Origin of the sequence: Paenirhodobacter sp., from assembly GCF_050177655.1 — a bacterium.
In the GTDB taxonomy this organism is placed as follows: domain Bacteria; phylum Pseudomonadota; class Alphaproteobacteria; order Rhodobacterales; family Rhodobacteraceae; genus Rhodobacter.
Genome location: NZ_JBFXGV010000015.1, coordinates 1 through 53,289 on the forward strand (window position 1 = coordinate 1; position 53,289 = coordinate 53,289).

The window sequence follows — 53,289 nt, forward strand, 5'->3', positions numbered from 1 at the left end:
GACCGGGGCGGCGCGGCCGTGGGGCGCGGTGCCGGGGCCGGCGGGCGTGCCGCGGGTCATCCGGGCCAGCGTGCCGTCGCGGTCGATCAGGGCGTGTTTCAGCGCGCCGAGGATATGGAGCGCGAGTGCGGCGTAGAGCACGAGGGCGGAGAGCTTGTGCACGATCTCGGCGCCATGGGCGACGGTGTCGGATTTCGGCACGAAGGGGAGGCCCTGGCCGAAGGGCCAGAGGATCGGGGCGAAGCCGGTCTCGGCGGCATGGGTGATCCAGCCCGAGAGCGGCATCACGATCAGGGCGCCGTAAAGCGCGAAATGGATGAGATCTGCGGTGAAGGTTTCGAGGCGGCGCTCGGGGTGGAGGGGGGCGGGGCGCGGCTGCGTCAGCGCCCAGAGGATGCGGATCACGGCGGCGAAGAAGGTGGCGACGCCGATCGTCTTATGCGCGGAATAGATCGTCTTCAGCGTCTCGACGGTCTCGGCGTTGCGCGGCAGGCTTTCGCCGTAAAGGCCGAGCGCGATCGCCGAGAAGATCAGCAGCGCGATCAGCCAGTGCAGCGCGCGGGCGGGCGCGCCATAGGCGGTGGGGGTGTTTTTCAGCATTTGGGCCTCGATGCAGTTTCGCGCAGCATAGGTGCCGCGCGCCTGCGCGACCACGCGAGGCACCGCACAGCGGCTGTGCAGAGGAGTTGCCCCGGGGGCAGGGTTTCGCTAGACCGGGGCAAATCTGAGCGGAGGATGGCATGAGCCGAGCATTGGTTTTCCCGGGACAGGGCGCGCAGGCGATCGGCATGGGCAAGGCGCTGGCCGAGGCCTGGCCCGCGGCGCAGGCGGTTTTCGACGAGGTCGACGCGGCGCTCGGCGAAAAGCTGAGCGCGCTGATCTGGGAGGGCGACATCGCCGAGCTGACGCTGACGGCGAATGCGCAGCCGGCACTGATGGCCTGTTCGATGGCGGCGATGCGCGCGCTCGAGGCCGAGGGCTTCGGCGTCGATCAGGCGGCTTTCGTGGCAGGCCACAGCCTTGGCGAATATTCGGCGCTTTGCGCGGCGGGCAGCCTGAGCGTGTCCGATGCGGCGAAGCTTTTGCGGATCCGCGGGCGCGCGATGCAGGAGGCGGTGCCGGTCGGTGTGGGCGCGATGGCGGCGCTTCTGGGGCTTGATTTCGCGACGGCGGCCGAGGTCGCGGGCGAGGCGGCGGCCTCGGGCCCGGGCGGCGAGGTCTGTCAGGCGGCCAATGACAACGATCCGGCGCAGGTCGTGGTGTCGGGCCACAAGGCGGCGGTCGAGCGCGCGGTCGAGATCGCCAAGGCGCGCGGCGCGAAGCGGGCGCTGATGCTGCCGGTCTCCGCGCCCTTCCATTGCGCGCTGATGCAGCCCGCGGCCGACAAGATGGCCGAGGCGCTGGCCGGCGTCGAGATCAAGGCGCCGGCGGTGCCGGTCGTCGCGAATGTCGTCGCCCATGGCGTGAGCGATCCGGAGGAGATCCGGCGGCTGCTCGTCGCGCAGGTGACGGGTTCCGTGCGCTGGCGCGAGAGCGTCGAGTGGATGGTCGGCCAGGGCGTGACCGAGTTCTGGGAAGTCGGTGCGGGCAAGGCGCTGAGCGGGATGGTGAAGCGCATCGCCAAGGAAACCGTGCAGAAGGCGGTCGGCACGCCGGCGGATGTCGCGGCGCTGAAGGGCTGAGCAGGGCGCGTCCGGGGGATCCTCCCCCGGACCCCGGGGGATATTTGGGCACTCTGGAAACGGGGGCCGGAGCGGCGAGGCCGCCTGAGGAGAGGAATTGCAGATGTTTGATCTGAGCGGGAAATGCGCGCTGGTGACCGGCGCTTCGGGTGGCATCGGCGGCGAGATCGCGAAGGCGCTGCATGGCGCGGGGGCGAAGGTCGCGCTTTCGGGGACGCGGGTCGAGCCGCTCGAGGCGCTGGCCGCGGAGCTCGGCGAGGGGGCCTTCGTGTGCCCCGCGAACCTGAGCGACGCCGAGTCGGTCGAGGCGCTGCCGAAGGCCGCCGCGGCGGCGATGGGGGCGCTCGATATTCTGGTGAACAATGCGGGCATCACCCGCGACAATCTCTTCATGCGGATGTCGGATGAGGAGTGGCAGTCGGTGATCGACGTGAACCTGACCTCGTCCTTCCGGCTGATGCGCGGCGTGCTGCGGGGCATGATGAAGGCGCGCTGGGGGCGGATCGTCAATATCACCTCGGTCGTCGGCACCACGGGCAATCCGGGGCAGGGCAACTATGCCGCCGCGAAGGCGGGGCTTGTCGGCATGTCGAAGAGCCTTGCCTATGAGGTGGCGAGCCGCGGCATCACCGTGAACTGCGTCGCGCCCGGGTTCATCGCCACGGCGATGACCGAGAAGCTCACCGACGATCAGAAGGCGAAGATCCTCACCCAGATCCCCGCCGGGCGGATGGGAAATGCCGAAGAAATCGCCGCTGCGGTGCTTTATCTGGCAAGTGCGGAGGCCGGATATGTCACCGGTGCGACACTGCATGTCAACGGCGGCATGGCGATGATCTGACACGCCTGCGCCGCTTGCGAAACACCTTGCCTTGGGGCAAGACTGTGTTATAGGCGGCGGGGAAAAGCCGGGGGCGAAGACGCTTTCGGCAGCCTCGCGCGGCGGGGTTTCACAGCCGCTCGAACGAGCACGATAGGGACGGGCCAAGGCCCTCTAATTGAGGAAGAGACATGAGCGACATCGCTGATCGCGTGAAGAAGATCGTCGTGGAGCATCTGGGCGTGGAAGAGGACAAGGTCACCGAGACCGCCTCGTTCATCGACGATCTGGGCGCCGACAGCCTCGACACCGTGGAACTGGTGATGGCTTTCGAAGAAGAGTTCGGCATCGAGATCCCGGACGACGCGGCGGAAACCATCCAGACCTTCGGCGACGCGGTGAAGTTCATCTCCGAAGCCGTCTGATTTCGGTTTTTTCGACTTTCGATGGAACGGCGCCCCCTCGGGCGCCGTTTTCCTTTGCATCCCCGGCGGGGCCCGTGCCCGGGCCGGGAGGACAGAGGCAAAGGAGATCATCATGGCTGTTGCAATCGAAGGACTTGAGAACAACGCGCGCAAGGTGGCGGTCGAGGTGCTGAACGGCTGTCTCGCCGACGAGATCGCGCTGGGGCTTGCGCTGAAACAGGCGCATTGGACCGTGAAGGGGGCGAATTTCATCGCCGTTCACGAGTTGCTCGATCAGGTCCATGGCCGCGTGCAGGAGCAGGTCGACGTGATCGCGGAGCGCGTGCAGATCCTTGACGGCACCGCGCTGGGCACGCTCGAGGCGGTGGCGAAATCGACCTCGGTGAAGGCCTATCCGACGCAGTTGACGAAGGTCGAGGATCACCTCGCGGCGGTCACCGAGCGGATGCGCGCGGTGGGGGCGGCGCTGCGCAAGGGGATCGAGGACACCGATGCGGCGGGGGATGCCGATACGGCGGATGTGCTGACCGCGGCCTCGCGGCAGATGGACAAGGATCTGTGGTTCCTGCAGTCTCACCTCGACTGAGGCGCTGGCCGGGCCGGTGCGGCGCCCTTCGGGGCGCCGTTTGCATTTCGGGGGGAAGGATGCGGGTTTTCGTGGGGATCGCGCTGCCGGAGCGGGCGGTCGAGCCGGTGGTGGCGCTGCAGACCGAGCTCGGCGTCGGGCGGCGGGTGCTGGAGGAGAACCTGCACCTGACGCTGTTCTTTGCCGGCGAGATCACGCTCGAGCAGGCGGAGGAGTTTCACGAGGGGCTTGCGGCGATCGCGGTGCCGCGGTTACGGCTGGAATTCGCCGGGGTCGAGCTGTTCGGCGCGCCGGAGCGGCCCGATCTGGTGGCGCTCGGGCTGCGGGAGAATGCCGGGCTGCGCGCGTTGCAGGCGAAGGTGGCGGGGGCGGCGCGGGGCGCGGGGATCGCGGCGCCGCGCAAGCGGTTCCATCCGCATCTGACGCTCGCGCGGTTCGGGCCGCGGCTGGGCGAGGGGGAGGCGGTGCGGCTTGGCCGGTTTCTCGAGGCGCGGGGCGATGTGGTGCTGGCGCCGGTCGAGGTGGAAGGCTTTGCGATGATCCGCTCGCGGCTGGGGCACGGGGCGCCGCGCTATGAGGTTCTGGCGGAGTATCGCCTGTAGCCGCAGGGGCTTGCCGGAATGGGCGGGATGCGGCGTTGCGGCGGTTCCTTGACGTTGCGCGAGGCTTTTCGGGCGTGTATCAGAACGCGAACGGAAAAATTTCGAGGGGTCGAGCATGCGCCGTGTCGTCGTAACGGGTCTGGGTCTGGTCACGCCTTTGGCCAGCGGGGTCGAGGAGACCTGGTCGCGGCTGATCGCGGGGGAGAGCGGGGCGGGCCCGATCACGCGCTTTGACGCGAGCGGGGTGATCACCAAATACGCCTGCGAAGTGCCGCGCGGCGATGGCTCGAACGGCAGCTTCAACCCCGACGACTGGATGGCGCCGAAGGATCAGCGCAAGGTCGATGAATTCATCCTTTACGCGATGGCGGCGGCGGAGCAGGCGGTGAAGGATTCCGGCTGGGAGCCGGAGGACGAGGAGAGCCGCGAGCGCACCGGCGTGATGATCGGTTCGGGCATCGGGGGCTTGCAGACGATCGCCGAGACCGCGGTGCTGATCAAGGAAAAGGGGGCGAAGCGGGTGAGCCCGTTCTTCATCCCGGCCTCGCTGATCAACCTCGCCTCGGGGCAGGTCTCGATCCGTTTCGGCTTCAAGGGGCCGAACCACGCGGTTGTGACCGCCTGCGCGACCGGCGCCCATGCGATCGGCGATGCGGCGCGGCTGATCATGCTTGGCGATGCCGATGTGATGGTGGCGGGCGGCGCGGAAAGCCCGATCAGCGAGATCGGGATCGCCGGGTTCAACGCCTGCAAGGCGCTTTCGACCTCGGCCGAGGATCCGAAGACCGCCTCGCGGCCCTGGGATGCGGATCGTGACGGGTTCGTCATGGGCGAGGGCGCGGGGGTCGTCGTGCTCGAGGAATACGAGCATGCGAAGGCGCGCGGCGCGAAGATCTATGCCGAGGTGCTGGGCTACGGGCTTTCGGGCGATGCCTATCACATCACGGCGCCGGCCTCGGACGGCGATGGTGGCTTCCGCGCGATGAAGGCGGCGGTGGCGCGGGCGGGGATCTCGCCCGGGGATATCGACTATATCAACGCGCATGGCACCTCGACGATGGCCGACACGATCGAGCTTGCGGCGGTGGAGCGGTTCCTGGGCAATGCGGCGGCGACGGCGACGATGAGCTCGACCAAATCGGCGATCGGGCATCTGCTTGGCGCGGCGGGCGCGGTCGAGGCGATCTTCTGCATCCTCGCGATCCGTGACCAGATCGTGCCGCCGACGCTGAACCTCGACACGCCGCCCGAGGGGGCGACGCTCGACCTCGCGCCGAAGGTCGCGGTGAAGCGCAAGATCGAGATCGCGCTGTCGAACAGCTTTGGTTTCGGCGGCACCAATGCGAGCCTGATCGTCGGCAAGGTGCGCGACTGATGTGGCGGCATATCGTCTCGAATTTCCTGACGGTGATGGTCGTCGTGCTGGTCGCTCTGGCCGGGCTCACGGCCTGGGCGAAGAAACAGTATGACGGGCCGGGGCCGCTTGGCGAGGCGATCTGCCTGCGGGTGGAGTCGGGGGCGAAGTTCAAGGACGTGTCGGAGGAGCTGCGGGCGAAGGGGGCGATCTCTTCGGCCTATATCTTCCGCGTCGGCGCGAGCTATGCCGAGAAGAGCGACAAGCTGAAGATCGGGTCGTATCTGATCGAGCCGGGTTCCTCGATGACGGGGATCGTCGACGAGATCACCGCGGGTGGGCCGTCGAGCTGCGGCTCGGAGCTGAATTTCCGCATCGGCGTGACCGCGCAGCAGATGATCCTGCGCGAGCTTGACCCGGCGACGGGCGTCTATGTCGAGAAGGCGAAGTTCGATCCGAAGGCGGAAAGCGCGCCGGAGGGATTTGCCGAGGCGGCGGGGCAGCCCGATGTGCGGCTGCGGGTGACGCTGGCCGAGGGGGCGACGAGCTGGCAGGTGGTCGAGGCGCTGAAATCGGCGGATTTCATGGCGGGCGAGGTGAAAGCGATCCCGGCGGAGGGGAGCCTTTCGCCCGACAGCTATGACATCACCCGCGGCGAGGATCGCAACCAGCTGATTTCCGAGATGGTGGAGCGGCAGGCGGCGGATCTCGACGCGGCCTGGGCCACGCGCGCCGAGGGGCTGCCCTTCAAGACGAAGGAAGAGGCGCTGGTGATGGCCTCGCTCGTCGAGAAGGAGACCGGGGTCGCCGAGGAGCGCGCGAAGGTCGCGAGCGTCTTCGTCAACCGGCTCGAGCAGGGGATGAAGCTGCAGACCGACCCGGCGGTGATCTATGGCGTGACCAAGGGCGTCGGCGTTCTGGGCCGCGGGCTGCGGCAGTCGGAGCTGCGCAAGGATACGCCCTACAACACCTATGCGCGCGCGGGGCTGCCGCCGGGGCCGATCTGCAACCCGGGCGATGCGGCGATCGAAGCGGCGCTGCATCCCGATTCGACGAAATACCTGTTTTTCGTGGCCGATGGCTCCGGCGGGCATGCGTTCTCCGAAACATTGGAGGAACATAACGCCAATGTCGCGAAATGGCGCGCGCTGGAGACGCAGCAGCAGAACGGCGCAGGGAATTGATTTAAAAGAAAAACCCCGGCTGAGCCCGGGGTTTTTCTTTTTCCGGCGACACAACCCTGAATTTAGCGCTTGACTTTGCGAACGCTCTAAAGTAGAGAAGTGACATGCTAGGAGAAGTGGGCAAGCGCCGCGGGTGACCGTTGGCGCTTTTTCATTTTGCTCGTGCGGATTGAGCATGAGAGGCGGTCAACACGCATGGAAATGACCTTCACGGGTGGGGAGTCTCCGCCAGTCGATCTGCTGGAAGAGACGGAAGTTCTGTATCGGGAAATTGCCGGGGAACTGGCGCTGGCGATGCGAGGGGTTCGTCAGGGCGAGTTCAAGGATGCCAAGGTCGCCGCCCAGGCGGTGAAAGACCTTCGCACGGCTTTTCAAATGGTTATGGATGAAAGGACACGCGTTGAAAAACTCCGCAGACAGATTGACGGGGTCGTCCGGGGCAATGAGCTCGATTTCGACGCAGCCAGGGCTGAAATCGGGCGCCGCCTGGCTCGCCTCCGCGACGCCGGAACTGGTTGACGCCTTTCTGGCCGAGCTCGACGACAACGCGTTGCTGGCGCTGCCCTGGATTTTCGAGTTCTGGGCTTTGCCGCATCAGCTGCCGCCCGCTGGCGCCTGGAAAAGCTGGGTGATCATGGGCGGCCGCGGTGCCGGCAAGACGCGGGCCGGGGCCGAATGGGTGCGCGCGCAGGTGGAAGGCGCGCGCCCCTCGGACCCCGGCCGGGCGGGGCGCGTGGCGCTGGTGGGCGAGACCTTCGATCAGGTGCGGGACGTGATGATCTTTGGCGACAGCGGGATCATCGCCTGCTCGCCGCCGGATCGGCGCCCCGAGTGGGAGGCGACGAAGCGGCGCCTCGTCTGGCCGAATGGCGCGACCGCGCAGGCGTTTTCGGCGCATGAGCCGGAGGCGCTGCGTGGGCCGCAGTTCGACGCGGCATGGGTCGACGAGCTGGCGAAGTGGAAGAAGGCGGAGGAGACCTGGGACATGCTGCAATTCGCGTTGCGGCTGGGGGAGCATCCGCAGCAGGTGATCACCACGACGCCGCGCAATGTGGGGGTGCTGAAGGCGATCCTGAACAACCCCTCGACGGTGGTGACCCATGCGCCGACCGAGGCGAACCGGGCCTATCTGGCGGGGTCGTTCCTCGAGGAGGTGCGGGCGCGCTATGCCGGCACGCGGCTTGGGCGGCAGGAGCTCGAGGGGGTGCTGCTCGACGATATCGAGGGGGCGCTCTGGACGACGTCGGTGCTCGAGGGCTGCCGGATCGAGAAGGCGCCGGAGTTCGACCGGGTGGTGGTGGCCGTCGATCCGGCGGTGACCGGCAATGCGGGATCGGACGAATGCGGCATCGTCGTCGTCGGCGCGGTGACGCGGGGGCCGGTGCAGGACTGGCGCGCCTGCGTTCTGGAGGATGCGAGCGCGCGGGGCAAGCCGACCGACTGGGCGCGGGCGGCGATTGCGGCGATGGAGCGTTGGGGCGCGGAGAAGCTGGTGGCCGAGGTCAACCAGGGCGGCGACCTCGTCGAAAGCGTGGTGCGCCAGATCGACCCGCTGGTGCCGTTCAAGGCGCTGCGCGCGGCGCGGGGCAAGTCGGCGCGGGCCGAGCCGGTCGCGGCGCTTTACGAGCAGGGGCGGGTGAAGCATCTGCGGCACGGGCATCTCGGGCAGCTCGAGGATCAGATGTGCCGGATGACGGTGGCGGGCTACGAGGGGCGTGGCTCGCCCGACCGGGTCGATGCGCTGGTCTGGGCGCTGACCGAGCTGATCATCGAGCCCGCGGCGCATTGGCGCCGGCCGCAGGTGCGGGGGCTGTAAGCCAAGGAAAGAATGGTCTTTTTCTTGGCGAAAATACTCCACGGGGGTGCGGGGGTGTGAAACCCCCGCCTCCGACAGATCGAACAAGCCGAAGGGTCGGGAGATTTCCCGGCCCTTTTTTCTTGGCCGGCCCTGACGGGCGGGGCCCGACGAGGAGAACGGAATGGGTATGAACTTCTTTCGGAAAGCGCGCACGGAGGCGGTGCCCGAGCAGAAGGCTTCGGTGACGGGGCGGATCGTGGCGATGGCGACGGGGGCGGGGCGGCCGGTCTGGGGGCCGCGCGACGCGAGCTCGCTGATGCGCTCGGGCTTCATCGGCAACCCGGTGGGGTTTCGCTGCGTGAAGCTGATCGCGGAGGCGGCGGCGGCGGTGCCGCTGGTGTGTCAGGACGCCGAGCATCGCTATGAGGTGCATCCGGTCGCCGATCTGATCCGGCGCCCGAACGGGGGACAGGGCAAGGCCGAGTTCCTCGAGGCGCTGATCGGGCAGATGCTGCTTTCCGGCAATGGCTATGTCGAGGCGGTGACGTTCGATCCCGGCGTGCCGCGCGAGTTGCATGTGCTGCGCTCGGACCGGATGACGGTGGTGCCGGGGGCGGATGGCTGGCCGGTCGCCTATGATTATGCGGTGGGCGGGCGCAAGCATCGCTTCGACATGACGGGGCATCCCGATCCGATCTGCCATATCAAGAGTTTCCACCCGCAGGACGACCACTATGGTCTGAGCCCGATGCAGGCGGCGGCGGTGGCGATCGAGGTGCATAATTCGGCGAGCGCCTGGTCGAAGGCGCTTCTGGACAATGCGGCGCGGCCCTCGGGGGCGATCGTCTACAAGGGCTCGGACGGGCAGGGGCTGCTTTCCCCGGAGCAATATGACCGGCTCGTCTTCGAGATGGAGACGCATCATCAGGGCGCGCGCAATGCGGGGCGGCCGATGCTGCTCGAGGGGGGGCTCGACTGGAAGCCGATGGGGTTCTCGCCCTCCGACATGGAGTTCCACGAGACGAAGGCGGCGGCGGCGCGCGAGATCGCGGTGGCCTTTGGGGTTCCGCCGATGCTGCTCGGCATTCCGGGGGATGCGACCTACGCGAATTACGCCGAGGCGCATCGGGCGTTCTACCGGCTGACCGTGCTGCCGCTGGTGACGCGGGTTTCGGCGGCGCTCGCCTGGTGGCTTTCGGGCTATTCGGGGGAGGCGGTCGAGCTGAAGCCCGACCTCGACCAGATCCCGGCGCTCTCGGCGGAGCGCGATGCGCAGTGGAAGCGGATCGGGGAGGCCTCCTTCCTGAGCGATGCCGAGAAACGCACGCTTCTGGGGCTCGCGCCGCTGGCGGAGGGATGAGGGATGGCGACGGGTGGGTCGCGTTTCCTCAAGGAGCCGTTCGAGGTGCATGAGCAGCGTTTCGAGGCGACGGAGCGGATCATGGAGCTGCAGTTCAGTCAGGTGGAGCGGCGGCTCGAGAAGATCGAAGGGATGATCGAGGGCCTCGAGAGGCGGCTCTGGATGGCGGTTTACGGCGTGGTTGCCGTGGTTCTGGCACAGGCGTTCCAGAGCATTCTGGAATTCACCCCGAAATGAGGATTTCCAATGGATACAAGTGATTACGGGCTGGAGTTGAAGTTCTGCCGCTCCGAGCAGTCGGTGCAGATGGGCGCCGGCATGGCGATCGAGGGCTATGCGAGCCTCTTCGGTCTGCCCGATCAGGGCGGCGATGTGGTGCAAAAGGGCGCCTATGCCAGGAGCCTGAAGCGGCTCGCCGAGCGGGGCGGGTCGGTGAAGATGCTCTGGCAGCACGATCCGACCCAGCCGATCGGGGTGTGGGACGAGATCTTCGAGGATGCGCGCGGTCTTTTCGTCAAGGGGCGGTTGCTCCCCGAGGTCGAGAAGGCGCGCGAGGCGGCGGCGCTGATCGAGGCGGGGGCGATCGACGGCTTGTCGATCGGCTATCGCACGATCAGCGCCGAGAAGGACGCAAAAGGCCAGCGGCTTCTTGCGGAACTGGAGCTTTGGGAGGTGTCGCTTGTCACTTTCCCGATGCTTCGCGAGGCGCGGGTCGCGGCGAAGGGCGAGAGCCTGGAGGCCGAGACCTGGCGCGATCTGGCCGGGGCGCTCGAGCGCGCCGCGGCCGAACTGGCCGGGCGCTGAGCCCGCGCCGACACCCCAAGAGGATGGAGTGACGATGAAGACCGAGACCAAGGCTCGGGCCGGGACGGGTATGTCCGAAGGCCCGGATCCGGCGGCTGAGGTGAAAACCGCGCTGGCCGGTTTCCTGAAGGAAGTCAAAGGCTTTCAGGACGAAGTGAAGACGAAGTTTCAACAGCAAGAAGAGCGTATGACCATGCTGCAGACCAAGACTTTCGCCGGGCGTCCCGCCCTTGCCACCGCCGCCTCGGAAGAGGCGCCCCATCAGAAGGCCTTCGCGGCCTATCTGCGTTCGGGTGACGACGACGGGCTTCGCGGCCTCTCGCTCGAGGGCAAGGCGCTGAACACCGCGGTCGCCGCCGAGGGCGGCTATCTCGTCGATCCGCAGACCTCGGAGACGATCCGCGGCGTGCTGCGTTCGACCGCCTCGATCCGCCAGATCGCCAATGTCGTGAATGTCGAGGCGACGTCCTACGACGTGCTCGTCGACAAGACCGACATCGGTTCGGGCTGGGCGACCGAGACCGCCTCGATGACCGAGACGGCGACGCCGCAGATCGACCGCATCTCGATCCCGCTGCACGAGCTTTCGGCGATGCCGAAGGCCTCGCAGCGGCTGCTCGACGATGCCGCCTTCGATATCGAGACCTGGCTGGCCAATCGCATCGCCGACAAGTTCGCGCGCGCCGAGGCCGCGGCCTTCGTCTCGGGCGATGGCATCGACAAGCCGACCGGCTTCCTGACCCACACCAAGGTCGCGAATGCGAGCTGGGCCTGGGGGTCGCTTGGCTATGTCGCCACGGGGGCCGCGGGCGATTTCGCCTCGGTCAACGCTTCGGATGCGATCGTCGATCTGGTCTATGCGCTGGGCGCCGAATATCGCGCCAATGCGAGCTTCGTGATGAACTCGAAGACCGCCGGCGCGGTGCGCAAGATGAAGGATGCGGATGGCCGCTTCCTGTGGTCGGATGGTCTGGCGGCGGGCGAGCCGGCGCGTCTGATGGGCTATCCGGTGCTGATCGCCGAGGACATGCCCGACATCGGCACCGATGCCTATGCGGTCGCCTTCGGCGATTTCAACAACGGCTATACCGTGGCGGAGCGCCCGGATCTGCGAGTGCTGCGCGATCCCTTCTCGGCCAAGCCGCATGTCCTGTTCTACGCCTCGAAGCGCGTGGGCGGCGACGTGAGCGACTTCGCCGCGATCAAACTGCTGAAATTCGCCGCCTCGTAAGGGGAGGCGAGTGGGTCGGGGGTGACCCCGGCCCGTCGTCGGGGGTTTCCTGACCGGGCGGGCGCAGGTTTGAACGCCGTCGCCTAGCTGCTCCCTCCGTCCGAGCGGCGGCGGGAGGCCTGCGCCCGAACGCCCCGGGGCCCCACGCCACCGGGCGGCCGGAACGCCGTCCGACTGCCCGATGCGATGCGAATTTCGGAGAATTTCCATGATGTTGAACGAACAGACGACGGTTGCGACCGGCGTGCTGCCGCTGGCGGAGTTCCGCGATCATCTGCGGCTTGGCACCGGTTTTGCCGATGCGGGGGCGGAGGATGCGGCGCTGATCGCCTATCTGCGCGCGGCGCTGGCGGCGATCGAGGGGCGCACCGCGAAAGTGCTGCTCGCGCGGGAGTTCCGGCTCACGCTCGAGGCGTGGCGGGGCTGCGAGAGCCAGCCGCTGCCGGTGGCGCCGGTGAGTGCGGTGAGCGCGCTTACGCTGATCGACCGGGACGGCGTGGAGACGGTGATCGACGCGGCGGCCTGGCGGCTGGTGCAGGATCTGGCGCGGCCGCGGCTCGAGCCGCTGTCGCTGGTGCTGCCCACGATCCCGACCGGGGGCGTGGCACAGATCGACTTCACCGCGGGCTTCGGGCCGGCGTGGAGCGATCTGCCGGTGGACCTGGCGCAGGCGGTGTTCCTGCTCGCCGCGCAATATTACGAGCTGCGCCATGACGGCGCGGGCGAGGTGGCCGCGATGCCCTTCGGCGTGATGGCGCTGATCGAGCGCTGGCGCACGGTGCGGGTGCTGGGAGGCCGGGGATGAGCACGCCGCGGCTGAACCGGAAGCTGGTGCTGGAGGCGCCCGAGCGGGTGTCGGATGGCGCGGGCGGCTTCACCATCGTCTGGACCGCGCTGGGCGAGATCTGGGCGCAGATCACGCCCGGAACCGGGGTCGAGCGGGCGGGGGAATTCGTCACGCTTGCCTCGGTGCCGCTGAAGATCGTGGTGCGGGGGGCGCCGGTCGGCTCGCCGCGCCGGCCGAAGCCCGAGCAGCGGTTTCGCGAGGGGGAGCGGATCTTTCGCATCCTCGCGGTCGCCGAGGCGGACAGCGAGGGGCATTACCTGACCTGTTTCGCGCGTGAGGAGGTGGTGGCATGAGCTATGCGATCGGGGCCGCGCTGCAGGCGGCGGTCTATCAGGCGCTGGTGGCGGATGCGGCGCTTGCCGCGCTGGTGGGCGACGCGGTCTATGACGCGGTGCCGCCGGGGACGACCACGGGCACCTATGTCAGCCTTGGCCCGGAGGATGTGCGCGATGCGTCGGATCAGACCGGTGACGGGGCGATGCATGATTTCATCGTCTCGGTGATCACCGACGAGGCCGGGTTTTCCGCGGCGAAGGCGGTGGCGGCGGCGGTCTCGGATGTGTTGACCGGGGCGAGCCTGACGCTGTCGCGCGGCTCGCTTGTGGCGCTGTGGTTCCTGCGGGCGCAGGCGCGGCGCGTGGAAAAAGGCGCGACGCGGCGCATCGATCTGACCTTTCGCGCGCGGGTCGAGGGCTGATCCCTCGCCGCGATCAATGGGCCACGGCCCTGATATCTTTCACGAAACTGGAGACATGAGCCATGGCGGCGCAGAACGGCAAGGACCTTCTGATCAAGCTCGACCTGAACGGGGGCGGGCAATTCGAGACCATCGCGGGGCTGCGCGCCACGCGCATCAGCTTCAATGCGGAGACGGTCGATGTGACCTCGCTCGAGAGCACGGGCGGCTGGCGCGAGCTGCTGGGCGGGGCGGGCGTGCGCTCGGCCTCGATCTCGGGCTCGGGCGTGTTCAAGGACGCGGCGACGGACGAGCGGGCGCGGCAGATCTTTTTCGACGGCGAGGTGCCCGATTTCCAGGTGATCGTGCCGGATTTCGGCATCGTGCAGGGCCCGTTCATGATCACCTCGATCGACTATGCGGGCAGCCACAATGGCGAGGCGACCTATGAGCTGAGCATGGCCTCGGCCGGGGCGCTGACCTTCACCGCGCTCTGAGGTCCGCGATGGCGAACCCCTGGGCGGGAGAGGTGGCGGTGGTGCTCGATGGCGTGCCGCATGTGGCGAAGCTGACGCTGGGGGCGCTCGCGGAACTCGAGGCGATGCTGGAGACGGGGACGATGCTCGATCTCGTGCGGCGCTTCGAGGAGGGAGCGTTCTCGACGCGCGATGTGCTGGCGCTTCTGGTTGCCGGGCTGCGGGGCGGCGGCTGGGCCGGCACCGCCGCGGATCTGCGCACGGTCGAGATCGGCGGCGGGCCGGTCGCGGCGGCGCGGATCGCGGCGGAGCTGCTTGCGCGGGCCTTCACGGTGCCGGGGCAGGCATGAGCGCGGCGGGGCTCGACTGGGCCGGGCTGATGCGGGTCGGCATCCGGGGCCTCGGGTTGCGGCCCTGGGAGTTCTGGCGGCTCACGCCGGCGGAACTTGCGCTGATGCTGGGCGAGGCGGCGGGAACGCCGCCGCTCAGCCGCGCGCGGCTTGATGAGCTGGCGGCGAAATGGCCCGACCGGCCGGCGCCCGGGGCGGAGGCGCCCGCGGAGCCGCCGGCAATGGGGGCGGAAACGGCGGATCTGAAAGGATGAGCGGATGATCGAGGTGGACGGGCTGGATGGTCTGAGCCAGCAGGCGGCGGATCTGGAAAAGAGCCTTGGCGGCGCGGAGGCGATGGCGGCGAGCTTCAACGACGAGCTGGGAAGGATGCGGGAGAGCCTGACCTATACCGGGCGCGAGGTTTCGCTGATGTCGTCGAGCATCGGGCGCAGTCTGAAGCGCGCCTTCGACGGGATCGTGTTCGACGGGATGAAACTGTCGGATGCGCTGAAGCAGGTGGCGCAGTCGATGGCGGACACCGCCTATTCGATCGCGATGAAGCCGGTGCAGGATGCGCTGGGCGGGGCGATCGCGAGCGGGCTGAATGGGTTGCTCGGTTCGGCCTTTCCCTTTGCGAAGGGCGGGGCCTTCACCCAGGGGCGGGTGATGCCCTTCGCCAAGGGGGGCGTGGTGAGCTCGCCCACCAATTTCCCGATGCGCAATGCTACCGGGCTGATGGGCGAGGCGGGGCCGGAGGCGATCATGCCGCTGACGCGTGGCGCCGATGGCCGGCTGGGCGTGCAGGCCTCGGGCGGGAGCCGGTCGGTCAATGTGGTGATGAATGTGACCACGCCCGATGTGGCGGGGTTCTCGCGCTCGCAGTCGCAGATCGCGGCGCAGATCAACCGGGCGCTTGCGCGCGGGCAGCGCAACGCCTGAGGAGGCAACATGGCATTTCACGAGATCAGATTTCCCGCCAACCTGAGTTTCGGCTCGGTCGGCGGGCCGGAGCGGCGCACCGAGATCGTGACGCTGACGAATGGGTTCGAGGAGCGCAACACGCCCTGGGCGCATTCGCGGCGGCATTACGATGCCGGGGTGGGGCTGCGTTCGCTTGATGATGTCGAGCGGTTGATCGCGTTTTTCGAGGCGCGGGGCGGCGAGCTGCACGGGTTTCGCTGGAAGGACTGGGCGGATTACAAGAGCTGCCCGGCGTCGCGCGCGACGGCCTATGACGACCAGTATATCGGCATCGGCGACGGGGTGACGAAGGCGTTCCAGCTGTCGAAGACCTATTCGTCGGGCGGGGTCGACTACGTGCGGCCGATCGCCAAGCCGGTCGAAGGATCGGTTCTGGTCGGGCTGCAGGGCGATGCGCGCGCGGAGCTTGTCGATTTCGAGGTCGATGCGACGACCGGGACGGTGACTTTCTACGATGCGCCGCCCGAGGGGGCGCGGGTCACGGCGGGCTTCGAGTTCGACGTGCCGGTGCGTTTCGACACCGACCGGATCCAGGTTTCGGTGCAGTCCTTCCAGGCGGGGGATCTGCCGCAGGTGCCGGTGGTGGAGGTGCGGATCTGATGGCCTATTCCGAGGAGTTGAAGGCGCATCTCGCGACCGGGGGCACCAATGTCGCGCGCGCCTGGGCGATCACCCGGCGTGACGGGCGGGTGCTGGGATTTACCGACCACGACCGCGGGCTGAGCTTCGAGGGGATCGCCTTCGAGCCCGACAGCGGGATGACGGCGAAGGCGATCGCGCGGGGCACGGGGCTTTCGGTCGACAATACCGAGAGCTATGGCGCGCTGAGTTCCGAGGCGATCACCGAGGCGGATATTCTGGCGGGGCGCTACGATGGCGCCGAGGTGCGGGCCTGGGTGGTGAACTGGGCCGATGTGAGCCAGCGCGCGGTGGTATTTCGCGGCGCGCTGGGCGAGGTGACGCGGGGCGCCGGGGCCTTCACCGCGGAGCTGCGCGGGCTGACCGAGGCGCTCGGCCTCGAGCAGGGGCGGATCTATCATCCGCGCTGCTCGGCGGTGCTGGGTGACGGCAAGTGCCGTTTCGCGACGAAGACCAACGGCTATTTCGTCGAGCTGGCGGCGGAGACGGTCGAGGAGGCGCGGCTGTTCAGCTTTGCCTCGGTCGAGGGGTTCGACGACCGCTGGTTCGAGAAGGGCCGTTTCACGGTGCTGAGCGGCGCTGCGGCGGGGCTGATCGGGGTGATCAAGAACGACCGGATCCAAAGCGACGGGTCGCGGGTGATCGAGCTTTGGCAGCGGATCGGGGCGGAGATCGTGCCGGGCGACGAGCTGCGGCTCGAGGCGGGCTGCGACAAGCGCGCGGACAGCTGCCGGCTGAAATTCGACAATTTCGCGAATTTCCGCGGGTTTCCGCATATTCCGGGCGAGGACTGGATGGTCTCCTACCCGGTGGCGAGCGGCTCGAACGACGGCGGGAGCCTGTTCAAATGACGGAGGCGGGTGTGCAGGCGGTGGCGATCGCGCGCGACTGGATCGGCACGCCCTATCTGCACCAGGCCTCGGTGCGGGGGGCGGGGACGGATTGCCTTGGGCTGTTGCGCGGGATCTGGCGCGAGATCTACGGGGGCGAGCCGGAGCCGGTGCCGCCCTACACGGCGGACTGGTCGGAGCCGGCGCGCGAGGAGCTGCTTTGGGAGGCGGCGCGGCGGCATCTTCTGCCGATCGCGGCGCCGGCGGGCAGCGCGCCCGTGGCGCCGGGCGAGGTGCTTTTGTTCCGGATGCGCGCCGGGGCGGTGGCGAAGCATCTGGGGATCGCCGCCGAGGTCGGGGCGGCGCCGAGTTTCCTGCATGCCTACAGCGGCCATGGCGTCGTCGAGAGCCCGCTTTCGACCCCCTGGCAGCGCCGCATTGTGGCGCGGTTTCACTTTCCTGAAGGAGCCAGATGAATGGCGACGATATTGCTTTCGGCGGCGGGCGCCGCGATCGGTGGCGGCTTTGGCGGCACGGTTCTGGGGCTTTCGGGCGCGGTGATCGGCCGCGCGGTGGGCGCGACGCTGGGCCGGGCGATCGACCAGCGGCTGCTGGGGGTGGGCTCGCAGAAGGTGGAGACCGGGCGGGTCGAGCGGCTGCGGCTGACGAGCGCGTCGGAGGGCGAGGCGGTCGGGCGGCTTTGGGGGCGGGTGCGCGTTGCCGGGCAGGTGATCTGGGCCACGCGTTTCTTCGAGACGAAGAAAAAGAAGAAGACCGGCAAGGGCACGCCGCGCGCGACGGTGACGAGCTATTCCTATTCGGTGAGCCTGGCGCTCGCGCTTTGCGAGGGGGAGATCCTGCGCGTCGGGCGGATCTGGGCCGATGGCGTCGAGATCGAGCCCGACAGCGTGAACATGCGCGTCTATACCGGCTCGGAGAGCCAGCTGCCCGATCCGAAGATCGAAGCGGTCGAGGGCACCGGCGAGGCGCCCGCCTATCGCGGCATTGCCTATGTCGTCTTCGAGGATCTGGCGCTTGAGGCCTATGGCAACCGGGTGCCGCAGTTTTCCTTCGAGGTGGAGCGCGCGGCGCAGGGCGATCTTGTCGAGGATTATTCCGATCTGACGAGCGCGGTGCAGGCGGTGGCGCTGATCCCGGGGACGGGGGAATATGCGCTGGCGACGACGGCGGTCTATCAGGTCGAGGCGAGTGCGCTGGAGCCGGTGGAGGTGTCGGGTCTGTCCGGGATCGCCGCGCTGGTGACGCAACAGCAGACCGGTACGCTGGTGAACCAGAATGCGCCGGGCGGGATGACCGATTTCACGCTGGCGCTGAAGACGCTCGACGAGGAGCTGCCGCTTTGCGGGGCGGCCTCGCTGGTGGTGAGCTGGTTCGGCAGCGATCTGCGCTGTGGGTCTTGCGCGGTGCAGCCGCGGGTGGCCGATACCACGGTCGACGGCAAAAATATGCGCTGGCAGGTCTCGGGGGCGACACGGGACACGGTGAGCGAGGTGCCGCGGGTCGAGGGCAATTCGGTCTATGGCGGCACGCCGGCGGATGCGGCGGTGATCGAGGCGATTACCGCGCTGCGGGCTGCGGGCAAGGCGGTGACCTTCTATCCGTTCATCCTGATGGAGCAGGTCGCGGGCAACGGCCTGCCCGATCCCTACGGGCGCACGGAGCAGCCGCCGCTGCCCTGGCGCGGGCGGATCACGCTGTCGCTGGCGCCCGGGCAGGATGGCAGCCCGGATGGCACCGCGGCGGCGGCGACGCAGGTCGCGGCCTTCTTCGGTGCGGCGCAGCCCGGGGATTTCACGGTCGCGGACGGGCTCGTCACCTATTCCGGGCCCGAGGAATGGTCGATGCGCCGCTTCATCCTGCATTATGCGCATCTGTGCGCGCTGGCGGGCGGGGTCGATGCCTTCTGTATCGGCACAGAGATGGTGGCGCTGAACCAGATCCGCGGGGCGGGGAACAGCTTTCCGGCGGTGGCGGCCTTCCGGCAGCTGGCCGCGGAGGTGAAGGCGATCCTGGGGACGGGGTGCAAGGTCGGTTATGCGGCGGACTGGTCTGAATATGCGGGCTATGCGCCGGGCAATGGCGACCGGTTCTTCCACCTCGATCCGCTCTGGGCCGACGAGAACGTCGATTTCATCGGCATCGACAATTACATGCCGCTTTCGGACTGGCGCGACGGCGAGGCGCATCTCGATGCGGGCTGGGGCTCGATCTACGATCTCGATTATCTGAGCGCGAATATCGAGGGCGGCGAGCTTTACGACTGGTATTACGCGGCCGAGGAGCATCGCGCGGCGCAGATCCGCACGCCGATCACCGACGGGGATCACGACGAACCCTGGATCTGGCGGGTGAAGGATATCCGGTCGTTCTGGGAGAATGAGCATCACGAGCGGATCGGCGGGGTGCGCAGCGCTGGGCGAACCGATTGGGTGCCCGGCTCGAAACCGGTCTGGTTCACCGAATTCGGCTGTGCCGCGATCGACAAGGGGACCAATCAGCCGAACAAGTTCCTCGATCCGAAAAGCTCGGAATCGAGCCTGCCCTATTATTCGGACGGGCGGCGCGACGAATTCATGCAGATGCAATATCTGCGGGCGATGGTGCGCTATTGGAGCGATCCGGCGCATAACCCGGTGTCGGAGCTTTACGGCGCCGAGATGATCGACATGAGCCGCGCCCATGTCTGGGCCTGGGACACGCGGCCCTATCCGGCCTTTCCGATGCTCGACGAGATCTGGTCGGATGCCGACAATTATGCGCGCGGGCACTGGATTTCGGGGCGGGCGGCGTCGCAGCCCCTGGCTGCGGTTGCGCAGGAGATCTGCGGGGCGGCGGGGCTCGAGGCGATCGACGTGAGCGGGCTTTACGGGCTGGCGCGGGGCTATGCGCTCTCGGGCGGCGAGACCGGGCGCGCGGCGCTGCAGGCGCTGATGCTGGCCTATGGGTTCGAGGTGCTCGAACGCGAGGGGAAGCTCATGTTCCGGATGCGCGACGGGCGGGTCGATGCGACGCTCGATCTGACGCAGCTTGCGCAGGCCGAGGGCGAGGCGGCGGTGGAGACGACGCGCGCGGCGGAGGCGGAGATCGCGGGCCGGGTGCGGATGACCTATGTCGAGGCGGAGCGCGATTTCGAGACGCGGGCGGTCGAGGCGGTATTCCCCGACGAGGAGGGCGGCGCGGCGGCGGGATCGGAGCTTGCGCTCACGCTGACGCGGGCCGAGGCGCAGGGCATCGTGGAGCGCTGGCTCGCCGAGGCGCGGGTCGCACGCGATGGGGCGAAATTCACGCTGCCGCCCTCGCTTGGCTATCTTGGCGCGGGGGATGTGGTGGCGCTGCAGACCGAGGAGGGGATGCGGCGTTATCGCATCGACCGGATCGAGGAGGCCGAGGCGCTTTCGGTCGAGGCGGTGCGGGTCGAGCCCGGGGTCTATGTCGCCTCCGACGAGGCGGAGGAGCGGGTGGTGCCGCGGCCTTTCGCGGCGCCGGTGCCGGTGGTGCCGGTGTTCCTCGATCTGCCGCTGATGACGGGGGAGGAGGATCCCTACGCGCCGCATCTGGCGGTGACGGCCTCGCCCTGGCCGGGGACGGTGGCGGTTTACTCCTCGATCGAGGATGCGGGCTACACGCTGAACTCGACGCTGGTCGGGCGCGCGGTGATCGGGGTGACGAAGACGCCGCTTGTCGCCGCGCCGACGGGGCTTTGGGATCGGGGTGAACCGCTGCGGGTGCGGATGACCGGGGGCGATCTCGAATCCGCTTCGGCGCTGCGGGTGCTGGGTGGGGCCAATCTGATGGCGATCGGGGATGGGTCGTCGGACAATTGGGAGCTGTTCCAGTTCGCGCAGGCCACTCCGGTCGAGACCGGGCTTTGGGATCTGAGCCTGCGGTTGCGCGGCCAGCTTGGCACCGATGCGCTGATGCCGGCGGTCTGGCCGGAGGGGAGCACCGTGGTGCTGATCGACGAGGCGCCCGAGCAGATCCTGATGCCGGCCTCGGCGCGGGGGCTTGCGCGGCATTACCGGATCGGCTCGGCGCTGCGCAGCTATGACGACCCGTCCTATGTGCATCTGACCGAGGCGTTTTCGGGGGTCGGGCTGCGCCCGCTCAGCCCGTGCCATCTGAAGCTGACCACGGTGCCGGGGGCCTGGGGGCTGAGCTGGATGCGGCGCACGCGGATCGACGGCGACAGCTGGGAGGGCTATGACGTGCCGCTTGGCGAGACCGAGGAGCGCTATGTCGTGCGCGTGCTGGAGGGGACGGCGGTGCGGCGCGAGGACTATGTCACCACGCCCGAGTGGATCTATACCGCGGGGCAGAAGAGCGCCGACGGCATCGCTGGCGATTTCGCGATCTGGGTGGCGCAGGTGTCCGACGTGTTCGGGCCGGGGCTTGGCGCGCAGATCGCGGTGACGGCCTGAGCGATGCGGGCGATCTCGCATGGCGATCTGATCCTTGCGGCGCGGGCGGTGCGGGGGCTGCCGGTGGCGCGGCGGCCCGAACTTCTTGCGCGGATGCTGGAGGAGGCGCATGTCGCCGACCGCTATCGCAAGCGGCTCGGGCGGGCGCATCCGCGCTGGGGCAACGGCTCGCTGATGGCGCGGGCGATGGCGGAGCCGCTTGCGCCCGAGGGCTGGCCCGATGCAGAGGCGCTAGAGGCGCTCGCACAGGTGATCGCGGCGGTGCGGCTCTGGCGGGCTCGGGGCTTTTCAGCGCCGCGCCCTTCCCCTATGTGAAAGTGACCCTATGTGATAGGATCGCTTTCACAGCCGAAGGAGCATCGTCATGGCAGAGATCCGTGCGAAGGTCGCCACCCTCGATCCGGTCTGGACGCGGATCCGCGAGGAGGCCGAGGCCGCGATCCGCGACGAGCCGCTTCTGGGCGCGCTGATCCATGCGGGGCTGCTGCATCATCCGACGATGGAGCGGGCGCTGGCCTATCGGTTCTCGCTGAAACTGGCCTCGGGCGAGATGAGCGAGCAGATCCTGCGCGAGATCGCCGACGAGGCCTATGGCTCCGATAGCGGCCTGGGCGCGGCGGCGCGTGCCGATCTGGTGGCGGTGTTCGACCGCGACCCGGCCTGCCACCGCTTCCTGCAGCCGATCCTCTTCTTCAAGGGCTATCAGGCGCTGCAGAGCTATCGCATCGCGCATTGGCTCTGGACCCGGGGGCGCACGGACATGTCCTATTTCGTGCAGATGCGCACCTCGGAGATGTTCGGCGTCGACATCCACCCGGCCGCGCGGATCGGCAAGGGGGTGATGATCGACCACGCCCATTCGATCGTGATCGGCGAGACGGCGGTGGTGGGGGACAATGTCTCCATGCTGCATTCGGTGACGCTGGGCGGCACCGGCAAGGAAGAACAGGATCGCCACCCGAAGATCGGCAATGGCGTGATGATCGGCGCGGGGGCGAAGGTGCTCGGCAATATCCATGTCGGCGACAATTCCCGCATCGCCGCCGGTTCGGTCGTTCTGGCCGATGTGCCCTGCTGCAAGACCGTCGCCGGCGTGCCGGCGAAGATCGTGGGCGAGGCGGGCTGCGAACAGCCCGCGGTCTCGATGGATCAACAGCTCAGGGGCTGCGACTGCGCCGGCTGAAACCGCCGGCGCCGCGCGCCTTGGTTTTCTTAGCCGACCAGCTGGTCATAGGCCTCAAGCGTCTTCATCCCGTACATCATCGCCGGGCCGCCGCCCATCAGCACCGAGACGTTAACCGTTTCCTCGATCTCGGCGCGGGTCGCGCCGGCGGCGATGCAGGCCTGCACATGCAGACCGATGCAATAGGAGCACTGCTTCGCGATCCCGATCGCGAGCGAGATCAGCTCCTTCTGCTTCGTCGACAGCACCCCTTCCGCCAGCGAAGCGCCATGCAGCGCGCCGAAGCCCTTCTGGGTTGCGCTCTGTTTGGTGGCATAATCCGCCATCTCGGCCTTGATCGTGCTCAGTTCCGCTTTCCAGTCCATGACGATTCCTTTCAGGAGATCTCTGTGTTTGCGAACCCCGTTTAGGGCCATTTCGCTAACGCAGCATTGATCCGAAGCAAAAAGCCCCCGTCTCCGGGGGCTTTTCGTGCATTTTCAGCGCATGTTTCAGGCGAGCATCGCGACCGGGTTCTCGAGATTCTCCACGATCGCCTGCAAGAGCTTCGCGCCAAGCGCGCCGTCGATCACCCGGTGATCGACCGACAGCGTCATCGACATCACCGTCGCCACCTCGATCTCGCCCGCGGCATTCACCACCGGCGTCTTGATCCCCGCGCCCACGGCCAGGATCGCGCCATGCGGCGGGTTGATCACCGCGTCGAAATTCTCGATCCCGAACATGCCGAGGTTGGAGATCGCAAAGCTGCCGCCCTGGTATTCCTGCGGCGCGAGCTTGCGGTCGCGCGCACGATGGGCGAGATCCTTCATCTCCGTCGAGAGCTTCGAGAGCGTCTTCGCCTCCGCGTCGAACAGCACCGGCGTGAAAAGCCCGCCCTCGATCGCCACGGCCACCGCGACATCCGAGGCCTTCATCTTCAGGATCCGGTCGCCGGCCCAGACCGCATTCGCATCCGGCACCGCCTGCAGCGCCAGCGCACAGGCCTTGATGATGAAATCGTTCACCGAAAGCTTCACGCCGCGGCCGGTGAGCTGATGGTTCAGCTCGGCGCGGAAGGCCATCAGCGCATCGAGCTTGACCGACCGGCGCAGGTAGAAATGCGGGATCGTCTGCTTCGCTTCCGAAAGCCGGGCCGCGATCGTGCGGCGCATGCCGTCGAGCGCGACCTCCTCGTATTTCCGCCCCTCGTAAAGCTTCGCGACCTGCGAGGCCGAGGCCTGCGGCGCCGCCGCCGCCGCGGGGGTCGGCGCTGCCACTGGCGCCGAAGCGACAGGCGCCGCCGCGGGTTTCGCCGCTGCGCTCACCCCTTCGACATCCGCCTTCACGATCCGCCCATGCGGGCCGGAGCCCTTCAGCGCCGCCAGATCGAGGCCCTTGTCGGCCGCGATCCGCCGCGCAAGCGGCGAGGCGAAGATCCGCGCGCCCGAGGCCGCGACCGGCGCTGCCGGTGCCGCGGCAACCGCCGCGACCGGTGCCGCCGCCGGGGCAGGGGCCTCGGCCACCGCCGCCGGCTTGGCCGTGGGCAGCGCATCGGCGCTTTCGCCTTCCTCGACCATCACGGCGATCGGCGTGTTCACCTTCACCCCCGCGGTGCCCGCCGGGATCAGGATCTTGCCGACGATGCCCTCGTCGACCGCCTCGAATTCCATCGTCGCCTTGTCGGTCTCGATCTCGGCCAGGATGTCGCCGGAGGAAACGGTATCCCCCTCCTTCACCAGCCATTTCGCGAGCGTGCCTTCCTCCATCGTCGGAGACAGCGCCGGCATCAGGATCTCGGTTGCCATTTCACCCCCCTCAGCGATAGCAGACTTGTTTCACCGCCGCGACGACCTCGTCGGTGGTGATGAGCGCGAGCTTTTCAAGGTTCGCGGCATAGGGCATCGGCACGTCCTTGCCGGTGCAGTTGATCACCGGCGCGTCGAGGTAATCGAAGGCGCGCTCCATGATCACCGCAGACAGGTGGTTGCCGATCGCACCCACGGGCCAGCCCTCTTCCACGGTGACGCAGCGGTTCGTCTTCATCACGCTCGCGAGCACCGTGTCATAGTCGATCGGGCGCAGCGTGCGCAGGTCGATCACCTCGGCCGAAATCCCCTCGGCCGCCAGCTTGTCGGCGGCGTCCAGTGCATGGCTCATGCCGATGCCAAAGCTGACGATCGTCACATCCGAGCCCTCGCGCCAGATCCGCGCCTTGCCGAAGGGGATGGTGAAATCCTCGATCGCCGGCACTTCGAAGCTGCGCCCGTAAAGGATCTCGTTTTCGAGGAAGATCACCGGGTTCGGATCGCGGATCGCGGTCTTCAGAAGCCCCTTCGCATCCGAGGCCGAATAGGGCATCACCACCCGCAGTCCCGGGATCTGCGCATACCAGGCGGCATAGTCCTGCGAATGCTGCGCCGCGACGCGCGCCGCCGCCCCGTTCGGGCCGCGGAACACGATCGGGCAGCCCATCTGACCGCCCGACATGTAAAGCGTCTTCGCGGCCGAGTTGATGATATGGTCGATCGCCTGCATCGCGAAGTTGAAGGTCATGAATTCGACGATCGGGCGCAGCCCGCCAAAGGCCGAACCGACCGCGATGCCGGTAAAGCCGTATTCGGTGATCGGCGTGTCGATCACCCGCTTCTCGCCGAATTCGTCGAGCAGCCCCTGGCTGATCTTGTAGGCGCCCTGATATTCGCCGACTTCCTCGCCCATCAGATAGACGTTGGCGTCCGAACGCATCTCTTCGGCCATCGCCTCGCGCAGCGCCTCGCGCACCGTCATCGTCTTCATCGCGGTGCCTTCGGGCCAGTCGGGCGAGGCCTTCGACACCACCGCGACCGGAGCCGCCGGTGCCGCGGCCGCTGCCGCCACCGGGGCAGGGGCTTCGGTCACGGCCGCCGGCACCGCCGCGGGCACCGCATCGGCGCTTTCGCCTTCCTCGACCATCACCGCAATCGGCGTGTTCACCTTCACTCCGGCGGTGCCGGCCGGGATCAGGATCTTGCCGACGATGCCCTCGTCGACCGCCTCGAATTCCATCGTCGCCTTGTCGGTCTCGATCTCGGCCAAGATCATGCCGGAGGTGACGGTGTCGCCCTCCTTGACCAGCCATTTCGCCAGCGTGCCCTCTTCCATCGTGGGCGAAAGCGCCGGCATCAGAATCTCGGTTGCCATCTTGCGTCCCCCTCAGGCGTAGATATCGGTCCAGAGCTCGCCGAGCGCGGGCTCGGGGCTCTCCTTGGCGAATTCGGCGGCCTCGCTCACCACCGCCTTGATCTCCTTGTCGATCGCCTTGAGATCGTCGTCGCTGGCATGGCCGCCCGCGATCAGCAATTCGCGCACATGCTCGATCGCATCGCGCTCCTCGCGCATCTTCTGCACCTCCTCGCGGCTCCGGTATTTCGCCGGGTCCGACATCGAGTGGCCGCGATAGCGATAGGTCTTCACCTCGAGGATATAGGGGCCATCGCCCGCGCGGCAGTGCGCGACCGCCTTCTCGCCCGCTGCCTTCACGGCCAGCACATCCATCCCGTCGACGGTCTCGCCCGGGATGCCGAAGGCCGCGCCGCGGGTGTAAAGCTCGGGCGTCGAGGTCGAGCGCTTCTGCGCCGTGCCCATCGCATATTGATTGTTCTCGATCACGAAGATCACCGGCAGCTTCCAGAGCGCCGCCATGTTGAAGGTCTCGTAGATCTGGCCCTGGTTCGCCGCGCCGTCACCGAAATAGGTGAAGGTGACGCGCCCGTTCTCAAGGTATTTGTCGGCAAAGGCGAGGCCCGCGCCCAGCGGCACCTGCGCGCCGACGATGCCGTGGCCGCCGTAGAAATGCTTCTCTTTCGAGAACATGTGCATCGAGCCGCCCTTGCCCTTGGAATAGCCGCCCTCGCGCCCGGTCAGCTCGGCCATCACGCCCTTCGCATCCATCCCGCAGGCGAGCATATGCCCGTGGTCGCGATAGGAGGTGATCCGCTTGTCACCCTCTTCCGAGGCCGCCTCGAGCCCGACGACCACCGCCTCCTGGCCGATGTAAAGGTGACAGAAGCCGCCGATCAGCCCCATGCCGTAAAGCTGGCCCGCCTTCTCCTCGAAGCGCCGGATCAGCAGCATGTCGCGGTAATATTTCAGCAGATCATCCTTCGAGACATTGGCGAGATCGGGCGCCGGGGTCTCGGGGCTCTTGCGTGTCGCCATCGGACAGCCTCCCAGTTTCGGAATAGTTCAATATTAAACCATTCCATACCCCAAGGCTCGCAACGATGCAATCGCGCGTTGGGGGAGGCCCCCGCAGCATGGCACAAAGCCCGCGCGATTGCACGGGCCGGGCAGGGGAAACGGGGTTAATGCCGAAAATTCGGGCGCGGCGGCCCGGGCGCGGCTCAGCGCACGACGATCTCGTCGTGGCGCAGCGTGCCGAGCACGTCGCGCGCGCGCTCATCAAGCAGGTCGAGGTCGAGATAGTCGTCCGACAGCCGATGCGTCAGATTCGCCATCCGCTTCGTCTCGGCGCGCAGCCCGTCGCGCACCGCGGATTGTTTCTCGATCTCGGCGTCGATCTGCACCCGGCGAAAGATGCCATAGGAGCCCTGCACCGCGGCGAAGGTGAAATAGGCGCCCAGCACGAAGGCGAGGGTGAAGAAGATGAACGGCCCAAGGGTGGGGCGGCGCGAAATCATGAAACTGCCTCGTGTTGCCGCCTCTTGCCGGGCGGTAGGGGAATCATGCCACAGCTGATTCGCCTTGTGAATCCCCTCGCTGCGGCATGGCGCGAAAAACGAGGGATTTCAACGCAAACGGGGGGCCTAAGCCCCCCGTCCGCATCAGATTTGATCGGTTCAGGCGATCGAGGCCTTGTAGATGCTGTCGACCGCACCCGCGAGCACCGCGTCGAACTCGGCGTCGGTCTGCTGCGCGCTCAGCCCTTCGCTCAGCGCGCGGCTGAAGGAGGCGATGATCCCCGGGTTGCGCGCGAGGATCTTGTTCGCCTCGTCGCGCGAATGCCCGCCCGAAAGCGCGACGACCTTGATCACCTTCGGGTGGTTCACCAGCGGCGCATAGAAGTTGTCGATCGTCGGCAGGCTCAGCTTGAGCATGACCGGCGCCGACACCGTTTCGAGCCCCGCCAGCAGCGCATCCTGCAGCATCTTCTCGGCGTCGATCTTGTCGGAGATCGAGATCGTGACCTCCGGCTCCAGGATCGGCACGAGCCCGGCGGCGAGTACCTGCTCACCGATCTCGAACTGCTGCGCGACGACCGCGGGGATGCCCTGCGGATCGGCGGCCGAGATCACCGAACGTTCCTTGGTGCCGAAGATGCCGGCCTTCACCGCCTTCGCCAGCAGCGCGTCCAGCTCCGGCATCGGCTTCATCATCTGGCAGCCGTCCTTCTCCGCCTCGAGACCCTTGTCGATCTTGAGGAAGGGCACGACGCCGCGCTTTTCCCACAGGAAGGTCGCGGTCGGGATGCCGTCGATCTCGCGGTCCATCGTCTGTTCGAACAGGATCGCGCCGATCACCTTGTCGCCGGTGAAGGCGGGCGACTTGATGATCCGCGAGCGCATCGCGTGGATCAGGTCGAACATCTCGGTTTCGTTCGAATAGGCGCTTTCCTCGACGCCGTAGAGCTTGAGCGCCTTCGGGGTCGAGCCGCCCGACTGGTCGAGCGCGGCGATGAAGCCCTGCCCCTTCTTCATCTGTTCGAGCATTTTCGCGTTCGGCATGTCAAACTCCCGGTGGTTGAATGGCGCGCACCGCGCCGGTTGCTTCCGAGTTACCCTCTTGCACGCCACGGTGCAATTCTGGTGACGCTAACGTCTGCTGCGGGCAGCACTTTTCCCCCGTTCTGCGGGGGGCTGGGGGCGGGGTGCGCAAATGTCGCGCGCCCTCCGTCCCCGGGGCCGTGGTTTTGTGCTATCATCCTAACCCGGAAACGCGGTGAAAGGAGGTCGAAATGCCATCCTTCCCGAGACTTTTCGCCCTGGCGCTCTGCCTTTGCATCGCCGCGATGGCGCGGGCCGAGGGGCTCGCCGACGTGCCCGGTGCCGCCGATCCGCCCGGCCTGCCGCGCATCAGCGGCGCCGCGATCATCGGCTATGACCAGTCCGGCTACGACGCCTTCGCCTATCCGACCGCCAAGGTCGGCTGGGACGGGGCCGAGGCGCAAGTGACGGTCGAGGGCCCGCACACCCGGCTCCTCTATGTCGTGCCCGACGATCGCGCGCCGCTCGAGGTGATCCGCAACTATCAGGCCGAGCTCACCGATCAGGGCTATACTCCGGTCTATGACTGCGGCGGCGAGGCCTGCGGCCCGGCCACGCCCTTCACGAAATTCCTCTACACGATGAAGCTCGAGAACTCCGGGCAGGTGAGCAAGATGGCCTTCTCGCTGCCGCGCGCGGATCTGCGCTACCTCGTGATGCGCCAGCCCGAGACCGGCACCACCGTCTCGATCTACGCCGCCTTCGAAAGCTTCGACCATTTCCCGCAGACCGCCGACAAGGTGCTCGTGCTGCTCGACCTCGTCGAGGGCAAGCCGATGCAGCAGCGCATGGAGATCGTCACCGCGGCCGAGATGGCCGGCGCGCTCGGCACCGAGGGGCGGGTGAAACTCTACGGCATCCTCTTCGACTACGACAGCGCCAGGCTGAAACCCGATTCCGACGCGACCTTGGCCGAGATCGTTACGCTTCTGGGCGAAGACCCCGCGCTCACCGTCTTCGTCGTCGGCCATACCGACATGACCGGCGGCTATGACTACAACCTCGACCTCTCGCGCCGGCGCGCCGCGGCGGTGGTCACGGCCCTGACCGGGCGTTTCGGCATCGCGGCAAGCCGGCTCGAACCCGCCGGCGTCGGTCCGCTCGCGCCCGTCGCCGAGAACACGACCGAGGAGGGGCGCGCCCTCAACCGCCGCGTGGAGCTCGTGAAACGATGAGGGCGCAGCTTTCCCTCGCGCTCGCGCTTTGCGCCTTGCCGGCCGCGGCCGAGCCGCCGCGCTCCGCCTGCGACTGGCTGCGCCTTGCCGGGGCGGAGGCCGTGCTCGGCCCGGATCTCACCTATGAGACCCGGGTGGACAAGGCCGGGGACGGGATGCGCCTCTCGGTCTGCGCGGTGCTCACGGCCGGGGGCGACTCGCTCACGCTCCTGCGCCGCGAGACCCCGGGCGAAACGCGCCCCGTCGCCGATCTCCGCGCGGGCTATATCCGCGAACAGGCCGATCTCCTCGGCACCGATCCGGGCCTTGTGCCGGTCGATCTCGGTGCGGCTGCGCTCTGGGATGGAACGATGAAACAGCTCGCGCTATGGAGTGAGGAGGGGCGCGTGCTGATGATCTTCTCGGGCTTCGGCCCCGAGGCGCAGGCGCGCGAGACGGCGCTTGCGCAGGCCATTCTCGGCGCCGGGGGGTGATCCCTCTCCCTCCGTTGCCGGGAACGCTCGGGCGGGCAGGGGAATCTGCCCGCCCGAACTTTCACTGCATCATTGCATGAGCGCCGCGACGCCGGGCAGTTCCTTGCCTTCCATCCATTCGAGGAAGGCGCCGCCCGCGGTCGAGATATAGGTGAAATCGCCCGCGACCCCGGCCTTGTTCAGCGCCGCGACCGTATCGCCGCCGCCCGCGACCGAGATCAGCTTGCCCTCGCGGGTCAGCTCCGCCGCCTTCTGCGCCGCCGCATTGGTCGCCGCGTCGAAGGGCGCGATCTCGAAGGCGCCCAGCGGCCCGTTCCAGATCAGCGTCTTCGATTCCTCGAAGACCTTGGCGATCGCCGCGACCGATTTCGGTCCGGCGTCGAGGATCATCGCATCCTCGGGGCAGGCGTCATTCGCCACCGTCTCGTTCTCGGCACCCGCCTTGAACTCGCGCGCGACGACGACATCGACCGGCAGATGGATCGCGCAGCCGGCAAGCTCCGCCTTCGCCAGGATCCCCTTCGCGGTGTCGGCCATGTCGCGTTCGGCGAGCGACTTGCCGACGTCGATCTCGAGCGCGACGAGGAAGGTGTTCGCCATGCCGCCGCCGATCACCAGATGGTCGACCTTGCTCACCAGATTGCCGAGCAGGTCGAGCTTGGTCGAGACCTTCGCCCCGCCGACCACCGCGCAGACCGGCCGCACCGGGGTGCCAAGCGCCGCCTCGAGCGCCTTCAGCTCCGCCTCCATCAGCCGCCCGGCGGCCGAGGGCAGGATATGGGCGATGCCCTCGGTCGAGCTGTGCGCGCGGTGCGCGGCCGAGAAGGCGTCATTCACATAGACCTCGCCCAGCGCCGCCATCGCCGCGCTCAGCTCCGGATCGTTCTTCTCCTCGCCGGCGTGGAAGCGGGTGTTCTCGAGCAGCACGACCTCACCGGGCTGCATCGCCGCCACCGCCTTTTTCGCCGGCGCGCCGATGCAATCCTCGGCGAAGGTGACCTTGCAGCCAAGCGCCTTTTCCAGCTCGGGCACGAGCGGTTTCAGGCTCATCTCCGGCACGACCTTGCCCTTCGGGCGGCCGAAATGCGCGAGCAAGACCGGCTTGCCGCCCTTGGCAAGGATATCCTTCACCGTCGGCACGATCTTCACGATCCGGGTCGCGTCCGTCACCACGCCGTTCTCCACCGGCACGTTGATGTCGACGCGCACGAGGGCGACCTTGCCCGCAAGATCCATCTCGTCGAGCGTTTTCCAAGCCATATCCGTTCTCCTGCTACAGGCGCGGGCGGGGGCCGTCCGCCGGCGCTCTTCACGCAAACTTGCCCCGCGGTGAGGGCCGCGTCAACGGCTTGCGGCGCTTTGCCCTTTTCTTGGGCGGGGCTCCTGCGTAAGGTCGCCCCCGACATGCGAGGAGACCAGCAATGGCCGAGATCAAAGACCCCGAGAACACCATCATCATGACGCTCAAGGACGGCGATGTCGTGATCGAGCTTCTGCCCGAGATCGCCCCCCTGCACAGCGAGCGGATGAAACAGCTCGCCCGCGACGGCGCCTATGACAACGTGGCCTTCCACCGCGTGATCGAGGGCTTCATGGCGCAGACCGGCGATGTCGAGAATGCGAATATGGAAAAGGACTACAACCCTCGCCGCGCCGGCACGGGTGGCTCGTCCTATCCCGACCTGAAGGCGGAATTCTCCAAGCTGCCGCATGACCGTGGCACGCTCGGCGCGGCGCGCTCGATGAATCCGAACTCGGCCAACAGCCAGTTCTTCATCAATTTCGCCGACAACCACTTCCTGAACGGTCAGTATACCGTCTACGGCCGGGTGATCTCGGGCATGGAATTCGTCGACAAGATCGCCCGCGGCGAGCCGCCGGCCGCCCCCGACCGGATGATCTCGGTCAAGGTCGCCGCCGATGCGTAAGCTGCTGCTCGCCACTGCGATGGCCTTCGCCGCGACCGGCGCGTTTGCGCAGGACGGCACCACCGTTCCCGACGGCCCGGGCCCGAACCTCGTGCTCGAGGTCGGCGGTTCCGAAAGCGGCAAGGTGGTGATCGACCTGCTGCCCGACGTCGCGCCGAAACATGTCGAGCGCATCGTGCAGCTCGCCAACGAGCATGCCTATGACGACGTGGTCTTCCACCGCGTGATTGCGGGCTTCATGGCGCAGACCGGCGACGTGCAGTTCGGCAAGCGCGGCGGCGATACCGCGATGGCGGGGATGGGCGGCTCGAAATACCCGGACCTCCCGGCGGAATTCTCGAACCGCTCCTTCACCCGCGGCATGGTCGGCATGGCGCGCTCCTCCGATCCGAACTCGGCCAACAGCCAGTTCTTCATCATGTTCGACGACGCGCCCCATCTCGACGGGCAATATACGATCGTCGGCCATGTCGTCTCCGGCATGGATGTGGTGGACAAGATCAAGCAGGGCGACCCGCGGCAGAACGGCCTCGTGGAAGACCCGGATTACATCGTCTCCGCCACGGTCGAGTGACGGGCCGGGCAGGGGGGGCGCTGCCCCCCTCGGCTTCGCCTCACCCCCCGAGGTATTTCGGGCAAGATGAATGACAAAAGGAAAAGGGCGCCCCGCGAGGAGCGCCCTTTCTCTTTCATCTTGCCGAAAATACCTCGGGGTCCGGGGCAGCGCCCCGGTCCGCCCTCAGCCGATCTGCACCAGCGCATGGCGTTTCTTGCCGGCGCTGAGCTTCACCGGCTCGGCGAAATCGCCGGCGTGGAACATCCGGCCCGGATCGGCGCAGATGTCGTCGTTCACCTTCAGCCCGCCCTCGGCGATGAGCCGCTTGCCGTCCTTGCCGGTCTTGGCCAGCCCCGAGCGGATCACCAGCTGCGCGAGCGAGATCCCCTCCGCCACTTCTTCCGGGGCGAGCATCAGCGTCGGAAGATCGTCGCCCACGCCGCCCTTCTCGAAGACCTCACGCGCGGTGGCCTCCGCCGCGGCAGCCGCCTCCGCCCCGTGCAGGAGCGTCGTCACCTCATTCGCGAGGATGATCTTTGCGCCATTGATCTCGGCCCCACCAAGCGCACCGAGCCGCTCGCATTCCTCCACCGGCAGATCGGTGTAGAGCTTCAGGAACCGGCCGACATCGGCGTCGGTGGTGTTGCGCCAGAACTGCCAGAACTCGTAGGGGCTCAGCATCTGGTCATTGAGCCAGACCGCGCCGCCCTGCGACTTGCCCATCTTGCGCCCGTCCGAGGTGGTCAGAAGCGGCGTCGTCAGGCCGAAGATCTCGCGGTCGAGCACCCGGCGGGTGAGGTCGATGCCGTTGACGATATTGCCCCATTGATCCGAGCCGCCCATCTGCAGCAGACAGCCATAGCGGCGGTTCAGCTCGAGGAAGTCATAGGCCTGCAGGATCATGTAGTTGAATTCGAGGAAGCTCAGCGACTGCTCGCGATCGAGCCGCGATTTCACCGATTCAAACGACAGCATCCGGTTGACCGAGAAATGCCGCCCGATGTCGCGCAGGAAATCGAGGTAATTCAGCGTGTCGAGCCACTCGGCATTGTTGCGCATCATCGCGCCATTCGCCTCGTCGCGGTAATCGAGGTAGCGCGCAAAGACGCGCTGCATGCCGGCGATATTCTCGTCGATCTTCTCCGGCGTCAGCAGCGGCCGCTCCTCGGAGCGGAACGACGGATCGCCGACCTTGGTCGTGCCGCCGCCCATCAGCGTGATCGGCTTGTTCCCGGTCTTCTGGAACCAGCGCAGCAGCATGATGTTCAAGAGATGCCCGACATGCAGCGAGGCCGCCGTGGCGTCATAGCCGATATAGGCGGTCACCATCCCCTTCGCCAAGGCCGCGTCGAGCTCCTGCAGATCGGTGCAATCCGCCAGGAAGCCGCGCTCGATGATGATCCGCAGAAAATCGGATTTGGGATGGTAGGTCATCGTGCTTGTCCCCTTGTTGCGCTCATGCGTATATCGAGCCGGAAAACAAAGGGGAAGCCATGTTGAGAGCGGGTCCGATCTGGGCGGTGGGCACGATGTCGGGAACCTCGCTCGACGGGGTCGACGCCGCGATGCTGCGCACCGATGGCGTGCATATCCTCGACTTCGGCCCCTCGGCCTATCGCCCCTACACGCCCGAGGAACGCGGCGTGCTGCATTCCGCGCTTGGCCGCTGGCCCGGCGAGAAGGGGGTGGAGGCGGCCGCGGAAGTGGTCGAAACCGCCCATGCCGAGCTGCTTTCCGAACTGCTCGAGGATTTCTCCGAAGAGGTCATCATCGGCTTTCACGGCCAGACGCTCGCGCATGATCCGCAGGGGCTGCACGGGCCGCGGCGCACGCATCAGGCGGGCGACGGCGCGGTTCTGGCCGAGGTGCTCGGGCGCACCGTGGTCTGGGATTTCCGCTCGATGGATGTGGAACTCGGCGGGCAGGGCGCGCCGCTCGTGCCCTTCTTCCATTTCGCCTGCGCGCAATGGGCCGGGCTCGAGGCGCCGGTGGCCTTCCTCAACCTCGGCGGCGTGGGCAATGTCACCTGGCTCGATCCGCGGCTCGCGCGGCCCGAGGAACCGGGCGCGGTGCTCGCCTTCGACACCGGCCCCGCGAATGCGCCGATCGACGATCTGATGCGCCGCCGGCTGGGCGCCGAGATGGACGAAGGCGGCGAATTCGCACTCTCGGGCCGGGTCGACAGTGCCATCGTCGCCGATTTCCTGGAACGTCCCTGGTTCCATCGGATGCCGCCGAAGTCCCTGGATCGTAACGAGTTTCACGATCTTCTGGATCTCGTGAAGGATCTCGACGACGCCGATGCGGTGGCGACCCTGATCGCCTGCGTCGCCGCCGCCGTCGCGCGCGGGGCCGAGCATTTCCCCGCCCCCCCGATCGCGCTTTACGTCTCCGGCGGCGGGCGGCTCAACGTCGCGCTGATGACCGAGCTCGCCGAACGCATGGCCTGCCCGGTCGCCCCGATCGAGGATCTCGGCCTCGACGGCGACATGCTCGAGGCGCAGGCCTTCGCCTATCTCGCCGTGCGCGTCGCCCACGGAATGCCGACCTCCGGCCCCTCGACGACCGGCGTCGCCGCCCTCGTCGGCGGAGGGCGGGTCAGCCGGCCGGGCCGCGATTAATTGCCCTTCGCGATCTGCTTTTGCAGATAGGCGAAATCGGTCGGGCGCTTGCCCATCGGTGCGCAAGCCGGGGCCAAGTCCCGCGTTTGAGGTGATCTTCCGACCTTCGGGGCGAGGGTGATCAAGGGCGGAGAACTGCAATTGCACGGCTTCGCCGGCCCGCCGTGCAGGCTTGACCGCGCTCGGCCTTGCCCCTATCTGAGGCGAGCCGAAAAACGTGCGACCGGTCAGGTTACCCCGGTCATCGCCGCCCATATCCCGGGCGGCGGGAGTTAGTCGTTCGCGAACCCGCGGCAGTCGCCCCCCCGAGGGGCCTCAGATGGGAAAACGACATGCAGCAACCGGATCGCAAACGCGAAAAACTCACGATCATCCTCGCGCAGGTGTTCATCTCCTGCATCATGGCCTTTCTGATGACATTCTGCTTCTCGATCCTCCCCTTCGGCTTCGAGGCGGGGTGGTTCGGGCAGTGGATGCAGCATTGGCTCACCGCCTGGCCGGTGGCCTTCCTTTTCTCGCTGGGCGTGGGGCCGATCGCCTTCAAACTGTCCTTCCTCGTGATGCACCGCGCGGCCGGCAGGTTCTGAGCGGGCGCGCGGTTGCGGCGCATGGCGCGGCGCGGGGTTTTGCGCTATGCTTCCCCCCGAAACGCGCGGAGGAGGGGGAGATGTTCGCCCATGTCCGTGACACGACCCGCAGCACCGCCGCGACCCGTTTCTCGGGGCGCGCCTTTGCGGTTTTCCTGATCGGTCTTGCCTTTCTCGCGATGACGGTCTCCGGCGGCGCGCTGATGCTTGCGCCCTCGGGGCGGATCGCGGCGCAGGGGGGCTGGTCGTTTCTGGGCCTCGGCCGCAGCGGCTGGGAGGGGCTGCACCTGACGATGGCGCTGCTCGTGATCGGTGCCGCGCTCTGGCATGGCTGGCTGCATCGCGCGGTGATCGTCAATCTCGCCTGGTCGCGCGCGACGCAGGGCCTTGGCCACCCGCGCGAGATCGCGCTGGCGCTTGGCCTCGTCGTGCTGGTGATCGTGCTTGCCGCGCTGCATCTGCCGCCGGCCAGCTGGCTCGAGACGCTCGCCGCGAGCTTCCGCCACGACCTGTGGTGATCAGGGCTCGACGCCCTCTGCCGCCTCGCGCGGCGCCGGCGGGGGCGGCAGGCTCCGTCCCGCCGGATCGAAGGTGACGACGCGGTAAAGATAAAGCGCCGTCATCAGCGCCATCATCACCGCCGAGATCGGGCTCAGCCAGTCGACGAGCAGCCGGTAATTCGCGCCAAGCATCCAGCCCGCGAGGACGAGCGCCCCCGACCAGACCGCCGTGCCCGCCGCGGTGAGCAGCAGGAAGGGCGCGACCGGCATCTCGGCGAGGCCCGCCGGCACCGAGACGAGCCAGCGCAGCCCGGGCACGAGCCGCCCGAAGAAGACGATGCCATTGCCGTAGCGCTCGAACCAGGCATCGGCCTGATCGACGTCGCGCGGGCTCAGCGTCAGCCAGCGGCCGTGATGGCGGGTGAAGCGGCGCAGCCCGCGCAGCCCGATCCGCAGCCCGATCCAGTACCAGGCCGCCGCCCCGAGGAAGGAGCCGAACGATCCCGCCGCCATCAGGAGCGGCAGGCTCAGATCCGCGCGCCGCGCCGCGAAGCCCGCCATCGGCATCACGATCTCCGAGGGGATCGGCGGAAAGAGGTTTTCCAGAAACATCAGCACGGCAACCGCGACATAGCCGCCGTCCCGCATTAGCGCGAGGATCCAGTCCGACATCAGGCTCTCCCTTTGCGGCCCAACGCGGGGCGGGCGAAAGGGTTCCGCTCAGCGCGCGATGTCGAAGCCGGGTGGGGCGAGTTCGAACCCCTCGAAGCGGAACCCGGGCGAGACGGTGCAGCTCACCAGCGCCCAGTCCCCCGTCGGGCGCGCCGCCTGCCAATGCCCCGCCGGCACCACCGCCTGCGGGCTTTGCCCCGACAGTACGCCGGGGCCGAGCGTCAGCGCCCGGGCCGGCCCCTGCGCCTGCGCCGCGATCTCGAGGATCAACGGCGCGCCGGCGTGGAAATGCCAGATCTCGGCGGCATCGACGCGATGCCAGTGGCTGCGCTCACCGGCTTTCAGCAGGAAATAGATGCAGGTGCCCGCGGGGCGCGCGCCCGGCTCCGCCTCCGCGATCCAGGTCTGGCGAAACCAGCCGCCCTCCGGATGCGGCGCCAGATCCAGCGCCGCGATGATCCGATCCGCCTCGTCCATCTGTGCCCTTTCTTCTTGGCGCAAATACTCCCGCCGGAGGCGAGAAAGTCAAAGAAAACCCCGCCGGAGCTGGTGCCGCCGGCGGGGAGAGAATTTTTCCAGGGAAAAGCGGAAACCGCTTACTTCAGGATCGAACGGCCGGCGTAGATCGCGGTCTCGCCCAGCATTTCCTCGATGCGGATCAGCTGGTTGTATTTCGCGAGCCGGTCGGAACGCGCGAGCGAACCGGTCTTGATCTGGCCGCAGTTCGTCGCCACCGCGAGATCGGCGATCGTCGCATCCTCGGTCTCGCCCGAACGGTGCGACATCACGTTGGTGTAATGCGCGCGATGCGCCATGTCGACGGCGGCGAGCGTCTCGGTGAGCGAGCCGATCTGGTTCACCTTGACGAGCATCGAGTTCGCGACGCCGGCCTTGATGCCGCGCTCGAGACGCTCGGGGTTGGTCACGAAGAGGTCGTCGCCGACGAGCTGAACCTTGCCGCCGAGCGTGTCGGTGAGCAGCTTCCAGCCCTCCCAGTCATCCTCGGCGCAGCCGTCCTCGATCGAGATGATCGGGTAGTCGTTCACCAGCTTTTCCAGCCAGGCGACGTTCTCGGCCGAGCTCAGGCTCAGGCCTTCGCCCTTCATCTCGTATTTGCCGCCCTTGTAATATTCGGTCGAGGCGCAATCCATCGCGAGATAGATGTCTTCGCCCGGCTTGTAGCCGGCCTTCTCGATCGACTTCAGCACGAAATCGAGCGCGTCGCGGGTCGAGGCGAGCATCGGCGCAAAGCCGCCCTCGTCGCCGAGACCGGTCGAAAGACCCGCCGCCGAAAGCTCCTTCTTCAGCGTGTGGAACACTTCCGAACCCATCCGCACCGCGTCGCGGATATTGCCGGCGGAGACCGGCATGATCATGAATTCCTGCACGTCGATCGGGTTGTCGGCATGTTCGCCGCCGTTGATGATGTTCATCATCGGCACCGGCAGGACGCGCGCCGAGGTGCCGCCGACATAGCGGTAAAGCGGCTGCATGGTGAATTCGGCCGCCGCCTTCGCGCAGGCGAGCGAGACGCCGAGGATCGCGTTCGCGCCCAGGCGGCCCTTGTTGGGCGTGCCGTCGAGCTCGATCATCATATTGTCGATCGCGACCTGCTCGGTCACGTCCTCGCCCACGAGGTTCTCGGCGATCTCGCCGTTGACGGCCATCACCGCCTCGAGCACGCCCTTGCCCATGTAGCGGGCCTTGTCGCCGTCGCGGCGCTCGACCGCCTCATGCGCGCCGGTCGAGGCGCCCGAGGGCACCGCGGCGCGGCCCATCGTGCCGTCTTCGAGGGTGACGTCAACTTCGACGGTGGGGTTGCCGCGGCTGTCGAGGATCTCGCGCGCGTGGATGTCGATGATCGTGCTCATGGGAAGGCTCCGGCTGAGGATTTCGCAGACTCTATAGCCCGATGGCGGCGCTGCGAAAAGGGTCTTGGGCCGGGGCGGGGCGCTGTTAGCGACGGACTTTCCGTGAAAGTTTCACGACTTGCGCGCGGCCCGGCGCTGCCGCCAGAGCGTGTAAAGCCCCGAGGCCACGATCACCGCGCCGCCGATCAGCGTGTAACGGTCGGGCCGCTCGGCAAAGACTGCCCAGCCGATCAGCACCGCAAAGATCAGCCGGGTATAGCGGAAGGGGGTGATGACGGCGACCTCACCGATCCGCATCGCGCCGATCAGCGCGTAATATCCGGCGGTGCCGAAGCCCATCGCGCCCGCGAGCATCGCGATCTGGAGCGCATCGGGCATGAGCGCCGGCGCGCCCTGGATCGCCATCAGCCCAAGCCCCGCCGGGATCACCGAGGCAAAGCCCCAGGTCGCGAGCTGCATCGAGGAGATCCGCCGCGGCACCTTGCGCGTGACCACGTCGCGCGCGGCAAGCCCCGCGACCGAGGCGACGGCCAGAAGCGAGAGCGCCGAAAACCCCTCGGTCCCCGGGCGCACGACGATGATGACGCCGATCAGCCCGACGATGATCGCCGTCCAGCGCCGCCAGCCGACGGTCTCGCCCAGAAACAGCGCCGCGCCGAGCGTCACGGCGAGCGGCGTCGCCTGCTGGATCGCCGAGGCCTGCGCGAGCGGCGTGAGCGCGATCGCCGAGACGAAGAAGATCGTGCCGGCAAGCTCGGAGAAATTGCGCGCCACCACCGCGGGCAGCAGGATGTCGCGGCTCACCAGCCGGTCGCCCCGCGCAAGTGCGAGCACGGCGAAGATCAGTGCGCCGCCAAGCCCCACGAGGGTCAGCACCTCGCCCACCGGCAGATGCCGGGCCAGCGCCTTGACGAACATGTCCTCGAGCGCGAATCCGGCCATCGCCGCGACCATCAGAAGGCTGCCGCGCAGGTTTTCCATGAGAACTCCGTGGATGGGTGCGGCAGCTCTGCCGCAAGCGCGCCGCGCCGTCCAGCGCGCGATTGTGTGCGTCACAACTTAGCGCAGGAGCCCCGAGACATCGGCCCAGATCGGCAGGTGATCGGAGGCGCGCCGCGCGAGCGCGCTGTCGAACACCCCCATCCGCCGCACCCGCAGCCCGGGCGTCGTCACGATCCGGTCGAGCCGCCCGATCGGTGCAAAGGCCGGGTAGCTCGGCCCCGGAACGTGGACATGCAGCCCGGTGCAGGCCTCGAAGCCGCGCTCACGCGACCATTCGTTGAAATCGCCGATGGCGAGGGCGGGCATCGCGGTCTCGCCGAGGATTTCTGCGATGCGCGTCCATTGCGCGTGCCGGTCGGCCCGGCGCAGGCCGAGATGCGCGGCGACAAGGGCGAAGGGCGCGGCGCCTTCATGCGCGAGCCGCACCATCAGCGCGCCGCGCGGCTCGAGCCCGGGCAGGTCGACCCCCTCCGCCGCAAGCACCCGCGTGCCGCGCCGCACGAGCACGGTCTGCCCGTGCCAGCCCAGGCTATCCGGCCCGGTGCGCGGCAGCTCCACCGCGTGAAAATCGGTTTCCGCCTCGATCAGCTTTTCGGGCAGCGCCGCCGGGCGCGCGCCAAGCCGCCGGTCGACCTCCTGCAGCGCCACGACATCGGCGGCCAGCGCGTTGATGACGGCAAGGTTACGCGCCGGATCGCGCTTGCGATCGGTGCCGACGCATTTGTGCAGATTGTAGGAGGCGATCCGGACCGTCATGGCTGAAACCGTTACATCACAATGCCTTGCGCGTCAAAGCTCAGGTGCCGCAGAAGGTGCGTTTCACCACTTCCTCGGGCCAGGGCGCGGCTTCGAGATCGGCAAGCGCGGGATCGGGATCGAAAGGATGGGCCAGCGCTTGCTGCAACCGTTCGAAGGGGGCGAAATCCCCCTCCACCGCCGCGGTGATCGCCTGTTCGATGCGATGGTTGCGCGGGATCCGCACCGGGTTCGCCCGCGCCATCACCGCCTGCGGGTCCGCCTCGCGCGCCAGCCGCGCCTGCCAGTCGGGCGCCCAGGTCTCAAAAGCCATCGGATCGGTGAATTCGTCGCGCGCCGCACCGGTGACGAGGCCGCGGAAGGTGCGGGTGAAATCGGCGCCCTCCGAGGCCATCCGGTTCAGAAGGCTCTCGATCAGCGGCAGATCCTCCGCCCCGGCCGCGGCCAGCCCGATCTTCGCCCCCATCCGGCGCAGCCATTCTGCCTGATAACGCGGCGCAAAGCCGTTGATCACCTCGGTCGCGGCCTCGATCACCTCCTCCTCGCTGCCCGGGATCAGGGGAAGCAGGCAGGAGGCCAGCTGCGCGAGGTTCCAGGCCGCGATCTGCGGCTGCATCGCATAGGCGTAGCGGCCGAACTGGTCGATCGAGGAAAACACCTTCTTCGGGTGATAGGCATCCAGGAAGGCGCAGGGGCCATAGTCGATCGTCTCTCCCGAAACGGCCATGTTGTCGGTGTTCATCACGCCATGGATGAAGCCGAAACTCATCCATTGCGCGATCAGCCGGGCCTGCGCGGCGGTGACCGCACGCAGCAGATCAAGCGCGCTTTCCGCCTCCGGATAATGACGCGAAATCACATGGTTGGCGAGCGTTCTTAATCCATTATCGTCGCCGCGCGCGGCGAAGAACTGGAAGGTGCCGACGCGGATATGGCTCGCCGCAACCCTTGTGAGCACCGCGCCCGGGCGCGCGAAACCGTCGCGCACCACCCGCGTGCCGGTCGCCACCGCGGCCAGCGCCCGCGTCGTCGGCACGCCAAGCGCAGCCATCGCCTCGCTCACGACATATTCGCGCAGCACCGGGCCAAGCCAGGCGCGCCCGTCGCCGCGCCGTGAGAACACCGTCTGCCCCGCGCCCTTCAGCTGCAGATCGAAGCGCGCCCCGTCGGGCGCCACCACCTCGCCGATCAGCACCGCGCGCCCGTCGCCGAGCGTCGGCACCCAGCCGCCGAACTGATGCCCGGCATAGGCCTGCGCGATCGGCTCGGCCCCCTCGGGCAGCGCGCTGCCCGAAAGCATCGCAAGCCCCTCCGGCCCGGCGAGCCAGTCGGCATCGAGCCCAAGCCGCACGGCGAGGGGGCGGTTGAGCGCGATCAGCCGCGGCGCCGGCGCCCCTTCGGGCGTCTGGCGGGCAAAGAAGCGCTCGGGCAGGCGGGCATAGGAATTGTCGAAACGCGGGGTCATGGCGCTGATCTGGGGTGTGGCGTAGGGCGGTCAAGGCAGGGCATGAGTATTTTTGCCAAGAAGAAAGACATTGGCTTCTTCTTGGTCCAAATACTCATTCTTCCCTCACAACCGGCCCAGCCGCTCGGTCAGCAGCGCATAGAACCCCGCCGCATCGACGCCGTTCATGAAAAGCGCATTCGGCGTGCGATCGGTCACCCCCCACCAATCGGCCACGGTCATGCCCATCGTCAGCTCCGACTGGGTCTCGATCTCGACATTGACGCGGCGGCCCTCGAACAGCTCGGGCCGGATCAGAAAGGCGATCACGCAGGGGTCGTGCAGCGGCGCGCCGTCGGAGCCGTATTTCGCCATGTCGAAGCGCTCGAAGAAATCGGTCCAGCTCGCCACCGCCGCGCCGACCGGGGTGCCGAGCGCGCGGAACCCCTCGATCCGGGCGCGGGTGGTGAGCACCTTATGCGTCACGTCAAGCGGCATCACCACCAGATCGACGCCGGATCTGAACACGATTTCAGCGGCTTGCGGATCGACGTAAATGTTGAATTCGGCCGCGGGCGTGGTGTTGCCCACCTCAAAATAGGCCCCGCCCATCAGCACGATCTGCTGCACTTTCGCGACGATGTCGGGCGCGCGGGTGAAGGCCGTCGCGATATTCGTCAGCGGCCCGAGCGGGCAAAGCGTGACGGTGCCCGCGGGCTCGGCGCGCAGCGTCTCGATGATGAAATCGACGGCATGGCCCGGCTGCAGTTCCATCGCCGGATCGGGCAGCGCGATGCCGTCGAGCCCGGTCTTGCCATGCACATATTCCGCGGTCACCAGCGGGCGGATCAGTGGCCGGTCACAGCCGGCAAAGACCCTGACCTCGCTGCGCCCGGCCAGCTCGCAGATCACCCGCGCATTGCGCGCGGTCTTCTCCAGCGGCACATTGCCCGCGACGCAGGTGATCCCCATCACCTCCAGCTCGGGGCTGGCGAGGGCCAGCAGGATCGCGACCGCGTCGTCCTGCCCGGGGTCGGTGTCGATGATGATCTTGCGCGCCATCGGGGTCTCCTTTGCTGGCGCCAAGGTGTCGCAGCGCCGCCGCCTTGTCCAGAACCGCGATCCCCGCCGCACCGGTCAAAACTTCGCCACATTCGCCGCCTAGTTTCGAAAAGGTAAACGAGAACGATCGGCACAGCCGACGGAGCGGGCAGGCATGGGCGAGCATCACATCTTCGCAGCGATTCCGGCGAGCGGCGGGCTTGGCGCCAATGTGGCGCGGTCTCTTGCGCAGGGGCGTGGGCTCTTGGCGCAGGCGGGCTATGGCGCGCCGGTCCTTGGCCCGATCGCGTCCGGCGGGGTCCATGTCGACGAGACGATCTTCGCCAAGCCGATCGCCGGACTTTCCGGGTTTTTCACGCATATTCAAAGGCGTGCGCGGCATTTCTCAAGTAATCTCTCAACGCCCGTCGGCCGTCTCGTGCTGCCGGTCGTGGCCTATGACGACTATTTCCCTGCGCTCTGGCGGCATCAGGCGCAGCGCCGCGCGGTCGAGGATTTCGCCACGCTCGCGCCGGAGCTTGCCGCGTTGCGCCGCGGCTGGGTCGAGATCGTGCGCGAGCTGATCGCGGCGCTTTCCCCGCGCGAAGTGGTGATTCTGCCGGCGCCGACCGGGGTGGCGGAGGTGCTTACGGCGCTCGTGCCCGGCGCCGCGATCGAGGCCCGCCCGGGGCAGGGCCGCGAGATGCCCGACACCGCGCTTGCCATGCTGCAGCGGCTCTACCGCAGCGGCGTCGAGATCTCGCCGCAGCAGGTCGCCCGCCTCACCGCCTTCCACGCGCGCCAGCCGCAGCCCGCGCCGATCGCCGCCTTCGCGCCGCTCGAGGGGGCGCTGCTGCGCCGCCGCTTCCAGCGCGATCTCGCGACGCTCGCGGCGATGCCGGGGGTGCGGATCGGACTGGCCGAATCCGCACCGGAGCGCTTCGCGATCGCCGCGGAGTGATCAGCCGGCCTCGGCCATCTCCAGCGCTTCGAGCGCCGCGAGCCAAAGCTCCTCGGCCCGCGCCATCGCCTCGCGCGCCTCGGCGTGCTTGAGCAGCCACTTGTCGCGCTCGGCCGCCCGCGCGGCTTCGTAAAGCCCGGGGTCGGCCAGCTTTTCGTCAAGCTTCACAAGCATTTCCGAGAGCTTGTTCACACGATCCTCGGCCTTACGCGCCTCGGCGCGGAGCGCGAGAATCGCCTCGCGCGCGGGTTTCGCGGGCCGGTCCTTCGGCTTTGCCGCAGGCTTTTCGGCCGGATCGCCGGCAAGCAGCTCGGCGCGATAGCTTTCGAGATCGCCGCCATAGGGCGCCACCGCGCCGCCTTTCACCAGCCAGAGCCGGTCGGCGACGAGGCTGAGCAGATGCATGTCATGGCTGACCAGCACGACGGCGCCGGAATAGGCGGTCAGCGCCTCGACCAGCGCCTCGCGGCTCTCGATGTCGAGGTGGTTGGTCGGTTCGTCGAGGATCAAGAGATGCGGCGCGTCGAGCGTGGCGAGCAGCAGCGACAGCCGCGCCTTCTGCCCGCCCGAAAGCTTGCCGACCACGGTTTCCGCCTGATCCGCGCCGAGGCCGAAGCCCGCAAGCCGCGCGCGCAGCTTCGACTGATGCTCCTCCGGGCGCAGACGCTGCAGGTGCAAAAGCGGCGTCGCGCCGAGGTCGAGCTCATCGACCTGATGCTGCGCGAAATAGCCGATGCGCAGCTTCGAGGAGCGCGTGATGCGCCCCTCCATCACCTCAAGTTTGCCCGCCAACAGCTTGGAAAGCGTCGATTTTCCCTCGCCGTTGCGGCCAAGGAGCGCGATCCGGTCATCCTGGTCGATGCGCAGGCTCAGCCGCTTCAGGATCGGCCTGTCACCATAGCCGACCGCCGCGCCCTCCATGGTGATGATCGGCGGGCTCAGCTGTTCGGGCACCGGGAAGGTGAAGATCTGTTTCGCCGCCTCCTCGGGGGCGGTGATCGGCACCATCTTCTCGAGCATTTTCACCCGCGCCTGCGCCTGCGCGGCCTTCGTCGCCTTCGCCTTGAAGCGGTCGACGAAGCTTTGCAGATGGGCGCGCCGCGCCTCCTGCTTCTTCGCCTCGGCGGCCTGCTGGGCATGCGCGGCGGCGCGCTGGCGGGCGAACTGGTCGTAGGGCCCGTGCCAGAGCGTGAGCTTGCGCCCCTCCAGATGCAGGATCGAGGTCACCGCGCGATTGAGCAGGTCGCGGTCGTGGCTGATGATGATGACGGTATGCGGATAGCGCGCGAGATATTGCTCGAGCCAGAGCGCGCCCTCGAGGTCGAGGTAGTTCGTCGGCTCGTCGAGGAGCAGCAGGTCGGGCTGGGAAAACAGCACGCCGGCGAGCGCCACGCGCATCCGCCAGCCGCCCGAGAAGTCACTGCAAGGCCGCCGTTGCGCCTCGCTGTCAAACCCAAGGCCGCGCAGGATCGCGGAGGCCCGCGCCTCCGCCGACCAGGCGTCGATATCGGCCAGCCGGGTCTGGATCTCGGCGATGCGATGCGGATCGGTGGCGGTCGTGGCCTCCGCCATCAGCTCGGCGCGTTCGGTATCGGCGGCCAGAACGGTGTCGATCAGGCTGGTCGCGGAGGAGGGCACCTCCTGCGCGACGCCGCCGATGCGGGCGCGCGCGGGCAGCGAGATCTCGCCCGATTCCAGCGCGATCTCGCCGCGGATCAGGCGGAAGAGCGTGGTCTTGCCCGCGCCGTTCGCGCCGACGAGGCCGACCTTGTGCCCCTCGGGCACGGTGGCGGAGGCGCCCTCGAACAGCGGGCGACCCTCGATTGCGTAGGTGATGTTGTCGATGCGCAGCATGGCCCCCTCCTGCCAGCGCGCGCGCCCCGCGTCAACGTCCCGCTGCGTTGCGCCAAAGCTGCACTGCGGCGAGACGGCGGAGGGCCTCGTCGGAACGTGAACGGTTTTTGCACGATTGTCGTACAAACCGGGCCAGAACTGACCAAAAGCGGGGGTTTCCAACACCGATTCCCCATGCTAGCAGGCGCCAGACCAAATCCTGACCGGGCGATCAGACCGGTCCTCATCAGAAGGGCTTTTCCAAATGGCCATCGAACGTACGCTCTCGATCATCAAACCCGACGCCACCCGTCGCAACCTCACCGGCAAGATCAACGCCAAGTTCGAGGAAGCCGGGCTGCGCATCGTCGCGCAGAAGCGCATCAAGCTGACCATGGATCAGGCCGGCAAATTCTACGAAGTGCACAAGGAACGCCCCTTCTACGGCGAGCTGTGCGAATTCATGGCGTCCGAGCCGGTCGTCGTGCAGGTGCTGGAAGGCGAAGGCGCGATCGCGAAGAACCGCGAAGTGATGGGCGCCACCAACCCGGCGAACGCCGCCGACGGCACCATCCGCAAGGAATTCGCGCTCTCGATGGGCGAGAACTCGGTGCATGGCTCCGACGCGCCGGAAACCGCCGCGGTCGAGATCGCCTTCTTCTTCTCGGGTCTCGAACTCGTCGGCTGAACCGCCGCGAGGGGCGCGGCCTAGCGCCGCAGCCCGACGCCGATCAGATCCAGAGCCGCCTCGATCGCGAGGCGGCTCTTTTCGTTTCCGCCGCTCCCGCCCTGCGCCGCGGCCTTGAGCGCGTCGAATTTCGCGCGCAGCGCGTCCTTTTCCGCGCCGCGGCAGTCGTTCCACGGACGCCCCTGCAGCGCCATCACGAGCGCATAATATCCGATGAAATGGGGAGGGTTGCCGGCGCGGATCCAGGCCGCATAGGCGGCGTCGGCGCCGATCTCGCGCAGCCTGTCGGCATCGGTCAGCCCGGCGCGGGCAAAGCCCTCCGCAGTGGCCGGCCCGATGCCGGGTATCTCGGTGATCGGTCTGGGCATCGTCGCCTTTCCGGAGCGTCGGGCGCGAGTGTCGCGCGCGCCCGCATCCGGTGCAAGGGTGCCGAGGCCAGGGCCGACCGGGCGGCCGGGCTCAGGCGGTCAGGCTCAGATCGAGGCCCAGTCGGTGATCGTGGCGCTGCCCTGCTGCTGCACGGGCTTCTCGCTCTGCTGGCCCTGGCGCTGCACCGGGGCGGCCTGCGAGGCGCCCTGCTGCGCGGCGGAGTGCGACACGCCCATCTGTTGCGAGTTCTGCATTTTTTGCCTCTTCCCTGATCGCCTTGCCTCGTTATGAGGCGCGTTGAAAACGGCGACTTCATGGCGCAGCTAACTTCAACCACGGAACCGGTCAATAGAGGGTAAAGGCGTTGTGAAGCAGGGGCGAAACTGTCACGCAGATGTGACGGCATACGACGGCATACCGGGATTTTCGCGGGTCCGGAGCGTCAGCGTTTCGCCCGATCGGCGCTCAGAGATTGAGCTCTCCGGCCGGGGGCGTCGCGGGGGCGGCATGGCGCGCGCTGGTGCATAGCGGCGCCGCTTCGGCCGTGGGCATCTTCAGCAGATGTTCGAGCGCGGCATTGTCCTCGATCAGATCGGCGAGCGTGCGCCGGTCCATCGAGGCATAGAAGGCCTCGAGCGCCTCGATCAGCGCGACGCGGAACATGCAGGCGTCGTGCAGCGGGCAGGTGTTCGCCTCGAGGTCGAAACATTCGGCGAAGGGCAGGGTGGCCTCGAAGGCGCGCAGCACCTCGCCGACGCCGATCTTGTCCATCGGCCGCGCCAGCCGCAGCCCGCCCGAACGGCCGCGCTGGGTCTCGATGAAGCCGCGCTGCGCGAGCGTGTTCATCACCTGCGCGAGATGGTTCTCGGAGGCGTTGCAGGCCTCGGCGATCTCGTGCTTGCGCACGATCCGTCCGGGGTTGACTGCGCAGAACATCAGCGTGCGCATGGCGAGATTGGTGCGGGTGGTCAGACGCATGTGGGTATCCTTCGTTCGCGTCTGCATAGTCGAATTCCGAATGGGACGATTTGACCCAGATCAGATATGCCAAATGCATCATTTTCGCCGCGCGGATTTCCGCCGGGGCATTTATACATTGCGAATGCAGAATATATCCGGGCCCGGCCCGAAGGAGAGAGAGATGAGCGCATCCGCCCAGACACCGGCGCCCGCCCCCGAAACCGCCCCCGAAACCGCATCGCACGGCCGCCTGACCCATTTCCCGATCACCTTCTTCGCGACGTCGATGGGGCTTGGCGGTTACACGCTTGCGCTGCGCGCCGCGGGCGGGCCGCTCGGCTTCGGTGCCGCGCCCTATCAGGTGATGTTCGCGCTGACCGTCCTGGCCTTCGCGCTGATCTCGCTTTTTTACCTCGCCAAGGCGGCGCTGCACTGGCGCGCCGTCGTCGCGGAATGGCATCATCCGGTGCGGCTTGCCTTCTTCCCGACGGTGTCCGTCTCGATGCTGCTGCTCGCGATCGTCGCGATGAGCCTGTCGCGGCCGGTGGCGCTCGCGCTCTGGAGCCTGGGCACCGCCTTGCAGGGCGTGCTGACGCTGGCGGTGATCTCGGGCTGGATCGGCACCCGCAGCTTTCAGCACGGCCATCTGAACCCGGCCTGGTTCATCCCGGCGGTGGGCAATGTGATCGTACCGGTGGCGGGGGCGCAGCTTGGCTTCGCCGAGATCTCCTGGCTCTTCTTCTCCGCCGGGCTGATCTTCTGGGTGGTGCTGCTCACGCTGGTGTTCAACCGGCTGGTGTTCCACGATCCGCTGCCCGGGCGGCTGCAGCCGACGCTGGTGATCATGATCGCGCCGCCCGCCGTCGCCTTCATCGCCTGGGTTCGTCTGGCGGGCATCGGGCCGGGGGCGGTCGACCCGTTCGGCCATATCCTGCTTTCGCTCGGCTATGTCTTCGCCGCGCTGATGGCGGTGCAGCTGCCGCGGATCCTGCGGCTGCCCTTCGCGATGTCCTTCTGGGCGCTGAGCTTCCCGGTCGCGGCGCTCACCATCGCCTCCTTCCTCTATGCCGAGCTTGCGGGGAGTGACACTCATCTGCGGCTGGCGACCGCGCTGCTCGCGGTGCTGACCGTGCTGATCCTCGGGCTGGTGCTGCGCACCGCGGCGGGGATCCTGCGCGGCGAGATCTGCCAGCCGGAATGAGGGGAACCGGGGAGGGGGCGCTGCCCCCACCGGGGCTGTGCCCCGGCCCCCCGGAGTATTTCGCCAGGAAAAACACGAAGGGCGCGGGGGGAGACCCTCGCGCCCTTTTCTTCGGGTCCGGAGCGGATCAGTTCATCGGTGCCGGCTTCGGCGTCGCATCGGTGCGCACCGGCAGGATCGGATGCTCGACATGCGGCTGCTCGCCCGAAAGCGTGTTCAGGAAGGCGACCATCTGGTCGATCTGGGTCTCGTCCAGATCGGCGCCGAGCTGCGATTTCGCCATGATCGAGACCGCCTGCTTCAGATCCCAGACCTTGCCGGAGTGGAAATAGGGCGCGGTGAGCGCGATATTGCGCAGCGGCGCGGCGCGGAAGACATATTCCTCGCCCGCGGTCTCGGTGACCTTGAAGCGGCCGGTGTCGCCCTCGGGCAGGATCTCGGCGCCGGGGGTCTCGACCACGCCGAACGGGTAGTAGCCGTTGCCGCCGACGTTGATGCCGCTGTGGCAGGCCGCGCAGCCAGTGTCGATGAAGAGCTGCAGCCCCGCCTTTTCATCGGCGTTCATCGCGCCGTCATTGCCCATCAGGAACTGGTCGAATTTCGAGTTGGGGGTGATCAGCGTCGCCTCGAAGGCCTCGATCGCGAGGGCGAAATTGTCGAAGCTGATCGGGTCGTTCGCGCCGGGGAAGGCGGCGGCGAAGGCATCGACATAGCCGGGCATCGACTTCAGCGTGGCGACGACATTGTCGGGGGTGTTGTTCATCTCGACGCCGGCCTGCACCGGGCCCTTCGCCTGTTCGGCGAGGTCGGGGGCGCGGCCATCCCAGAATTGCGCGATGTTGAACACGGCGTTGAGCATCGTGGGCGCGTTGCGCGGCCCTTTCTGCCAGCCGTGGCCGATCGAGGTTTCCAGCCCGTCGACGCCGGCAAGCCCGACGTTGTGGCAGGTCTGGCAGGAGAACACGCCCGATTTCGACATCCGCGGATCGAAGAACAGCATCGCGCCGAGGTCGATCTTGTCGCGGGTCATCACGTTGCTGTCGCCCAGCTGCGGCGCCTGCATCGGGATCGGCTCGAAGTTTTCCTTCGCGGCCGCGCGCAGGGCGGCGTCGTCGGCGAAGGCCGGCAGGGAAAGGGCGCTGGTGCAGACCAGGGCCGTGGCGAGCGTGCGTCTCATGACTTCCTCCATTGTGAAGATGGAATAATTCTAAGCTCACAGGTTCGTGAGAATTTGATCCAGATCAAAATTGGAATAATTCCAGATGTGACAGACCGACGCGGCGGGGCCGAAGCGGTTGGCGGGCCGGCCCGGGCGGAGGCCGGGCGGGGCGGGGGAACGCCGCTGCTTGACGCCTCGCGGAGGGAGGTCCATCAAGGGCGCCGGACGAGAGGGGGGCCGCATGGCGCTGGAAGACGCGAAGAACGAGATCGACATGGCCTTCACGCGGGAAAACCTGCGCGGCCTCGCCTATGAGAACGCCTTCGCGGGGGCGGTGAGCTTCCTGCGCCGCCGCTACACGAAGGATCTGACCGGCGTCGATCTGGCGGTGACCGGCGTGCCCTTCGATCAGGCCGTCACCCATCGCCCCGGCACCCGCTTCGGGCCGCGCGCGATCCGCGAGGCCTCGACGCTGCAGGCCTTCGACGCGCCCTATGGCTGGGGCTATGATCCGCTGTCCGAGATGGCCGTCGTCGATTATGGCGATGTCGCCTTCGATTACGCCTATACGCCCGACGTGCCCGCCCGCGTGCAGGAGCATATCGCGAAGATCCTCGAGGCCGGGGCGGGGACGATCACGCTCGGCGGCGATCACTTCATCACGCTGCCGATCCTGCGCGCCTATGCGGCCCATCACGGCCCGGTCGCGCTGATTCAGTTCGACGCGCATTCCGACACCTGGGCGGATGACGATTTCTCCCGCATCGACCACGGCACCTTCCTGTACAAGGCGCTCAAACAGGGCGTGGTGCGGCCCGAGACCACGGTGTCCGTGGGCATCCGCACCGACAACCCTGACACCTGCGGGGTGAATATCCTCGACGCGCCCTTCGTGCATCAGGCGGGCGTGGCCGAAACCGTCGCGCGGATCAAGGCGGTGGTGGGCGATCGGCCCTGCTATGTCACCTTCGACATCGACTGCCTCGATCCGGCTTTCGCGCCGGGCACCGGCACGCCGGTCTGGGGGGGCTTGGCCTCTTGGCAGGCGGCGGCGATCCTGCGCGGGCTTGCCGGCATCAACCTCGTCGGCGGCGACGTGGTCGAGGTCTCGCCGCCCTATGACACCACCGGCGCCACCGCGATCGCGGGCGCCCATGTCGCAAGCGAGCTGATCGCGCTTTACGGCTGGACCCGGCGGGCGGCGCGATGACCCTGCGCCTCGCCCTCGGGGTGCTCCTCGCGGTGGTGATCCTGATCGCCGTCGCCGACGCCTGGGTGCGCCTCGCCCCGATCCGCGCCGACCGCTGGCACCGGATCCCCGCCACTGCGCAGGCGGTGGGCGACTGGCCCGAGGCGGGCGGCTTCGAGGCGGTGCGCCAGGTGCCCGATCCGCAGGCGCGGCTGGCTGAGCTCGACCGCATCATCCGCGCCACCCCGCGCACCAGCTGCCTCGAAGGCGCGCCGGAAGAGGGGCTCGTCACCTATGTCACCCGCTCCGCGCTCTGGGGCTTTCCCGACATCACCAATCTCTGGATCGAGGGCGACCGGCTGCATATCCGCGGCCATCTCGTCTACGGCCGCTCCGATCTTGGCGTGAACGCGGCGCGGCTGCGCCACTGGCTCGAGCTGAGCGGCCTCGGCCCGGCGGGCTGAGCGGGGCGCAGGCCCCCGGGCCGTGGCCTGCAGGGCACGGAAAGGTGCAGTTTTCGCGGCCCTCTTGTCGACCCTTCCGGCGCTTCCTATGTGCGAAGCTGGCACGGCCGTGACGGCCCTGCCGGCGGCCCGGTCGGGCGGGTCAGAACGGGAGCGGCGCGTTCATGCGGATTGCCTTGCACTATTTCAAGGGGGCCTTCGTTCTGACCGTGATCGGGCTGCTGATCGCCTTCGGGCTCGGCTGGGCCTATCAGGGCGGGCCGGGCGGCGCGCTTTCCTTCCTCTTCGTCGCCGCGGTGCTCGCGGTGCTGGAAATCTCGCTCTCCTTCGACAATGCGATCGTGAACGCCAACAAGCTCAAGGAGATGACGCCGCTCTGGCAGCACCGCTTCCTGACCTGGGGCATCGTGATCGCGGTCTTCGGCATGCGCCTGGTGTTTCCGCTCCTCGTCGTGGTGATCGCCGCCGGCGTCGGCCCGGTCGAGGCGCTGCGCCTTGCCGCGACGCGCCCGCATGAATACGCACGCATCGTCGGCGAGGCGCATCTCGCGATCGCGGCCTTCGGCGGGTCTTTCCTGATGATGGTGGCGCTGAGCTATTTCGTGAACGACGGCAAGGAGGTCGACTGGATCGCCTCGGTCGAGCGGCGGATGCGCGCCTGTGCCTCGATCAAGGGGCTCGAGATCGGCGTGCTGCTGGTCGTGGTGATGCTCTTCGTCTGGCTCCTGCCCGCGCGGGAGGAGAACATGTTCCTTTTCGCCGCGGTCTGCGGGCTGCTGACCTTCCTCGGCGTCGAGGTTCTGGGCCAGCTGCTCGACCGCGCCGACCTCGCCGAGGGGATGGCGCGCGGCGGCGTCGGCGCCTTCCTCTATCTCGAGGTGCTCGACGCCTCCTTCAGCTTCGACGGGGTGATCGGCGCCTTCGCGATGACGCAGAACCTGTTCCTGATCGCGATCGGGCTTGGCATCGGCGCGCTCTATGTCCGGTCGATGACGCTGATGCTGGTCGAGCGCCAGACGCTCTCCGAATTCCGCTATCTCGAACATGGCGCCTTCTGGTCGATCCTGATCCTCTCGGGGGTGATGTTCCTGCAGACGCTGATGCCGGTGCCGGAATGGGCCACGGGGCTGATCGGTGCCGGATTCATCGGTCTGGCGCTCCTCTCTTCGCTGCGCTTCCGGCGGCTGCACATGGCCTGAGGGGGCAGGAAACCCCTGTGAAATCAACGGACTGAAACGCCACTCCCGGCGTTTTGACCGGGTTTTCCGACCCGCACCCGCTGCCGTTTCGCCGGGTGGACAGTGCCAATCTGGCTGCTAATCTCGCCGCAGTCAGAGGGGCAGGGCGCCCCCGGCCGGGCCGGAAACGGGAGGAACCGATGAAGATTCGCTACACGCGCTATGCTGCCCTGGGGAGCGCGGCGCTGCTTGCCCTCGTCTCGCTCGGTGCGGTTTTCGCCACCCCCTGGGCCTGGCTCGGCGTGCTCGCCTTCGGCGCGCTCACCGTCCTCGGGATCTCCGATCTCGCGCAGACGCGCCATTCGATCCTGCGCAATTACCCCGTACTTGGCCATCTGCGCTTCCTCTTCGAGGGGATCCGCCCCGAGATCCGGCAGTACCTGATCGAAAGCGATCAGGACGAGGAGCCGTTCTCCCGCGACGAACGCTCGATCGTCTATCAGCGCGCGAAGAACGTCGAGGATGCACGCCCCTTCGGCACGCGCATGCAGGTCTATGACTCGGGCTATCAGTGGCTCACCCATTCGATCCGGCCGCGCCACATCACCAACCACGATTTCCGCGTCACCATCGGCGGGCCCGACTGCACGCAGCCCTACGAGGCCTCG

Annotated in this window: 61 protein-coding genes (1 of these 61 only partly in view); 40 read left to right on the top strand and 21 right to left on the bottom strand. The window is 67.7% G+C overall.

The genetic code is table 11. From position 1 onward, the window contains the following. On the bottom strand, positions 1-600 hold a 600-nt coding region (locus tag AB7U46_RS07630), incomplete at its 3' end, for a cytochrome b (RefSeq protein WP_428336357.1). A 140-nt stretch (positions 601-740) separates the two neighbouring features. Here AB7U46_RS07630 and fabD point away from each other — a divergent pair. The 26 genes from fabD to cysE all read left to right on the top strand — a co-directional run bounded on the left by fabD (position 741) and on the right by cysE (position 22,249). After that, positions 741-1,682, top strand: coding sequence for an ACP S-malonyltransferase (gene fabD / locus AB7U46_RS07635; protein WP_428336358.1), 942 nt, complete (start codon positions 741-743; stop codon positions 1,680-1,682). A gap of 103 nt (positions 1,683-1,785) precedes the next feature. Beyond that, positions 1,786-2,523: a 3-oxoacyl-ACP reductase FabG gene (gene fabG, locus AB7U46_RS07640; RefSeq protein ID WP_428336359.1), complete on the top strand. Its 738-nt coding sequence runs from the start codon at positions 1,786-1,788 to the stop codon at positions 2,521-2,523. Between the two features lie 170 nt (positions 2,524-2,693). Beyond that, positions 2,694-2,927: an acyl carrier protein gene (locus AB7U46_RS07645; RefSeq protein ID WP_068765186.1), complete on the top strand. Its 234-nt coding sequence runs from the start codon at positions 2,694-2,696 to the stop codon at positions 2,925-2,927. 112 nt (positions 2,928-3,039) lie between these two features. Continuing rightward, entirely contained in the window at positions 3,040-3,513 is a 474-nt protein-coding gene (gene dps, locus AB7U46_RS07650; RefSeq protein WP_428336360.1) for a DNA starvation/stationary phase protection protein Dps, read from the top strand. Between the two features lie 59 nt (positions 3,514-3,572). Next, entirely contained in the window at positions 3,573-4,115 is a 543-nt protein-coding gene (gene thpR, locus AB7U46_RS07655; protein ID WP_428336361.1) for an RNA 2',3'-cyclic phosphodiesterase, read from the top strand. A gap of 115 nt (positions 4,116-4,230) precedes the next feature. Next, positions 4,231-5,490: a beta-ketoacyl-ACP synthase II gene (gene fabF, locus AB7U46_RS07660; RefSeq protein ID WP_428336362.1), complete on the top strand. Its 1,260-nt coding sequence runs from the start codon at positions 4,231-4,233 to the stop codon at positions 5,488-5,490. Further along, on the top strand, positions 5,490-6,653 hold the full coding sequence (mltG, locus tag AB7U46_RS07665) for an endolytic transglycosylase MltG (RefSeq protein ID WP_428336363.1): 1,164 nt from the start codon (positions 5,490-5,492) through the stop codon (positions 6,651-6,653). The genes fabF and mltG overlap by 1 nt, the downstream gene beginning before the upstream one ends. Positions 6,654-6,848: 195 nt before the next feature. Then, entirely contained in the window at positions 6,849-7,172 is a 324-nt protein-coding gene (locus AB7U46_RS07670) for a hypothetical protein (RefSeq protein ID WP_428336364.1), read from the top strand. Beyond that, the gene (locus AB7U46_RS07675; protein ID WP_428336365.1) at positions 7,096-8,469 is read left to right on the top strand and encodes a DNA-packaging protein; all 1,374 of its coding nucleotides are present in this window, start codon (positions 7,096-7,098) and stop codon (positions 8,467-8,469) included. The genes AB7U46_RS07670 and AB7U46_RS07675 overlap by 77 nt, the downstream gene beginning before the upstream one ends. A gap of 163 nt (positions 8,470-8,632) precedes the next feature. After that, positions 8,633-9,811, top strand: a complete 1,179-nt coding sequence (locus AB7U46_RS07680) for a phage portal protein (protein WP_428336366.1) — start codon at positions 8,633-8,635, stop codon at positions 9,809-9,811. A 3-nt stretch (positions 9,812-9,814) separates the two neighbouring features. Next, a complete protein-coding gene (locus AB7U46_RS07685) occupies positions 9,815-10,048 on the top strand; it encodes a GTA head formation protein, RCAP_rcc01685 family (RefSeq protein ID WP_428336367.1) in 234 nt (77 codons plus the stop codon). Positions 10,049-10,057: 9 nt separating this feature from the next. Next, positions 10,058-10,615 (top strand): HK97 family phage prohead protease, encoded by a 558-nt coding sequence (locus tag AB7U46_RS07690; RefSeq protein ID WP_428336368.1) that lies wholly within the window; start codon positions 10,058-10,060, stop codon positions 10,613-10,615. A 34-nt stretch (positions 10,616-10,649) separates the two neighbouring features. Continuing rightward, positions 10,650-11,846, top strand: coding sequence for a phage major capsid protein (locus AB7U46_RS07695; RefSeq protein WP_428336422.1), 1,197 nt, complete (start codon positions 10,650-10,652; stop codon positions 11,844-11,846). Positions 11,847-12,054: 208 nt separating this feature from the next. Beyond that, positions 12,055-12,651 carry a head-tail connector protein gene (locus AB7U46_RS07700; protein ID WP_428336369.1) on the top strand — a complete coding sequence of 199 codons (597 nt, stop codon included), beginning with the start codon at positions 12,055-12,057 and terminating at the stop codon, positions 12,649-12,651. Next, positions 12,648-12,986, top strand: coding sequence for a head-tail adaptor protein (locus tag AB7U46_RS07705; RefSeq protein ID WP_428336370.1), 339 nt, complete (start codon positions 12,648-12,650; stop codon positions 12,984-12,986). The genes AB7U46_RS07700 and AB7U46_RS07705 overlap by 4 nt, the downstream gene beginning before the upstream one ends. Next, positions 12,983-13,390 (top strand): DUF3168 domain-containing protein, encoded by a 408-nt coding sequence (locus tag AB7U46_RS07710; protein ID WP_428336371.1) that lies wholly within the window; start codon positions 12,983-12,985, stop codon positions 13,388-13,390. Before AB7U46_RS07705 ends, AB7U46_RS07710 begins: the two co-directional genes overlap by 4 nt. A gap of 62 nt (positions 13,391-13,452) precedes the next feature. After that, complete coding sequence (locus AB7U46_RS07715; protein ID WP_428336372.1) at positions 13,453-13,866, top strand: phage major tail protein, TP901-1 family; 414 nt, start codon at positions 13,453-13,455, stop codon at positions 13,864-13,866. Between the two features lie 8 nt (positions 13,867-13,874). Further along, positions 13,875-14,195: a gene transfer agent family protein gene (locus AB7U46_RS07720; RefSeq protein ID WP_428336373.1), complete on the top strand. Its 321-nt coding sequence runs from the start codon at positions 13,875-13,877 to the stop codon at positions 14,193-14,195. Further along, positions 14,192-14,449 (top strand): rcc01693 family protein, encoded by a 258-nt coding sequence (locus tag AB7U46_RS07725; RefSeq protein ID WP_428336374.1) that lies wholly within the window; start codon positions 14,192-14,194, stop codon positions 14,447-14,449. The genes AB7U46_RS07720 and AB7U46_RS07725 overlap by 4 nt, the downstream gene beginning before the upstream one ends. 4 nt (positions 14,450-14,453) lie before the next feature. Further along, positions 14,454-15,116 (top strand): phage tail tape measure protein, encoded by a 663-nt coding sequence (locus AB7U46_RS07730; protein ID WP_428336375.1) that lies wholly within the window; start codon positions 14,454-14,456, stop codon positions 15,114-15,116. Between the two features lie 9 nt (positions 15,117-15,125). Then, positions 15,126-15,758 carry a phage distal tail protein, Rcc01695 family gene (locus AB7U46_RS07735; RefSeq protein WP_428336376.1) on the top strand — a complete coding sequence of 211 codons (633 nt, stop codon included), beginning with the start codon at positions 15,126-15,128 and terminating at the stop codon, positions 15,756-15,758. Next, positions 15,758-16,648 carry a DUF2163 domain-containing protein gene (locus tag AB7U46_RS07740; protein ID WP_428336377.1) on the top strand — a complete coding sequence of 297 codons (891 nt, stop codon included), beginning with the start codon at positions 15,758-15,760 and terminating at the stop codon, positions 16,646-16,648. Before AB7U46_RS07735 ends, AB7U46_RS07740 begins: the two co-directional genes overlap by 1 nt. After that, on the top strand, positions 16,645-17,103 hold the full coding sequence (locus tag AB7U46_RS07745) for a peptidase (protein ID WP_428336378.1): 459 nt from the start codon (positions 16,645-16,647) through the stop codon (positions 17,101-17,103). The genes AB7U46_RS07740 and AB7U46_RS07745 overlap by 4 nt, the downstream gene beginning before the upstream one ends. Continuing rightward, a complete protein-coding gene (locus AB7U46_RS07750) occupies positions 17,104-21,066 on the top strand; it encodes a baseplate multidomain protein megatron (protein WP_428336379.1) in 3,963 nt (1,320 codons plus the stop codon). Between the two features lie 3 nt (positions 21,067-21,069). After that, a complete protein-coding gene (locus AB7U46_RS07755; RefSeq protein ID WP_428336380.1) occupies positions 21,070-21,381 on the top strand; it encodes a hypothetical protein in 312 nt (103 codons plus the stop codon). Between the two features lie 49 nt (positions 21,382-21,430). Continuing rightward, positions 21,431-22,249 (top strand): serine O-acetyltransferase, encoded by an 819-nt coding sequence (gene cysE, locus AB7U46_RS07760; RefSeq protein WP_428336381.1) that lies wholly within the window; start codon positions 21,431-21,433, stop codon positions 22,247-22,249. 29 nt (positions 22,250-22,278) lie between these two features. Here cysE and AB7U46_RS07765 read toward each other — a convergent pair whose 3' ends face one another. The 6 genes from AB7U46_RS07765 to AB7U46_RS07790 form a co-directional block, all read right to left on the bottom strand. Beyond that, positions 22,279-22,614, bottom strand: coding sequence for a carboxymuconolactone decarboxylase family protein (locus tag AB7U46_RS07765; protein WP_428336382.1), 336 nt, complete (start codon positions 22,612-22,614; stop codon positions 22,279-22,281). A 126-nt stretch (positions 22,615-22,740) separates the two neighbouring features. After that, positions 22,741-24,036: a pyruvate dehydrogenase complex dihydrolipoamide acetyltransferase gene (locus AB7U46_RS07770; protein WP_428336383.1), complete on the bottom strand. Its 1,296-nt coding sequence runs from the start codon at positions 24,034-24,036 to the stop codon at positions 22,741-22,743. 10 nt (positions 24,037-24,046) lie between these two features. Next, the gene (locus AB7U46_RS07775; RefSeq protein ID WP_428336384.1) at positions 24,047-25,411 is read right to left on the bottom strand and encodes a pyruvate dehydrogenase complex E1 component subunit beta; all 1,365 of its coding nucleotides are present in this window, start codon (positions 25,409-25,411) and stop codon (positions 24,047-24,049) included. Between the two features lie 12 nt (positions 25,412-25,423). Then, a complete protein-coding gene (gene pdhA / locus AB7U46_RS07780) occupies positions 25,424-26,428 on the bottom strand; it encodes a pyruvate dehydrogenase (acetyl-transferring) E1 component subunit alpha (protein ID WP_428336385.1) in 1,005 nt (334 codons plus the stop codon). A 185-nt stretch (positions 26,429-26,613) separates the two neighbouring features. Beyond that, on the bottom strand, positions 26,614-26,910 hold the full coding sequence (locus AB7U46_RS07785; protein ID WP_428336386.1) for an FtsB family cell division protein: 297 nt from the start codon (positions 26,908-26,910) through the stop codon (positions 26,614-26,616). 159 nt (positions 26,911-27,069) lie between these two features. Then, the gene (locus AB7U46_RS07790) at positions 27,070-27,954 is read right to left on the bottom strand and encodes a fructose bisphosphate aldolase (RefSeq protein WP_428336387.1); all 885 of its coding nucleotides are present in this window, start codon (positions 27,952-27,954) and stop codon (positions 27,070-27,072) included. A 230-nt stretch (positions 27,955-28,184) separates the two neighbouring features. Between AB7U46_RS07790 and AB7U46_RS07795 the strand changes: the two genes are divergently transcribed. Further along, positions 28,185-29,168, top strand: coding sequence for an OmpA family protein (locus AB7U46_RS07795; protein WP_428336388.1), 984 nt, complete (start codon positions 28,185-28,187; stop codon positions 29,166-29,168). Next, a complete protein-coding gene (locus tag AB7U46_RS07800; RefSeq protein WP_428336389.1) occupies positions 29,165-29,641 on the top strand; it encodes a hypothetical protein in 477 nt (158 codons plus the stop codon). Before AB7U46_RS07795 ends, AB7U46_RS07800 begins: the two co-directional genes overlap by 4 nt. 69 nt (positions 29,642-29,710) lie before the next feature. On the opposite strand, the gene AB7U46_RS07805 is transcribed toward AB7U46_RS07800, so the two are convergent. Further along, entirely contained in the window at positions 29,711-30,901 is a 1,191-nt protein-coding gene (locus AB7U46_RS07805; RefSeq protein WP_428336390.1) for a phosphoglycerate kinase, read from the bottom strand. Positions 30,902-31,062: 161 nt separating this feature from the next. On the opposite strand from AB7U46_RS07805, the gene AB7U46_RS07810 reads away from it, so the two are divergent. After that, positions 31,063-31,569: a peptidylprolyl isomerase gene (locus AB7U46_RS07810; protein WP_428336391.1), complete on the top strand. Its 507-nt coding sequence runs from the start codon at positions 31,063-31,065 to the stop codon at positions 31,567-31,569. Next, positions 31,562-32,143, top strand: coding sequence for a peptidylprolyl isomerase (locus AB7U46_RS07815; RefSeq protein WP_428336392.1), 582 nt, complete (start codon positions 31,562-31,564; stop codon positions 32,141-32,143). The genes AB7U46_RS07810 and AB7U46_RS07815 overlap by 8 nt, the downstream gene beginning before the upstream one ends. Before the next feature lie 165 nt (positions 32,144-32,308). Here the strand turns inward: AB7U46_RS07815 and tyrS are convergent, their stop codons facing one another. Further along, positions 32,309-33,559: a tyrosine--tRNA ligase gene (gene tyrS / locus AB7U46_RS07820; protein ID WP_428336393.1), complete on the bottom strand. Its 1,251-nt coding sequence runs from the start codon at positions 33,557-33,559 to the stop codon at positions 32,309-32,311. A gap of 59 nt (positions 33,560-33,618) precedes the next feature. On the opposite strand from tyrS, the gene AB7U46_RS07825 reads away from it, so the two are divergent. The 3 genes from AB7U46_RS07825 to AB7U46_RS07835 all read left to right on the top strand — a co-directional run bounded on the left by AB7U46_RS07825 (position 33,619) and on the right by AB7U46_RS07835 (position 35,851). Further along, on the top strand, positions 33,619-34,746 hold the full coding sequence (locus tag AB7U46_RS07825) for an anhydro-N-acetylmuramic acid kinase (RefSeq protein ID WP_428336394.1): 1,128 nt from the start codon (positions 33,619-33,621) through the stop codon (positions 34,744-34,746). A 332-nt stretch (positions 34,747-35,078) separates the two neighbouring features. After that, a complete protein-coding gene (locus AB7U46_RS07830) occupies positions 35,079-35,333 on the top strand; it encodes a DUF2798 domain-containing protein (protein WP_428336395.1) in 255 nt (84 codons plus the stop codon). A gap of 80 nt (positions 35,334-35,413) precedes the next feature. Next, positions 35,414-35,851, top strand: a complete 438-nt coding sequence (locus tag AB7U46_RS07835; protein ID WP_428336396.1) for a DUF4405 domain-containing protein — start codon at positions 35,414-35,416, stop codon at positions 35,849-35,851. On the opposite strand, the gene AB7U46_RS07840 is transcribed toward AB7U46_RS07835, so the two are convergent. The 7 genes from AB7U46_RS07840 to AB7U46_RS07870 form a co-directional block, all read right to left on the bottom strand. Further along, positions 35,852-36,505 carry a DedA family protein gene (locus tag AB7U46_RS07840; protein WP_428336397.1) on the bottom strand — a complete coding sequence of 218 codons (654 nt, stop codon included), beginning with the start codon at positions 36,503-36,505 and terminating at the stop codon, positions 35,852-35,854. A 48-nt stretch (positions 36,506-36,553) separates the two neighbouring features. Further along, positions 36,554-36,982 carry a cupin domain-containing protein gene (locus tag AB7U46_RS07845; protein ID WP_428336398.1) on the bottom strand — a complete coding sequence of 143 codons (429 nt, stop codon included), beginning with the start codon at positions 36,980-36,982 and terminating at the stop codon, positions 36,554-36,556. A gap of 119 nt (positions 36,983-37,101) precedes the next feature. After that, positions 37,102-38,376 (bottom strand): phosphopyruvate hydratase, encoded by a 1,275-nt coding sequence (gene eno, locus AB7U46_RS07850; RefSeq protein ID WP_428336399.1) that lies wholly within the window; start codon positions 38,374-38,376, stop codon positions 37,102-37,104. 111 nt (positions 38,377-38,487) lie between these two features. Then, the gene (locus AB7U46_RS07855; RefSeq protein WP_428336400.1) at positions 38,488-39,357 is read right to left on the bottom strand and encodes a DMT family transporter; all 870 of its coding nucleotides are present in this window, start codon (positions 39,355-39,357) and stop codon (positions 38,488-38,490) included. A 78-nt stretch (positions 39,358-39,435) separates the two neighbouring features. Continuing rightward, positions 39,436-40,134 (bottom strand): endonuclease/exonuclease/phosphatase family protein, encoded by a 699-nt coding sequence (locus AB7U46_RS07860; RefSeq protein WP_428336401.1) that lies wholly within the window; start codon positions 40,132-40,134, stop codon positions 39,436-39,438. Positions 40,135-40,174: 40 nt separating this feature from the next. Continuing rightward, complete coding sequence (locus AB7U46_RS07865; RefSeq protein WP_428336402.1) at positions 40,175-41,599, bottom strand: protein adenylyltransferase SelO; 1,425 nt, start codon at positions 41,597-41,599, stop codon at positions 40,175-40,177. Between the two features lie 105 nt (positions 41,600-41,704). After that, positions 41,705-42,640, bottom strand: coding sequence for a nucleoside hydrolase (locus tag AB7U46_RS07870; RefSeq protein WP_428336403.1), 936 nt, complete (start codon positions 42,638-42,640; stop codon positions 41,705-41,707). Positions 42,641-42,794: 154 nt separating this feature from the next. Here AB7U46_RS07870 and AB7U46_RS07875 point away from each other — a divergent pair, with 154 nt between their 5' ends. Continuing rightward, positions 42,795-43,580, top strand: a complete 786-nt coding sequence (locus AB7U46_RS07875) for a hypothetical protein (protein WP_428336404.1) — start codon at positions 42,795-42,797, stop codon at positions 43,578-43,580. Here AB7U46_RS07875 and AB7U46_RS07880 read toward each other — a convergent pair whose 3' ends face one another. Next, positions 43,581-45,434 (bottom strand): ABC-F family ATP-binding cassette domain-containing protein, encoded by a 1,854-nt coding sequence (locus AB7U46_RS07880; protein ID WP_428336405.1) that lies wholly within the window; start codon positions 45,432-45,434, stop codon positions 43,581-43,583. A gap of 244 nt (positions 45,435-45,678) precedes the next feature. Between AB7U46_RS07880 and ndk the strand changes: the two genes are divergently transcribed. Next, positions 45,679-46,101 carry a nucleoside-diphosphate kinase gene (gene ndk, locus AB7U46_RS07885; RefSeq protein WP_428336406.1) on the top strand — a complete coding sequence of 141 codons (423 nt, stop codon included), beginning with the start codon at positions 45,679-45,681 and terminating at the stop codon, positions 46,099-46,101. 20 nt (positions 46,102-46,121) lie between these two features. Here the strand turns inward: ndk and AB7U46_RS07890 are convergent, their stop codons facing one another. The 3 genes from AB7U46_RS07890 to AB7U46_RS07900 form a co-directional block, all read right to left on the bottom strand. After that, positions 46,122-46,469: a TfoX/Sxy family DNA transformation protein gene (locus AB7U46_RS07890; RefSeq protein WP_428336407.1), complete on the bottom strand. Its 348-nt coding sequence runs from the start codon at positions 46,467-46,469 to the stop codon at positions 46,122-46,124. Between the two features lie 105 nt (positions 46,470-46,574). Beyond that, a complete protein-coding gene (locus AB7U46_RS07895; protein ID WP_428336408.1) occupies positions 46,575-46,724 on the bottom strand; it encodes a hypothetical protein in 150 nt (49 codons plus the stop codon). A gap of 211 nt (positions 46,725-46,935) precedes the next feature. Beyond that, the gene (locus tag AB7U46_RS07900) at positions 46,936-47,448 is read right to left on the bottom strand and encodes an RrF2 family transcriptional regulator (protein ID WP_428336409.1); all 513 of its coding nucleotides are present in this window, start codon (positions 47,446-47,448) and stop codon (positions 46,936-46,938) included. 163 nt (positions 47,449-47,611) lie between these two features. Between AB7U46_RS07900 and AB7U46_RS07905 the strand changes: the two genes are divergently transcribed. Next, positions 47,612-48,631 (top strand): SLAC1 anion channel family protein, encoded by a 1,020-nt coding sequence (locus AB7U46_RS07905; RefSeq protein WP_428336410.1) that lies wholly within the window; start codon positions 47,612-47,614, stop codon positions 48,629-48,631. Between the two features lie 127 nt (positions 48,632-48,758). Here the strand turns inward: AB7U46_RS07905 and AB7U46_RS07910 are convergent, their stop codons facing one another. Continuing rightward, positions 48,759-49,808, bottom strand: coding sequence for a cytochrome-c peroxidase (locus tag AB7U46_RS07910; RefSeq protein ID WP_428336411.1), 1,050 nt, complete (start codon positions 49,806-49,808; stop codon positions 48,759-48,761). A 223-nt stretch (positions 49,809-50,031) separates the two neighbouring features. On the opposite strand from AB7U46_RS07910, the gene speB reads away from it, so the two are divergent. From speB to AB7U46_RS07930, 4 genes are all read left to right on the top strand, one after another. Beyond that, positions 50,032-51,000: an agmatinase gene (gene speB, locus AB7U46_RS07915; RefSeq protein ID WP_428336412.1), complete on the top strand. Its 969-nt coding sequence runs from the start codon at positions 50,032-50,034 to the stop codon at positions 50,998-51,000. Then, positions 50,997-51,443 (top strand): DUF1499 domain-containing protein, encoded by a 447-nt coding sequence (locus AB7U46_RS07920; RefSeq protein ID WP_428336413.1) that lies wholly within the window; start codon positions 50,997-50,999, stop codon positions 51,441-51,443. Before speB ends, AB7U46_RS07920 begins: the two co-directional genes overlap by 4 nt. 164 nt (positions 51,444-51,607) lie before the next feature. Then, entirely contained in the window at positions 51,608-52,642 is a 1,035-nt protein-coding gene (locus tag AB7U46_RS07925; protein ID WP_428336414.1) for a DUF475 domain-containing protein, read from the top strand. A 179-nt stretch (positions 52,643-52,821) separates the two neighbouring features. Further along, positions 52,822-53,289 carry the 5' end (the start) of an FMN-binding glutamate synthase family protein gene (locus tag AB7U46_RS07930; protein WP_428336415.1) on the top strand. Its footprint extends 1,146 nt past the window's final position, so only the first 468 of its 1,614 coding nucleotides appear in the window; its start codon is at positions 52,822-52,824; the stop codon falls past the right edge of the window.

Excerpts from the sequence above, each read along its gene's own strand:
- AB7U46_RS07710 (WP_428336371.1), top strand. The coding sequence starts at position 12,983 with ATGAGCTATGCGATCGGGGCCGCGCTGCAGGCGGCGGTCTATCAGGCG.
- AB7U46_RS07700 (WP_428336369.1), top strand. The coding sequence starts at position 12,055 with ATGATGTTGAACGAACAGACGACGGTTGCGACCGGCGTGCTGCCGCTG.
- AB7U46_RS07735 (WP_428336376.1), top strand. The coding sequence starts at position 15,126 with ATGGCATTTCACGAGATCAGATTTCCCGCCAACCTGAGTTTCGGCTCG.
- AB7U46_RS07895 (WP_428336408.1), bottom strand. The coding sequence starts at position 46,724 with ATGCAGAACTCGCAACAGATGGGCGTGTCGCACTCCGCCGCGCAGCAG.
- eno (WP_428336399.1), bottom strand. The coding sequence starts at position 38,376 with ATGAGCACGATCATCGACATCCACGCGCGCGAGATCCTCGACAGCCGC.
- AB7U46_RS07705 (WP_428336370.1), top strand. The coding sequence starts at position 12,648 with ATGAGCACGCCGCGGCTGAACCGGAAGCTGGTGCTGGAGGCGCCCGAG.
- AB7U46_RS07750 (WP_428336379.1), top strand. The coding sequence starts at position 17,104 with ATGGCGACGATATTGCTTTCGGCGGCGGGCGCCGCGATCGGTGGCGGC.
- AB7U46_RS07695 (WP_428336422.1), top strand. The coding sequence starts at position 10,650 with ATGAAGACCGAGACCAAGGCTCGGGCCGGGACGGGTATGTCCGAAGGC.
- AB7U46_RS07905 (WP_428336410.1), top strand. The coding sequence starts at position 47,612 with ATGAGCGCATCCGCCCAGACACCGGCGCCCGCCCCCGAAACCGCCCCC.
- AB7U46_RS07805 (WP_428336390.1), bottom strand. The coding sequence starts at position 30,901 with ATGGCTTGGAAAACGCTCGACGAGATGGATCTTGCGGGCAAGGTCGCC.
- AB7U46_RS07740 (WP_428336377.1), top strand. The coding sequence starts at position 15,758 with ATGGCCTATTCCGAGGAGTTGAAGGCGCATCTCGCGACCGGGGGCACC.
- AB7U46_RS07675 (WP_428336365.1), top strand. The coding sequence starts at position 7,096 with ATGAGCTCGATTTCGACGCAGCCAGGGCTGAAATCGGGCGCCGCCTGG.
- AB7U46_RS07775 (WP_428336384.1), bottom strand. The coding sequence starts at position 25,411 with ATGGCAACCGAGATTCTGATGCCGGCGCTTTCGCCCACGATGGAAGAG.
- AB7U46_RS07770 (WP_428336383.1), bottom strand. The coding sequence starts at position 24,036 with ATGGCAACCGAGATCCTGATGCCGGCGCTGTCTCCGACGATGGAGGAA.
- AB7U46_RS07855 (WP_428336400.1), bottom strand. The coding sequence starts at position 39,357 with ATGGAAAACCTGCGCGGCAGCCTTCTGATGGTCGCGGCGATGGCCGGA.
- AB7U46_RS07720 (WP_428336373.1), top strand. The coding sequence starts at position 13,875 with ATGGCGAACCCCTGGGCGGGAGAGGTGGCGGTGGTGCTCGATGGCGTG.
- thpR (WP_428336361.1), top strand. The coding sequence starts at position 3,573 with ATGCGGGTTTTCGTGGGGATCGCGCTGCCGGAGCGGGCGGTCGAGCCG.
- AB7U46_RS07645 (WP_068765186.1), top strand. The coding sequence starts at position 2,694 with ATGAGCGACATCGCTGATCGCGTGAAGAAGATCGTCGTGGAGCATCTG.
- AB7U46_RS07785 (WP_428336386.1), bottom strand. The coding sequence starts at position 26,910 with ATGATTTCGCGCCGCCCCACCCTTGGGCCGTTCATCTTCTTCACCCTC.
- AB7U46_RS07870 (WP_428336403.1), bottom strand. The coding sequence starts at position 42,640 with ATGGCGCGCAAGATCATCATCGACACCGACCCCGGGCAGGACGACGCG.
- AB7U46_RS07765 (WP_428336382.1), bottom strand. The coding sequence starts at position 22,614 with ATGGACTGGAAAGCGGAACTGAGCACGATCAAGGCCGAGATGGCGGAT.
- AB7U46_RS07845 (WP_428336398.1), bottom strand. The coding sequence starts at position 36,982 with ATGGACGAGGCGGATCGGATCATCGCGGCGCTGGATCTGGCGCCGCAT.
- mltG (WP_428336363.1), top strand. The coding sequence starts at position 5,490 with ATGTGGCGGCATATCGTCTCGAATTTCCTGACGGTGATGGTCGTCGTG.
- AB7U46_RS07715 (WP_428336372.1), top strand. The coding sequence starts at position 13,453 with ATGGCGGCGCAGAACGGCAAGGACCTTCTGATCAAGCTCGACCTGAAC.
- cysE (WP_428336381.1), top strand. The coding sequence starts at position 21,431 with ATGGCAGAGATCCGTGCGAAGGTCGCCACCCTCGATCCGGTCTGGACG.
- fabG (WP_428336359.1), top strand. The coding sequence starts at position 1,786 with ATGTTTGATCTGAGCGGGAAATGCGCGCTGGTGACCGGCGCTTCGGGT.
- AB7U46_RS07730 (WP_428336375.1), top strand. The coding sequence starts at position 14,454 with ATGATCGAGGTGGACGGGCTGGATGGTCTGAGCCAGCAGGCGGCGGAT.
- AB7U46_RS07690 (WP_428336368.1), top strand. The coding sequence starts at position 10,058 with ATGGATACAAGTGATTACGGGCTGGAGTTGAAGTTCTGCCGCTCCGAG.
- tyrS (WP_428336393.1), bottom strand. The coding sequence starts at position 33,559 with ATGACCTACCATCCCAAATCCGATTTTCTGCGGATCATCATCGAGCGC.
- AB7U46_RS07865 (WP_428336402.1), bottom strand. The coding sequence starts at position 41,599 with ATGACCCCGCGTTTCGACAATTCCTATGCCCGCCTGCCCGAGCGCTTC.
- AB7U46_RS07840 (WP_428336397.1), bottom strand. The coding sequence starts at position 36,505 with ATGTCGGACTGGATCCTCGCGCTAATGCGGGACGGCGGCTATGTCGCG.
- AB7U46_RS07725 (WP_428336374.1), top strand. The coding sequence starts at position 14,192 with ATGAGCGCGGCGGGGCTCGACTGGGCCGGGCTGATGCGGGTCGGCATC.
- pdhA (WP_428336385.1), bottom strand. The coding sequence starts at position 26,428 with ATGGCGACACGCAAGAGCCCCGAGACCCCGGCGCCCGATCTCGCCAAT.
- AB7U46_RS07900 (WP_428336409.1), bottom strand. The coding sequence starts at position 47,448 with ATGCGTCTGACCACCCGCACCAATCTCGCCATGCGCACGCTGATGTTC.
- AB7U46_RS07800 (WP_428336389.1), top strand. The coding sequence starts at position 29,165 with ATGAGGGCGCAGCTTTCCCTCGCGCTCGCGCTTTGCGCCTTGCCGGCC.
- AB7U46_RS07835 (WP_428336396.1), top strand. The coding sequence starts at position 35,414 with ATGTTCGCCCATGTCCGTGACACGACCCGCAGCACCGCCGCGACCCGT.
- AB7U46_RS07890 (WP_428336407.1), bottom strand. The coding sequence starts at position 46,469 with ATGCCCAGACCGATCACCGAGATACCCGGCATCGGGCCGGCCACTGCG.
- AB7U46_RS07815 (WP_428336392.1), top strand. The coding sequence starts at position 31,562 with ATGCGTAAGCTGCTGCTCGCCACTGCGATGGCCTTCGCCGCGACCGGC.
- AB7U46_RS07880 (WP_428336405.1), bottom strand. The coding sequence starts at position 45,434 with ATGCTGCGCATCGACAACATCACCTACGCAATCGAGGGTCGCCCGCTG.
- AB7U46_RS07670 (WP_428336364.1), top strand. The coding sequence starts at position 6,849 with ATGGAAATGACCTTCACGGGTGGGGAGTCTCCGCCAGTCGATCTGCTG.
- AB7U46_RS07910 (WP_428336411.1), bottom strand. The coding sequence starts at position 49,808 with ATGAGACGCACGCTCGCCACGGCCCTGGTCTGCACCAGCGCCCTTTCC.
- AB7U46_RS07860 (WP_428336401.1), bottom strand. The coding sequence starts at position 40,134 with ATGACGGTCCGGATCGCCTCCTACAATCTGCACAAATGCGTCGGCACC.
- AB7U46_RS07875 (WP_428336404.1), top strand. The coding sequence starts at position 42,795 with ATGGGCGAGCATCACATCTTCGCAGCGATTCCGGCGAGCGGCGGGCTT.
- AB7U46_RS07825 (WP_428336394.1), top strand. The coding sequence starts at position 33,619 with ATGTTGAGAGCGGGTCCGATCTGGGCGGTGGGCACGATGTCGGGAACC.
- AB7U46_RS07925 (WP_428336414.1), top strand. The coding sequence starts at position 51,608 with ATGCGGATTGCCTTGCACTATTTCAAGGGGGCCTTCGTTCTGACCGTG.
- AB7U46_RS07755 (WP_428336380.1), top strand. The coding sequence starts at position 21,070 with ATGCGGGCGATCTCGCATGGCGATCTGATCCTTGCGGCGCGGGCGGTG.
- fabD (WP_428336358.1), top strand. The coding sequence starts at position 741 with ATGAGCCGAGCATTGGTTTTCCCGGGACAGGGCGCGCAGGCGATCGGC.
- AB7U46_RS07685 (WP_428336367.1), top strand. The coding sequence starts at position 9,815 with ATGGCGACGGGTGGGTCGCGTTTCCTCAAGGAGCCGTTCGAGGTGCAT.
- ndk (WP_428336406.1), top strand. The coding sequence starts at position 45,679 with ATGGCCATCGAACGTACGCTCTCGATCATCAAACCCGACGCCACCCGT.
- AB7U46_RS07810 (WP_428336391.1), top strand. The coding sequence starts at position 31,063 with ATGGCCGAGATCAAAGACCCCGAGAACACCATCATCATGACGCTCAAG.
- AB7U46_RS07680 (WP_428336366.1), top strand. The coding sequence starts at position 8,633 with ATGGGTATGAACTTCTTTCGGAAAGCGCGCACGGAGGCGGTGCCCGAG.
- AB7U46_RS07795 (WP_428336388.1), top strand. The coding sequence starts at position 28,185 with ATGCCATCCTTCCCGAGACTTTTCGCCCTGGCGCTCTGCCTTTGCATC.
- dps (WP_428336360.1), top strand. The coding sequence starts at position 3,040 with ATGGCTGTTGCAATCGAAGGACTTGAGAACAACGCGCGCAAGGTGGCG.
- fabF (WP_428336362.1), top strand. The coding sequence starts at position 4,231 with ATGCGCCGTGTCGTCGTAACGGGTCTGGGTCTGGTCACGCCTTTGGCC.
- speB (WP_428336412.1), top strand. The coding sequence starts at position 50,032 with ATGGCGCTGGAAGACGCGAAGAACGAGATCGACATGGCCTTCACGCGG.
- AB7U46_RS07745 (WP_428336378.1), top strand. The coding sequence starts at position 16,645 with ATGACGGAGGCGGGTGTGCAGGCGGTGGCGATCGCGCGCGACTGGATC.
- AB7U46_RS07790 (WP_428336387.1), bottom strand. The coding sequence starts at position 27,954 with ATGCCGAACGCGAAAATGCTCGAACAGATGAAGAAGGGGCAGGGCTTC.
- AB7U46_RS07830 (WP_428336395.1), top strand. The coding sequence starts at position 35,079 with ATGCAGCAACCGGATCGCAAACGCGAAAAACTCACGATCATCCTCGCG.
- AB7U46_RS07920 (WP_428336413.1), top strand. The coding sequence starts at position 50,997 with ATGACCCTGCGCCTCGCCCTCGGGGTGCTCCTCGCGGTGGTGATCCTG.